Here is a 57671-nt window from a genome sequence, read left to right on the forward strand (position 1 = left end):
AAATACTCCCATCATCAACATATCACGGACGTGATCACGGTTCTTATTTCTCTGGAGAACGAGCCCGAGAACTGCTGATCTGGGATCTTTCTGCTTCCAGAGATCATAGTCACAGACAACCAGTGCGATCTCTTCTGCTATGACATCTTCAGGTGCCAGATCAACAGCACAGATCCCACAGGCACAGCGTCCGGTATCGATGTGAAGATGATCCACAATCTTGCGGATGAGACCAATCTCATCTTCGTTCCAGCGATGATGATCCCGCCACTCGATCCTCCATCCTTTCTGCTTGATCTTGCGAAGGTGCTGCTCGACACCACGGCGGTATGAGAGATCACTGATGCTCAGTGTGTCCCCATTTCCCGCAATCTGGGATATTATTTCCAGATACATTGGGAATTTACCAACCGAACTCCAGAGTGTAACAACACCCTCTTTCCTAAACCTTATGCGATGTACAGCGTCAGCACCGACCGCGTCAAAGTCATTGTGGGTAAGATGAACGATATGGGCGGTCCGAAGGGCTATGTCTGCAGATATGGATGCGATATCAGGCCCATTCTTCCGCTTTCTGAAGAACATTACATTAAATTCTGGTTTCTGACCTGATAATACGAGCGATTTGATAATTTCACAACAGTCAATATCGACAAATATATTAATGCAGAGTGAGTATCTGTATAGTCGCGCCTCAGTAGCTCAGACTGGGAGAGCGCCAGACTGAAGATCTGGTTGTCCCCGGTTCAAATCCGGGCTGGGGCATAGTTACTTTTTTTTGCCTAAAAAATTTAGAGTTAGATTTAATCCATTTTTTAGAACAAAAATAAAAATATTAAGATTTATTTAGTAATGAAGAAAATGGTGATAGTGTGACTCAAAAAACATTCATTTTTGACGCCTGCACTTTCATTGATTTATCAATAAATACTGTGGATTGTCTTGATTTTATTTTAAACAATCTGAAGGATTCCATTATTTATGTTTCTGATGTCAACTTTTCGGAAATAAAAGATACATATGTTAAGAAAATAATCTCTGATTCAGATATCTGCGAAATATGTCCCATCGATGATGCCAAACTAACAGAATTTTGGAAGGGGTTAACTGAAAGCAGATTGAATCTGGGGAAAAAAGATGCTGCAGTGTTATTTTTAGCCACATCAATAAACGCTGATTATGTCGTAAGTTCTGATTGGAATGTTATCGATAAAACAAGCATATATCAAAGAAACAATGGGATTAAATCTAAATTAAAAGCATTATCAACTATTAATTTTCTTGAATTAATGGTAAGATTTAATGTTATTACCCCAAATAGTCACATTAAAAGAGGATTATTATTATTTGAAGGAAAAGAATTCCAAAATACCTGTCAACATTTAAGTAAAAAATGTAATGGGTGCTCAGATAGAGAGATAGTAAGAACAATTAATGATGAGATGGATAATATTAAAACCCGATTCAGTAAATATAGACAATCAGTAGTGACCTCAATTAGTTCTTAACTGGCTTTAAATGACAGATTATAAGACAGTAAATATATTAGATCGGTTTTATGCGGGGGAGATTAATATCGATGAAGCCGTAGAAAGCCTTGGAATTACTTTGGACGAACTTAGTGATTTAATCGATGAGAATCCATGGTTTCCACCATGTGATAAAATTGATGAATTAGATGAGATACAATCTGAATATTTGTCAGAGTATCCAATGAAAAGGTTTGTCCTATCTCATCAATCTAAAGTGTCAATTACAAAGAAATATGATATCTCTCATAATACAATTCAAGGAAATACATTTGGTATTCAATCAAATGTTATCATTAATGAGCGAATTTGTCATCCTATAATTTCTTATAAACCGTCTGATCCAATGAGTTCAAACTTTGATTGTTCTGACATTTTAAACACAATTAAAGAATGGAGTTGTGATTACCATGAAAGTAATTAAAACCTCATTGGAGAAAATCGATGCAATAAAGGCCATTAACCCTAGTAGGAAAACTGGAGAATTACTGAATGTAACAGTTAAAATTACTACTACAACCACAGAAATTGTAAAATTATCAAGTAGTCTTTTTAAGATTAAATCATCATTTATTCTCTCGATTGTTGATATTGCACAATTTGAATCCCAATTAGGTACAATTATTGAACTAGGGCCAGATGATGATAAGTTAGAAATAAGTCCAGATCAAGATGACACTCTAGATATTCCGGTATCAATAAAAGAGCAGTATGAAAATTCGAATTTTTATTTTATGATGGCGATAATCATACCATTAGCGGATAAAATGTCAATCCCCCTACCTATACCACCATTATTTCAACCAAAAATAAAACCCATTTGAAAATTTTGATAGACTCTTTCAGGGAAATTTTATTTCGATTATGTTTTTTGAACTAAAATTATTTGAATTCAAAAACCTATCAAAGAATTTCACACGGAAAGTCTCAACCACCGACGATTGCAATTGTCTTCATTTTCAGCCATCCATTATTTATTCGAACGTGGCATTTCATCAGAGGATATATTGCATATCCTGACAGATGGAGAGATCATAGAAGAGTATGAAGATGATGCCCCATGTCCATCATTTCTCATGCTCGGGTATCTGCGAGGAATCGCTCATCATGTGGTTGTTGGGTGCTGTGCAGATCACATCAAAAAAATCACGGTGTATCATCCGGATGAAAGCTGTACCAATGATCGATTCAGGAGGTGAAAAAAATGAAGCCAGGAGTATGTCAGTTCTGTAAGGGCGAAATGAAAGAGGGGAAGACTGAATTCATGGCACGGGTTCATGATCAAGTGATTGTGATCAAAGATGTTCCGGCATGGGTTTGCGAGCGATGTGGAGAAGCGTGGTTTTCCTATGAAACCTCTGAGAAGATTGATAAGGTGATGCAGGAGGTTCATGCAGGGAAGATCTGTGTCAGACCACTTGCAGCAGGAGAGATCGAGTTACCTGCGTAAATGCTGACACGTCGTCAAAAATATCATGAGATACTCCCCTTGTTTCAAGAGTATTGACTGCTTTCTTCACTAATCAATTTTCGAATACCTCAATCAACATATAGGTAGACCAAATCCATGACCATCCCCACAAACGATGACATCCTCCGTCTTCTGGATCACCTGGATCATTCCCTAGCCGATGATCTCGAGTTTAAGGTTCTCGCTTATACCGTGGGATGATCCGAAAGGTGATATGAAAGTTGCCATCGAGTATGCGGTCTGCTTCTCTAACGCAGATGGAGGTGTCGTTGTCTTCGGGGTATCAGACAAAACACTCGGGCGTTCAGAGGCTATTCACGGAGCAAAAGGGTACAATCTCGACACATGGAGAAGGGGAATATTTGACCGGACCAACCCTCATATTCAGGCCGAAGTCGAAGAACTGAACGTCCCTGAAGGGACCGGCCATCTCCTCATCGTCCGGATTCCGAAAGGCAACAACCCACCATACGGTACATCGAACACTCGGCGGCAATGAGTGTTCAATTAAGATTTATATTTCAACTTTTAATGAAATTATATTCTTATTATAAACATCTGTGAAAGGTGGTATTCATGTAAACCTACAAAAAGTGTCTTTAATGGTTCCAAGAAAGACATCGGTTGTAGAGATTTTCAAAATGTTTTGCGAGAAGTTGCTTTTATTCTTCAAAAGCCAGTACAGAAAAAGGTTGACCCAGTACTGTAGGACCGGGTTTTTCATGAAAAATGATTCAATGAAGTTATCCTTGTTTTTGAAGAAATACAATCACTGAAGTAAATATCACATGTCCTGCTTTCAAAACAATGTGAGGACTTACAAAGAGATTTCTTTCATTATCTGGAATATCCATATCAATTGGATTCTGTACCAGGGAACGCGAAATTCTGAGATCAAGATCACCACCAACGAGTTTAAAAGGAATATCTGATGGTTCCACGATATATTTTTTCAACTCATCAAGGGTAAAAAATTCTGGATGAGTGGCAATATTTAGGATTAACTCAGTAACCATACAAACAATTCCATTCGGTTTCAGGATTCTGAATATTTCAGACATTGATTTTTTAACATTATCTCTACTTCCAAAATGCTCAATAGAAGAAAGAGAATACGCGAAATCAAAAGTATTATCAGGAAATTTCAAATCTGTTCCGTTCATTGAAATTACTTCCAATTTTTCTTTGTTATATGGGAAAGGAGCAAATTTCTCTGGATTTTTCATCATAATGAGGCCATCCTCTGATGTCCACTCACTATAAAGATCTGTTGCAATGATTTTATCGATGTGATTTGTAAAATAATAAAGTAATTTTTCTTTTCCGGCACCTATCGAGATCGCTTTACTGCTTTGTTTTATGGCACCAAGTTTTTTTAATCCATAGATACACCTTGCATATTCCCATGATTTACGATGAATATATGTACCCTCATGAATTGACTGAAAAATATCTGCGATTTCACCAGACATTCGCCATTCAGATATATCGCAAATTCGGTTAAGAGAATCCCGATCAGTTATTCTCATATCTGAATCTTTTACGATGTTGATTCTAGGATCAAATCTCCGTGATTTAATTAATTCGATTCGATGGTTTAAAGGATGAAAAAATTCAACACCATTTTGCATAATTCATATATATCTTTTTTTTTGTTTATATTCGACTCTCACCATAATCAAGTTTAAAATTCTGAATCCTTTTGTACAAAAAGATTAAATCTAAGAATATCGACCTTTGATCTATATATAGAGATAATTGATGGTTCAAACGTCACAATGCCAAATTTGGGTTTAATCTCTTGGCTCATAGATGAAATGCGAATCTGTGAGTGTATAGACACTTGTATTTTAGTTTCTCCTTGGAAAGTATACCCTTAATCAAGTTATGCTGATAATCTAGAGACTATACCAAGTGGAGATACCCAATGATAACCAGTATAATGGCTGACATGGTCCGGTACTTTGACGGTGATGTCAGAAGAATCAATCATGCCCTCAAAGTTCATTCATTTGCACAGATTATCGCCTCTGAAAGTGAGATTGAGGATTCTAAAAAAATCTTAATCAATATTGCTGCTATACTGCATGATATTGGAATCAAAGAGGCAGAAAGAAAATACAACTCTTCTTCAGGAAAGCACCAGGAAATAGAAGGCCCTCCGATTGCACGTCAAATTCTATCACCATACCATCTTGACCCGGATCATATCGAAAGGATATGTTTTTTGATCGGAAATCATCACACCTACCGGGCTATCGATGATATAGATTTTCAGATTCTGGTAGAAGCCGACTTTCTGGTCAATTTTTTTGAAGATTCAATGAGTAATGAGTCAGTCTGGAAAATCAAAGAAAATTATTTCAAAACTCAATCCGGAACCCGGCTTCTCACAGAGATGTACCTTTAAGGATCTCTCAAGTCTGAATGAGAAAGGTAGCAACTTATTTTTCCTCGATAGCGGCATATAAAGCACCACCAGGTTCAAACTTCTTTCTCTTCTCCAAACCAAGAACATGGTGAGGATAATAAGCCCATTAAAAAAAGGATAAATTTATCCCCCTGGTGAATAAAATAAGCACAAGAGCAATAATAACCGTTCTATCTTTTTCATTCATAGGCAGAACTCACCCTGACCATTTGAGGATACATGACCAATAACTCTGAAGAACAGTGGAAGAAGATCATCGGCCTTGGTGCTTCTTCTCATCGTAAGAGTTACTACCCCGAACTGCAGGAGCAGATAATCGAATTAAAGCGAAAGAACGAAGAGTTGAATGCTATGAACGAGGAGATTCTTGCAACAGAAGAAGAACTCCGCCAAAATTATACCGAACTTCAACAACGTGAAAATGAACTGATAGCGAGCCGTTCACGTTTTCAGGAAGTTCTCGAAAACTCGAGTGTAGCTTTCTATAAAAAGAACTATCAGATCGACACATATGAATATTTAAGTCCAGTTATACTCGAGATTACCGGGTATACCCCCGATGAGGCTACATTATTTACTGTTGATGAGATCCATTCCAGGGTTCATCCAGATGATACTACTGAAATTAGAGAGTATGTTCAGGATATCATAACAAAAGGAGGAGGGAGAGGTGTCGTGGAATACAGGTTCAGGCATAAAAATGGTACTGAACTCTGGCTGAAAGACATTTTCTGCATCGTTGTTGACTCTTCAGGCAATCCTCTCTATAGCATTGGAAGTATCCAGGATATCACTGAACATAAAAAAGTCGAAGTAATCGCAAAACGATCACAGGAAAAACTCGTTTATCTGAATAATGTAACGATTCAGGAGACGCTGAACGCTAATTATGCACTCACTGGGTATGTAGAACTGCTCAAGGAATTGAACACAGATGAAAGGCTTCTTCCATACCTGGAACCAGTTCATTCATTAACCAGAAAGATCAGCGACATACTCCAGTATTCGAAATCCTATCAGGATCTTGGGAGTAAAAAACCAGCCTGGCATAATCTCTCGATCGTTGTACTCAATGCCATATCCCATCTTGATCTATCCCACCTATCCCGTGAAATGGATCTGGAGGGACTGGAGTGTTATGCTGATCCACTGCTTGAGTACGCTTTTTCCACCATATTTGAAAATGTAATAACACACGGCAGAAATGCAACCCATCTATCACTACGATATAAGGAGGGGGATGAAACCCTTTCACTGATTATTGAAGACAACGGAGTCGGCGTACCTGCTGAATTAAAAGATCTTATCTTCGAGAAAAGTTACGCACGGGATAAGGGAATGGGACTTTTTCTGGTTAGGGAGATTCTTTCATTGACTGGAATCAGTATTATAGAGAATGGAACTCCGGGAAAGGGAGCACGATTTGAGATCAGAATCCCAGCTTCAGGGTATCGGTTAGCGAAATCAGATTGAACATAGTCCACTGATCCATTGGAAAGGAACTCAGTAGGATCCAGGGATAGGTTCGAAAAAAAGGGTTATACCTTCCAGTAAAAAAGGCTCACAATCAAAGACAAGACCCCGTATGCAATGAAGAAAATGCCCAGTATCATAGTCAGAAGAGCAGTTCCGGCACCCGGGTTTATGAACAGAAAAATACCGATCAGAAAACTGATTATTCCTACAAATCCTGTGAAGATCCGATGCTTTTCCCATTGAATTGAGACTGCATACGCAACTGTAAGCAGACCATTTATCACTAGCCACAAAGCAATCAGATAACCTATCGCGATGGTGGCAACGTAGGGTGAGATAATTGCAAGAAGACCTATTACGATGCTAATAAGACCAGACCCAAACAGGATCATCTTTGACGTCCCACTCTCTGCAGACAGTGCAACCCCCGCTGTTAAAATTCCCACTAACAGGAAGATAATGCCGATAATCAGAACCAGAAAATCAAATACGATCCCTGGTGATGTTACAGCGACTATCCCGAATAAGAGAGCAACTAGACTCAAAAACACTGCTAGAATTCTATCAGTATCCATAGGATGAGAATAGTGAGCGGCTGGACATAAAGGTTTCTTAAAGAGTGAAGAAGAGTTACAGATTTAATCGAAGTGGAACGAAGATTATTTCTAAATGTGCTTTCCTAAAGCGATTTAAAGCAATGAGCAAGAGATCGGGATTGTTCCGGACCGTTCTCCGTTATACTCTACGAGAATACCTCTGGGTTATGTAACACAGTCGGGATTTCCAGATTCCTTCCTGTATCTGATTAAAAGGACCCTGAATTTATCATACTACCTTTCTTCCTCACCTGAAGTCTCACAATTTTTGCAATCCCGTGAAGATGCTTGATTCCCGGGGAGGCTAAACACGGATGTGAACAGGCATACATACAGGCGGCAGATGCGGCATCAAGCGGTGGAAAAATAAACTGCCACTCTGAGATATTCACCTTAATTTTAAATCCCAACGCAATGATCAATTATCTTGATAGTGTGGGCGGCATTGCGGCAGATCCAGGGATCAGATACCGGTAACCCCTGTGATCAGATGACCTTCCCTGGCTTCATACTTCTCCCATATGCCGCTCTCATACTAATGATTGAATTTATATTTTTTATTCTCTCAACTAAGGTAAGAATATAACGGTTTTCAGAGCGGCACCTTCCCGCATCGTTCCGCATTAGCTATATTTTGCCGCAATGCCGCCCAGCCTGTAGATAAGGTACCCAGCACATTAAAACACCAGAAACTTCGAAGAAATGATACTGCATTATAAAAATACGCGTTATTCTCATGTTTCGTTTTTTAAAAAAAGGTCAGAGAGTGAAAAAACTGGGGCTTTGATCAGGAATTAGACAAATGAGACTAAAGAAAAAGAAGGACAAAAAAAGATAGGGGACTAACCAGTCATCGGGATATCATTCTCACGGTTCAGGGTGATATACAGATCTACAGTCTCACCTTTTCCGGGATGCTGTTCGATTGGTTCTGTAACAGTCACATAATCAGAAGCACTAACTGTTATCGTAGAGTAAGGTGTTCCGGTTGTGTACACCGGGACGACAAGCACATTACCTGAGATTGTTCCTTTTACTTCGGCATCAAAGGAAACGGTTGCTCCAGGGACATTGCAATAAACATAATACCAACCTTGATCGCCACCAACGGGCTTAGGAACACGGGTTGGCTGTGGAGTCGGGACCGGATTGATATCAACATAGATATCAACCGTCTCCCCCTTACCCGGAACTTCTGTCAATGGTCGGGTTACAGACTGATGATACCCATCCCTGTCATACGTGGCAGTATACGACTTATACGGAGTCCCGGTTGTGTAGATGGGGACAGAGAGTTCTCCATCGGTGATTACACCTTTGACATCATTATCCAGGGATATCTCTGTCCCATCAGCATGGCAATGAAATGCGTACCACCCTCTGTCTCCTCCAATTACATTGGAACTGGTACTGGCGGTCACTGCCGAAAAACCACAAGCCACAATCAGGAGTACAATACAGATCAAAAGACTATCAGATCGTTGCATATCGTTAAGATAAGAGTGCTTCTAAATAAGGTTTCACACCTTATTCCCAGTCCAGGCATCAGGACTCATGTACGTGAGTTCAATACGTACAACAATTTTTCTCATATAATACCGGGAAGTCAGGCAGCGTGATGTAAAAAACCATATCAGGATCCCGTTTCTTGGATATAATCAGTTGGGAATAAGAATGAATCACTGATTTTGTACCTTACTATCAATTACCAAATAACTGGTCGTTCTTCAGGGGCCCGGTAAAGCGGATTTCCAGGCCCAACTTCAGGAAATGCATTATAAAATTCAGGGACGTTAAACGGTGCCCCATTCACCCTGAACTTATTCCATGGGTGCTGCCCTGTTAATGCACTGGCGCGGAGAAATTGATCAGTGGCGTTTCCCTGCATACTCCTTGCAAAAGACATAAAAAATTCCCTTACAGGCGTAATATTATTAGAGTTCGGCTCATCAATGACATCACGACCATTTTTATCCCAGGCATGGTACGCAAGGGTAAGTCCGCCAAAGTCAGCAACATCCTCACCGACCGTCAGGTTCCCGTTTATAAAAACACCAGGAGCCGCTTCAAACCGATTAACCTGATCAATGATCAGGCGTTCCTGGACTACAAATTTCGCAGTATCGGTTGAATCCCACCAGTTCCGAAGGTTGCCATCCTTATCATACTGACCACCCTGATCATCAAATCCATGTGTCATCTCATGACCCATCACAGCCCCTATCCCTCCGTAATTAATCGAATCATTCTCTGCAGGGTCAAAGAAAGGGGGTTGAAGCATAGCCGCAGGGAAGACGATCTCATTGCGGCCTGGTGAGTAATATGCATTCGTGGTCTGGGGAGACATCAGCCAGGCTGTCCGATCCACAGTTCCTCCAATCTTTTCAAGCCCCATAGGACCGTGGATCAACTTGTGGTGATTTGTTTCAAGGATGTTGCGGGCATACGAATCAGAAAGGTTCAGATCTGAGTAATCCATCCAGTTATCTGGATATCCAATCTTTTCATCCATAGCATCAAGTTTTTCAACCGCGGCATTACGAGTGGAATTTTCCATCCAGGTTAGGTTCTGAATCCTCTCACGAAGTTCTAACCTGATAGTATGGGAGATATTTTTCGCTTTTTCCCTGACACTGGAGTTGAAATAATTTTCTACATACCGCCTTCCGACCTCTTCAGAGATTCCTGCGTCAACCGTAGCAAGAACCCGTTTCCATCTCGGCTCCGGTGTATTTACTCCATCGAGAATACGTCCGTAAAAATTGAAATGTTCTTCTTCAAACGCCTTGGAAAGAGATTCAGACAGTGAATCTACAAATTTGAACTTAAGGAATTTTTTCCAGTCATTTAGGGGTACTTCCATGAGCATTTGATCTAGTTTGCTCACTGCTGAAATCTGATGCACATTAACCCGGTCTGATTTCCCGGATCCGTTGATTGATGACAGAGTATCCCAACTGATGTTAGGGTACTGCGAGTTCAGATCATTCCATGAAAGGATATGGGTAGTATTCCAGGGATCCCTGTTCTCAATCTCTGTATAATGGGAAGAGGCAATCTCTTCTTCTATCCTGTACACAGCCCGGGCATCACAATCAGCTTCAGTCTCATTCTCGTTCATCAAGAGGAAGGTATTTTTGATATGACGCCGGTATTCCTCCCTGATTTTTCTACTGCCAGTATTATTGCGGAAGTAGTAATCACGGTCAGGCAGACCAAGCCCACCCTGTTCAACCTGAGAAATAATATACGAGGAGTTCATAGGATCCTGGTCTGAATAGTAGAGAAAAAATGGAAAAATCCCCTCCTGGACCAGCAGGACAGAGACATTCATGAGATCGCTGTGTGAAGATACCTCATCGATCGAGGTTAGTTCCCTTTTCAGTGGAGAGAGATCCTGACGATCGATGGACCCTGTATCCATTCCATTTGAGTAAAATTTGCCGATCAAACTCTCTTGTCCCGTAGCATAATCATCAGCCTCGTGCTCAAACAGGATTCGTAATTGTTCAAGGGTTTTCTCCTCAACCTCTGTAAAAGCAGTATACGAACTCTTGTTTTCAGGAACCGGGTGATTCTCAATCCAGGGATTATTCACATATCCAAAGAGATCATCTCCCGGGTTTACCCCGGTATCAAGGGTGAACGGGCCTGACACAATAGTAGTATTCGCATACCCTGCCTGTATCAACAAGGGGAGAAGGATAGCCAAAAACAGTAAAACCTTAACCATATACACGCTCTCGTGGATTAGAAATCACACAGACTATTGATTTTTTAGAGACGAAGATGAACACCCGACCATTCTATCTTCTTATTGAAAGCATCGGGGTTGATCTCTGTAAGGGAAATTCAGAACGAACTCTTAGTGTTTAATGTATCTCATCCTTCTCCATTACAAATCTCATATCAGTGTAAACTGCAACCCTCACAATTTTTTAAAATAAGAGAGGAGAAATCCAAGGGATGGAGGGATTATTAGGGAGAAAAAAGGTGTGAAGAGGAGATTTGAGCAATCATAAGACAAGTTACTTTATGTCAACGAAGATTCTGAAAATGAGATCATCCCATTCGTTACTTCGATGAAGGTTCCTACACTGGAATTATACAGGAAAGCAATCGGGTATGATCCCTCCTCGTAAACCTAGATGAAAATTGGTTCAAATTAGCCTCCAGGTTAATTCAATTTCTTCAGAAGAAACACAAAAAAGGGATTTTACCATTCCAGATACTATTTTTATTCACCAAAGAATGGAATTGCGCTTGCCGTTGCATTGGGATCTTTTTGCTGGATCTTTCCACGTGCACAGGTCTGATTCCGGGAATCATAGCATGTATCTGGACCACATGGTTTAAGATCCAAATCTTTTCCTTCGTAAATCTTTCCTTTGCAACATGACTGAGTTGTCAGGTTGTAGCTCTTATCACCACAGACACCCCATTTCATCCCATCATAAACCTTACCATAACTACAGGATTGGGTAGTAAGATTGTAGCATGTATTTCCACCACAGATACCCCATTTTAACCCATCATACGTGTGCTTCAGACAACATGATTGATTTGACGGATTATAGGTCCCATCACCGCACTCAGGGAAACATGGACCATCAGTTACCTTCTTGGAGCAACAGGTCTGTGTATCCATATTGTAACAGGAGTCCCCGCATTTGGAATACCGAGTACCTTCATAGACCTTGCCATTACAACAGGACTGGTATTCAGGATTATAGGTTACATCTCCACACTGGAGCATCTCGGTATTAGCAGCCATACATGAGGTTATCCCGGTGAGAAGAACGATTAGGACACCGGTACTAAAAAGGAGCAGAGATCGCTTCATCACATATTCGTTCACTGCATGAGTTCATATCTTTTCAGGCAGACAGTATAGAATTGATACCAAATTTTTTATTACATCTATCACTAGGATACCTGTCATTATGAATCCAGAAACTTATCGTCTCCAATACTGTCACGTGCATCAAGACAGAGAAGCCATGGAACAGTGCAGGATCTGCAACGCAGCGTGCTGCGAAGAATGTCTGCATAAGGGTACCGGAATCTGTAAAGAATGCCTCTTCAAAGGAGCAGTAATTGTGGTGATACTGATGATCATCATTTCATATACTGCCTGGTTAGGACTGCTTATATATTGAATATTTAAAAAGTCCCAAGTGGGCATAAAAAGAAGATGACATGGTTTTTTAGAAAAGGACCGTGCATCTCATATCGGGGGAAGCCGAATGAGTGGATATTGGTTAGGAGACTATACCTTCTGATCAGAAATTTACCTAGTGATGTGATCGATACTTTGAGTATACCCGATTATTCACAAAATATCATGATCTCATCTTCTTCATCTAAGGGAAATATATGAGACGTTATCATGGGATGCCTAGAATCACTCCCCTATGAAGTACTTCTTGCAAAGATCTCTTTCAAGGAAGCACGGGAATACCTTGCAAGGTTTCCGGAAAAATATGATGTGGAGCCGGGGTATAAAATGTTTGAAGTGAGGATCATCGGAGTTCCCCCAATTCGGGTTGCAGTGGACGGGGATGCAATAATCTTCCCTTTTACCAAGCCTTGTCATGGAACCTTTTTAGTCAAGGTCCCAGACGGAAGAGAAGAGATTGAGAGACTCAGAAAGAAAAAGTAGGTTCACAGGCATGAGACCATACATACTGGTTAATGTAGCTGTATCAGCAGATGGGAAATTATCTACCAGGGAACGCAGACAGGTAAAGATTTCAGGCACGGATGATTTTGCCCGTGTTGATATTATAAAGTCGGGTGCAGACGCCATCATGGTGGGGATTGGGACCATTCTTGCTGATGATCCATCCCTCACTGTAAAATCACCAGAGCGAATTGCAGACCGGCTTAGCACAGGCAGGCCCGAACACCCTATAAGAATAATTATCGACAGCAAGGCAAGAACACCTCCGAATGCTAAGATCCTCCACAAAGGGCCGGGAAAACGAATAGTAGCGGTATCTTCTGCAGCTCCGGAAGAAAGAATTGCTGCGCTCAGTCCTCATGCTGAGATCATCTCTACCGGATCTGAAGAAGTGGACCTTGTAGTTCTTATGGAAAAACTTGGAAGTCAGGGGATAAAGCGGCTCATGGTTGAGGGAGGAGGAACACTCATAGCAGGTCTCTTTAACGCAGGTCTTGTTGACCAACTCAGCATGTTTATAGGGAATATTATCATAGGAGGATCAAGTGCTCCCACTCTTGCGGATGGACCAGGATGGACACAGGAGACCGACTTTACCAAACTCGAACTAATGCAGATTCAGCAGTTGGATCAGGGGGTGCAGATCGACTGGAGAGTCAGACGATAGCCAATATTTTTGAAAAATATCTGGAATAGTTCAATTCTAGTTACCTAAGAGAGTGATATAGTGTGCAAAACCGACTCCCTTAATAGATTTAAGGGGAAGATATAGTAGAAATTGGTGGAGCAGAGTGGAAGGCGGAATTTTTATTGTTGAAGATAACCCGGTGATAAACGATCTAATATCGTGGAGGCTGACTGAACTTGGGTTCTCGGTCATGGGAACTGCAGAGGATTATCAGGGTGCACTTGAAAAATTAGAGACATACACCCCTGATAAGCGACCTAAACTTGTGCTGATGGATATTAACCTCCCTGGAGAGAAAGATGGGATTATGGCTGCAGAGGAGATTCAAAGTAAGTTCTCAATCCCCATTGTGTACATCAGTTCAGTCATGGATGATCCAACAATAGAAAGAGCTAAGCTCACCAAACCACGGGGCTTTATTGTAAAACCCTTCACTGACAACCAGCTCAAAGCAACAGTTGAGATGGCACTGCAAAAATAAATCTGATTACCAAATTCTTCAGACCATTCCAATATAGTTCTCAAGGATTTGAAGACCAGCCTCCCCACTCTTTTCAGGATGAAACTGGGTTCCCCAAACAGTTCCATTCCTTATTGATGAGGCGAAGCGGTTGATATACTCGGTTGATGTCACCAAGTACTGGTCAGGTGAATCAGCCCAGTACGAATGCACAAAGTAAAAGAACGACCCATCCGGAATCCCGCTATAGAGGGGATCATCATCCTGTGATAGTGAAACCTGGTTCCAGCCCATATGTGGGATTTTGTACCCCTGGGTTCGCTTGAATCGGCGCGCAGTTCCGGGAATAAGACCGAGACCGGCAGAAAGACCATGCTCTTCTGAAAAATCCATGAGCATTTGCATACCCAGACAAATACCTAGAACAGGTACCTGTCCCTGCGCTTCAAGGAGGGCTGTTTGCAGATCAGAGAGTCTGGCCATACCCTCATGAAAGGCTCCAACTCCTGGGAGGATAATCCCGTCTGCAGCACGGATTTCATCTAGATTTCCAGTGATACTGACATTCCCACCAACTTTTTCCAGAGCTTTGCTGACACTGCGCAGGTTACCAAGACCATAATCAACGATTGCGATCTTACTCATTACCCAGACCTCCCTGATCTCCTTCCCCTTCCAGTCTGGGCATCATGTCTGGCAAATGACTCTGGTTCTTCCTGACTTCTATCATTTCTGACACGCCATGTTCCTTCTGTCATCCATGACTCAGGTAGTTCGTGCCTGACACGCCATCCTTCCATCTTTTCTTCCCATTCCTTCCAGAGTTCAGGAACATGACTCTGAATCCGCTCAAGAATGGCCATATCACTTGCCGGACACATATAGCACCCCATCCGATCGACTCCGTGGGCATACATCTCGTTATACGGCGCTTTCTCCCTGAAGATATAAAGCCAGACATGCATGGCAGTCCAGTTATGGATAGGAGCTAGACAGATCTGATTGCGGACAAAAGCATTGCGCCAGACACGGGGATTTTTAGCACGGGATGCAGACTCGTACTTCCTCTGCCCTACAAATGAGACACACTCGGCCCAGGTACTCTCGATAAATTTCCTAAGAGGTTCAAGCTTGGCGGTTTTGCAACACCACCGGCAATCCACGGCAGGGGGACCCTGAACTTCAAACTCACGCCAGAACTCACCCATTGAGTCAACCATGATACACTCAAGCCCATACTTTTCTGTTACCTGCCTGACGTTCTCATATGTTGAGGGAAATTCCATGCCTGTGTCGATAAACAGGATCGGCAGTTTCCGAAAGGTATTCATCACTACAAGAAGGCTGGCAAGGCTGTCTTTTCCTCCTGAGTAGGAAACACTGGTTGGAAGGTGGGCATAGGGACCTATATGTTCCTCAATAAACTGCTTTGTTGCAGACTCAAGCCGAATCAGCACATCCTTGTTAGCTGCAACCACCTCATCCCAGGTTGCAGATCCAGGGGTGAATTGGGATCTGATATTCTTACGGCTTCTGACGATCTGCCCGCGTTCCATCACAGACGCCTCATCAGCATCCACTTTCATCCTTCCAACACCGACACACTCACCCGATCTGGTGAGCATAAATACCTCATCACCTGCTGCGATACCAGGATCACAACTGACAAATCCGGGAGCAAGAAGACTTGCCCCTTCCCTGATTGATGGGCCTGCACCATCATCAACGATCACGTACCGTTTTTCAGGCTTCTGAATAAGGGCGGCTTCTGGTCGTGGGAGTGCATCCCATCTCCCAGCCTCTGGAAGATATCTAATCGCTCCTACAACTGCCCCCCCAACAACAATCTCTTCCATCCGATCCTTGTCTGGAACCTTATTAACAAGAGCCACCCAGCCCTCTGGAATCAAGATGATACCAAACCGATCAAGGAAGAGATTGTTTATAAACAGGATATCATCTGGAAAGGCAGGTCTTGCATCCCCGGGGGGTGTTACCGGAACTGATCGCGCTTCAGCTCCACAGGCACACCGGTCTGCCATGACTGGAGCATGACAATTATCGCACCAGTGCAGGAGAATTTTGCCGTGATAGAGTCCACCCATGCTGCTGTAATTGTTTGTTCCATTCCTAGATACGATTATGGACAATAGTCAGAACCAAACAGGGTATGAAATTCCCATTATGCCATCAGGAATGATTTTACGGTACACATAATGTCCTGGATTCTGCATAATCCAACTAAGCTATTCATAATAAGAGAATTCGAAATCTACAATCATTTAATAATTAATCGGATATGCTCCGCATCATCAAACCGAACATTGATTAATAAGAGACATAGCAGCATCACAGCAGGTTTCCGCGCATATAAAAAATGAACAAAAAGGCTCATACGATATAATAGAAGAGACCTATGTGTGTGGGAAACCTTCACAAATTCACCCTTCAACCTGGGAATGATCTCCCCCAAACCCTCGAACTCTGATGATATTACAACCATGTTAGGGTGTCATCCTGAACTGTATCTATGAAATATCGATTACGAGATGTTCTGGTCAAGTGATGACAGGATCACCAGAATACCAAAAATAGGACGGTCATTCTACAAAACAGGGAAATCAACAAGTAGATATAGAGATGGTCAGGAAGATAAAATCAGGTGAACACTCATGCCTCTCCCCCCACTCGTTCGCCCGGTATCGGTAACTCCATACCTGGCATGTTCACCGGTGATATCTTGTACGGATCCTGGAATCCGGAATCGTGCACGTGAATTGATCCGGGGAACAAGTACTGAATACGAACAGATTCAATGCCTTTACACCTACGTACGGGACGAAATATCCCATTCTGTTGATGCGGGACAGTCGCAACTGATTTGGAAAACCACTCAGGTTATGACTGCTGGTCATGCACTCTGTTTCATAAAATCGCACCTGTTTGTGTCTCTTTGCAGATCGGTTGGAATTCCTGCAGGACTCTGCTATCAGAGACTTAAGAAAGAGGACGGTTCATACGTCCTTCATGGACTTGCAGCAGTATGGATCGAGGACGATGGGCGTTGGTTCCGTCTAGATCCGCGAGGAAACAAACCCGGTGTTGATGCCCAGTTCAATCCTTATGGGATTGAACAGATTGCATACCCGAAGATGGAAGATCCAGGGGAATGGCTCGACCCACATATCTATCCAGAACCCTGGGATGAAATTATGCACTTATTCAAGATATCTCCGGATATCTCCGCATTCATTAATGCCTCAGCCCGGATCCAGACCCCTCCCAGTCAAGTCCACCGATCAGGTTCTGCACCCCCGGTTCTGGTGTAATCTACTTTTTTTACCGGTGGTAGGGAAGCCCCCGGTTGATTGTGTATGCCCGGTAGATCTGTTCAAGAAGGATGAAACGGGCCATCTGGTGAGGAAAAGTCATGAGCGAAAGAGAGAGAAGGAGTCCAGCCTGATCTCTTACTTCATCAGATAAACCATGCGGACCCCCAATCAGCACTGCAATATGATGAGGTCCATTTATCTCCCACCTTTTGACAAGACCAGCAAGACCTTCGCTTGACAGACTAATTCCAGATGGATCCATTGCTATCAGGTACCCCGCCTGACCGGCAGCCCTGAGCAGGTTCTTTCCCTCCTGCTGACAGGCTGACTCAATCTCATGGACACTTGCATTCTCTTTTACCCGTTCCTCAGAAAATTCCACAATTTTAACTGTACAATATCCTGAAAGGCGTTTAAGGTATTCAGCGATACCATCACGAAGGTATGGTTCTTTCACCTTTCCGATGGCACAAATATCAATCTGCATCCGGAATGATATGTATGAAAGGGGTGACATATTGAAAGTATATGCCACAACTCTCTCCCGGTGACAAGGCACCAGAATTTGCACTTCCTGACCAGAATGGAAAAATCCGGAGTCATGCTGATTTCCGGGGATCCTGGATTATTCTTTACTTTTACCCAAAGGACAATACATCAGCATGTACTGCTGAAGCACTTGCATTCTCTGCAGTGTACGAAGAACTTTCAGAAATAGGGGTACCGGTGGTTGGGATCAGCCCAGACACCGTGGAGAGCCATCAGAAATTTGTTGAAAAACATGACCTACATCTCATCCTGCTCGCAGATCCTTCGCATAATACTATTGAGGCCTATGGAGCCTGGACATTGAAAAAGATGTATGGCAGGGAATATATGGGTGTTGAACGAAGCACATTTCTGATAAACCCAAACGGAATTATTGAAGATTTTTGGCACAAAGTCAAAGTGAAAGGCCATGTTGAAACAGTCTCATCACGACTCAGGGAATTGATGGCAGACGAAAAGCGATGAGGTCAGAAGACCTCTACCCCGTCATCCATAGGCTCGCGAAGTCGCTCTCCTGTATGAGCATTAATCTCAACTATCTTCTTTCCCTTGATCTGCCATATCGGGATGAAGAGTTCTCTCAATTCAAGCGCAATATTGCTCCGTTCAGGTGCAACATTCTTCTCCTCGTAATAGATGGCATCACCTTTTACCTGACGTGCCCTTACTTTCCGAGTCATGCTCGTAATTAAGTTCCCTGTGATCTTCTCGTCTGCGGTTTCTTTATCTATCTGATGCCTGATCACTTCAGAACCCTGGGGAATGCTCCTGCGGGTAACAGTATCAGGATCAACCTCTATAAGAGAGCCATTAATTGCGTTCAGTGCACCGACACCTGATCCATCAAAAGAGACATCTTGATCCTTGAATTTCCCAGAACCCCTACTTGTGTACCGGTAGAGCCAGTACGGAAGGAACTTTAGAGTCGCAACCCCGGGAACTCCGGCTTTATCTTCAGCTTCTTCACGGTGGACGCGGACCGGCAAGTGCGGGATCTTTATACTGTTTCCGGCCTGGTCATCAGAGTACTCGTGACTGCGCACAGGAGCGCCCGAGTCACCAAGCTGAAGAAGAAGCTGCCTGCCGATAACACGTGAGAGGATCGCCTCACCGGCGTATCTGGCAAATTCTTCGGCATACCAGACAATACAGTCCGGCGCCTCGATACTGGGATCAAAGGTAACGAGCAGTTTCTCGCATATCTTTTCCCCTTTTTCACCCTTAACGGTATACTCGGTCTCTGAGAACCGGGTTACCTCCTCCTGATCATCTGAACAGACAACAACCAGAAAAGTACTGCCTGACACGGCTGAAAGGTCAATCGGCGGGGATGCGTGATGTACATCATATCCTGCTGACTTCAGAATATCAGAAATCGCCTTGACTGCTTTTTCCCTGATCCTCTGTTCCATCATATACAGATCCACTCATAAAAAAGAATATTTTTCTATCTTTATACCGGATTAACTGAGTTATGAGCGATCCTCTCAGGTTTGTCAGCCATCGGATCGAGGATTATGCCATGCAGGTCACCTTTGAACCTGCAAAAGGGACCGGGACGGTGGTCTATAACCTCTCACTTATTCACAAAGAGGATCTCGATTACGCTCTTTCAGTGTTCAGGGCTACCTGCGAAGCCGGGGTCTCACCAAGCGGCCTGATAAGAGTGCTCAATGAGGGCGAGGATAACGACGGGTATACAATTCCTTCAGGTCAATGTGGTCTTCTCACGCTTTGCAGCACCACTCTTGATGGACTCCTGGTCAAAAGAGGAATCCCGTTTAACCCGGTTGGAGGAGGGGTAGTCGAGGTGATTGATAACATCCCACGCAGGTTTACCCACTTGATCAAGTATGAATCCACAACCATCGACCCCCTGCAGGTACTGATATCACAGGAGATCACCTCTGTTCTTGATGTCATGGAGACAGGAACAGGAAGCCTGCTTGGTAACATCAGGGAATGCCATATGGAGGCTGAAGACAAGGTTGAAGAGGTTCTTGAAGAACTCAGTGAGAGTTATTTTACAGGCATTCTTGATCTCGGGCTGCCCAATACTCCATGTCTTGGTGTTGCAGTTGATCCACAGTACATGGGCGTAGCAGCTCTCGGAGGAACAAACTGGATTGCTGCACTGCGAGAAGAGGGTGTTCACGTAAGGATGCAGGCAATGAAGGGCGTAACAGATATATCACGTATGGAATTCATCACTGACATGTAAATACTTCAAAGGACATTTATACTCCCACGTACGAGGATGATATATAATGATAGACCTGCCGCTCAATAACCCGGATATCAGGTCAGGGGCTGAGATCCGTTCTGTACTGGCAGATCCTTCCTGTGTCTGTGAAGGACCACTGTATGAGATGTACCGTGGGGTATGTCGTAATAATTCAGATAAAGAATGGTTTGATGTACAGCAGATCAGGTACGATGTTACCCGTATTCCCTCCCGCACCATCTGCAAGGAATGGATAAAAACCAAGGGCCATTACCACCCTCTCTCCCCAGACGGCCTCGCTTACCCCGAGATATATGAAGTTCTAGAAGGAGCAGCATATTACCTGTTACAAAAGCGCGACCTTTCAGATATTGTGCTAGTCAGAGCAGAAAAAGGGGATCTCATCCTGATACCACCAGGATATGGGCACATCACAGTCAACCCGACAATGGAGACCCTCACCATGGCAAATTTGGTATCATCTGCGTTTGCAAGCCAGTACCTGCCATATGAAGAGCTGAAAGGGGGAGCATACTACATCTTTTCAGACGGGGGCATGAAGAAGAATCCGGCATACCCTGCAGACATTCCAGATATCAGAATTGTTGATGCAACCGGTACTCATCTCCCTGAACCCTTCCCTGACAAGAGTTTATACGATCTGGTAGGGGATGTCATGAGGCTCAGATTCCTCAATCATCCCCGTGAGTTTGAGGATCTCTACCCCGGACTCTATCTCTACACCTGATTAAGCAGACTCGGTGCAGGATTCTGTTTGTGTAAGGAAGACGCACACCGGGCTGCAACTTTTTTTTCAGTCTCCGATACAGGGCTCCATCCACTCTTATCTAAACTTTTAATCGCAGCATCGATTTCGGCATAACAGATTCCAAGTTCATCTTCATCGGTCTGGCCATGCCAGAGGCCCGCAGATGGTGCCCTGGAGATTATCGAGTCAGGAACACCGAGAAACCGGGCGAGATCCCACACATCTGTCTTGAGCAGGTGGACTATGGGCTGGACATCTGCTGCATTGTCGCCATGTTTTGTACAATATCCAAGGAGAAACTCAGTTCTGTTTGATGTCCCACAGACAAGGAATGAATCGCGATTTGCAACATAATAGAGTACTGCCATCCTGGTACGGGCCATCAGGTTGCCGATAAGATAGTTGGACTCAACAAATCCGGGAATCATCCGGTATTGATCTACGATTTTGCCAATAGGAATGGTCTCAACCTGTATTGAGAGGACCCTGGCAAGTGTAGCAACATCAGCTCCATCCACTGGAGGAGTGACATCACTTGGCATATATATTCCGAGCACCTGGGATGAACCTACAGCTCGGGTGCAGAGGGCAGCCACCACCGCTGAGTCAACACCACCGGATAAACCGACGACATAACCACTGGCATGCGATTTTTTCAATGTTGCCCGAAGAAGATCAGAGATCTGATCTGCGATATCAGAACAATCCGGCATAAGCACCAGTATACCACTTCCCACAGGGAGTAAAAAAGGTATCAGTCTTCACTGGTAAGGAACAGGAGGTTATCATGATAATGTCGCATGGCATGGGGAGCGGAGGGGTGACCTGCCGTAAACTCTCCAAGAAGTGTCCGAAGAGATTTTTCAAGAGAAATCAGATGATATTCCTGATATTCTAACCCACGAACCGATACTCCATAATGATCTGCAAACAGTTGCAGTTCTTTATCCGGAATCTCTCTGAAGGGAAGCATAACGGGAATTGATAAGTTAGGATGATCCCCATTCAGGAGAAGATCTACCTTATCACTGAAAAGGGCATCAAGAGTCCTGACTGCAATGTCTTCTGTAGTATCAGAAAGAGCAATCCGTGTTACCCCGGCCTTTATTGCAATATCTGACAGCGCCTGCAAAGGAACAGGTTCATTCAGAGTGGCGGAATCAGGAAGAATTAACCTGATGAGACCCACATCAGACCTATTATTCAAGAGGTTTTCAAGAAATACAAACAAGGGTTCACTACCCCGCATACCTTCAAAAAAACCAATCCGATCTCCCCTGACCAGCCAGTGATTCTGTCTGATCACACGCTTTGCCCTTGATACGATATCAGTACAGAGGTGGTCAGCGCACAAGTGCCGCCCTGAATAACTCTGATATAAGACGGCAGGCATCCTGCACCGGTCACACTGCATAAGAATCCCAATCAGTCTTAACTATTCTCTGCCATAAACCCATAAGCTAATGCATCTTTCGGCTGACGATGTCAGGTCTCTTCACAAGTATGATCTCAGAGTTCTCCAGTCACTTGAGTTTCTCATGAGCAGATATGACTGGGTTCCGGTCGAAGAACTAACAAAAAACTCCAGGCTTTCTGCAAGTGAGGTGAATTACAGGGTCAGGAGACTTGTAGATAAAGGGATGATCAAATTCACCCAGATTCCATACCCTAGTTACTGTCTACTATACAACGGATATGACACGCTCGCAGTCAACCATCTCGCCAAAAAAGGAACAATATCAGCACTTGGAACGCTCGTTGGTGAGGGAAAAGAGTCGCTTGTGTATGAAGCGATCGGAACCGGGCCGGTCATTCTTAAGTTTCACCGGGTCGGACAGCGATCATTCAAGACTGTCCAGCGATCCAGGGGATTCCTTCCAGACAAGGGACACTGCCCCTGGATCTTTGCCTCACACCTATCAGCCGAACAGGAGTATATCGCCCTCTCAACCCTGCATCGGACGGTCTCTGTACCGGTTCCCCTCCTGATGAACCGTAATGTTGTTGTGATGTCCCATATCGCTGGCGCAAACCTTAACGTTGTGACACTAGCCGAACCTGGAAAATTCTTTGATGAGATCATTGAAGGTATCACAAAAGCGTATAAACTCGGGTTTGTCCATGGAGATTTATCAGAATATAATATCATGACTGACGGGGAGAAACCAGTTATCATCGACTGGCCTCAGTGGGTGGCACCAGATCATCCAAACGCAGAAGAGATTCTTGATCATGATATCAGAACCGTCTGCCAGTTTTTCCAGAGGAAGTACCAGATGAAGATTGATCCTGATGAACTCAGAAGCAGCGTGATCGGGTGAAGGTTTTCGGGATAGATATCATCAGGGGATCAACCCGGTCGCGGACAATTGCTCCCAAATATGCTCTTGTTACTGTCCTTGATGGGAAGGTTACCAGTGAGGAGAGTGTCTCTCTTTTTAGACTCATGCGTCTCGTACACCGGCACCGGCCTGAAATCCTTGCTGTTGACAGCATTCAGGAAGTGGCACCACATACTCAGGATGTCTACCGGTTTATCGAACAACTCCCCCCACAGACCAGGTTTGTTTCAGTAACCGGGGGAGAGAAGCAGACCGGCCTTATCCAGGTTGCAGCGAGGTTCAACATCACCTTCAACCGGTTTGACCCCTACGCAGAGGCGCGGGCTATTGCACTGGTCGCCTCTCAGGGAGCCGGGGTTGAGGTGATAGCATTTGAGAACGAGACTGAAATTGTTGTCTCACGGAACCGGTCACCAGGAAAAGGAGGATGGAGCCAGAACCGGTATGCCCGAAAGATCCATGGAAATGTGCTCACCTATGCCAGGGATATAGAACACGAACTGCAGAGTGCAGGCCTAAACTTCTGGAAGAAAGAGTTCAAGGCATTCGGGGGAGTCTCCCGGGTGGTCTTTCACGTTCGGGAGAAACGCGAGGATGTCCGGATCCCCACCTCAAGAGGAGGGGATGTCCAGGTTAGAATATCTGGAAAACGCCTTGAACGTATTCAGTTCAGGCCACTTAATACGAAGCCCCGGTATCTTATCGTAGGGATTGATCCAGGTACAACGGTGGGGATAGCCGCCCTAGACCTGAATGGTGAACTCATCAAGGTTCACAGTTCCCGTCAGATGAACATGGGCGATGTTATCGAATTTCTCTATGAAATTGGAAAGCCGATCATCATTGCTACAGATGTATCCCCGATGCCCTTCTCAGTTGAAAAGATACGACGCGCCTTCCAGGCTGTGGCACACATACCCAGGCAGGATATCAGCGTTGAGACAAAGTATGAACTTGCTGGAAAGTACGGATATGGCAATGACCATGAACGCGATGCCCTGACTGCAGCAATTGAGGCATCCCGCTTCTGGAAACACAAGTTCACAAGCATATTGAAACGAGTTCCTCCCGGTGTTGACTTGGATGAGATCAAAGCCGGGATAATCAGGGGCCAGTCTCTGGAGCAGATTCTTGGAACACTACATGAAGATCGCCAGACCATCAAGACAAAAAAGCCTGATATAACACTCGACTCATCAGACGAACGAGTCAGGATTCTCGACGGGCAGGTAAAAGATCTCAGATCTTTGATAAGTGAGCTCCAAAAGGACATTGAAGGGCTCAAAGATGAGAACCGGAAACTAAAAGGTGAGAATAAAAATCTTAAATCCCATAAAATCCGTCAGATAAATGTCAATCCTGAAATAGCCAGAAGGGATCTCATCATCGAGAATCTTAAAAAGAGAGTGCGATTTGAGGAGAAAAATAATAAAAAACTTCACAAGCGGCTCAAGAGGATGAAAGAAGTTGAGAATGGTAGTCCAAATGAAGATCTTCAGGCAGTCAAGGTAATCGTTGATCTCTCTCGTGAAAGTATCAGATCGGTAAACGAACGAATAGGCCTTAAAAGTGGTGACATTCTGCAGGTCAGAACTCCGGGAATATGGGGAAAAAACAATATTCACGATCTGAGCCAGGCAGGTATAGGTGCACTCATTATAGGAGAACGTTCTACCGGTTCAATCCCGGAAGAATTGCTTGATCTCTCCTATGCTGAGGAACTCCCGGTTATTCCCGGAGCATCAGTGCCGGTTAGTATCAAAGGTGATTTTGGATCCTGCGACCCCGACCAGCTTTATGAAGCTATGAAAATCTGGCAGGACGGTCTGGATGAATTTAGAAGACAGCAGAGTGAAGCCATGATCGATGGAATCTTCAAAGAGTACCAGGCCCAGAGAGAGAAACAGGTGAGAAGAAATGGATGATCGAGAACTACTTGATATCATCTGCCCGGTACTAGGCGGTGAGGCATGTAGTGATGATTGTGCAGTATTGCCCGAAATTAAAGGAATACCGGTTGTTTCCACAGATATGCTTCATGAAACAACAGACTTCCCTTCAGGGATGACAAACTGGCAGATCGGGTGGATGGCAATCGCTGTCACCATAAGTGATCTCGCATCCATGGGGGCTTTACCAAAGTATCTCACCCTCGCTATCGGTCTTGATCGTGAAGACAGGCTCAATGACATCATACATGGGGCTCAGGAATGCTGCCTGAAATTTGGATCTCAGTATGTCGGAGGAGACCTCGATGCTCATACAGAGCTTACCCTTGTCTCCACCGGTATCGGTGTTGTGACAGATGGGAAACCAGTGAGGAGATCAGGAGCAAGACCAGGAGATCTAGTTGGAGTTACAGGGATCCAGGGACGTGCAATGGCAGGGCTAAAAGGTGACAGGAGATACTGGAGAGATCTCTGCGAACCATCACCACGGGTACTTGAAGGAATCGCCATCCGACAGGCTGGTGCCACATCCATGATGGATATCAGTGATGGTCTCGCTATCTCTGTTCATGACATAATGAAAGCATCAGGAGTCGGTTGTGAGTTATCCCGCTCAGAGATCCCGTGCCTCCCAGATTACAAACCAGATGAAGCACTCATGATGGCACTCTTTGGTGGTGGGGATTTTGAACTGTTATTCACAATATCCTCCATAGACAGGCAAATCCTCCCCAAAGGAACATCAATAATCGGAGCGGTGACAGAAAAGCAGGAGATACTACTTGACGGAAATCTGCTCCCTGCTGAAGGATATCGCCACAACTGGAATCATTAAGAAAAAAAAGGATTCATACTGATCAGGACCTATGTCCACTGGTAGGTGTACCGCCAGTAATGATAATTATTGGAGAAACGGGTATAGCCCTGGTAGAGATTATCATAAATCCGGGAGATGTATAGTTGCTCATTGATCTTCTGGAAGTATGGGAAAGCTTCGGTAATCTTCCCTTCTTTGTATAATATTCGTCCCATGCCATACAATGCATCATGGTTATCAGGATCCAGCTCTAGGGATTTGTTGAAGTCTGCTTTTGCTTTGTCGTCCTGATCCACCATCTGATAAGCAGCTCCCCTGTTCACATAGGTGGTACTCAGGTTTGGACTGAGGTTTATCGCCTGTGTATATGCAGGGATTGAACCAAGGGGGTAGCCCTGCTGGAAGTATGCATACGCAAGGCTGAGCCATGCATCAGTCATATTCGGATTAATCTCCGTGACTTTTTTATAGGCTTTCTCTGATATGTCAAATTTTTGTGCCCTGTCGGCAGCATATCCGATGTTCATCCAGGCGAGGGTGTTGTTGGGATCTTTCTCTAATAAGTTATCGTAAAAATGAAGAGACTCATCAGCCCGGTTAACTTTTCGAAGTGTCTCGATGAAGCCCTGCCATGCAGCATTATAAGATGGAGAAAGGTTCAGCGTTTTTCTAAATGCTGATTCTGCAGTATCGTAATCCTTGTTCCAGAAAGATGCATCCCCAAGGATGTACCAGGCATCAGGGGAAGTTGGGTTCAGCGCTGTAGCTTTCTTCCCTGCTTCTGCTGAACCCTTAAAGTCTCCCAGTTCTTTCTTGGTCTTTGCCATGTAAGTCCAAGACGATGAATCATCAGGGTTCATGCGAGTGGCATTTTCAAACTCGAATAGTGCTTTATCATACTGTTTCTCCTGCAACAGCAGGAATCCAATGTTCGAATGGGTCGCATCGTTGGCTGGATTAAGAGTTAATGACCGGTTGAACGCTGAAAGAGACTCATTAAACTTCTGCTGATTCGCATACGAAAAACCGATACTTGACCATGCATCTGCTGAGTTATTATCTATTTTGAGTGCCTTCTGGGAAATATTGAGGGATTCACCAAATTCACCCACTGAATTCAGGATTCGGCTGTATGCCAGAAGAATTTCCAGATCATCGGGGTTTTTCTGGTACAGTGTGTTGTACGCTGCAATCGCCTTCTCAAGTTTGAGACCTTTTGCCAAAAGGTCAGCTTCGGTCTTCTGATCTGACAGGTTTCCAGGGTTGAGTACATTCAGTTGTCCATATGCAACTGCTGCTTCTGAATATCGTTTTGAGGATTTGAGCAGATCGCCAAGAGCACGCCAGGAATCAGCATCACTTCTGTTTTCTATCAAGGCACGGTCATATGCTTTTGCTGCATCATTATACCGGCTTATATTCATGTAAATTTCAGCTTTTCTAACCCAGTATCGTGAGCTGTTGGGAGAGAGGTTGGTTACATTATTATACAGATCTAATGCCTCGCTATACTGTTTTTGTCCGGCATAGAACTCGGCAAGGCCAGTGTAGGCAGGAAGATATCCAGGGTCTTCCCTTATGACCTTTTTAAGTTCTGCACTCCCATTTCCAGGATCTCCAGATTCAATCAGAATCTGACCACGATTTGTCCGTGCTGAAGAATTGACAGGATCCAGGGCAAGTACCTGATCATAGGCTTCCAGAGCTTCATTATGCTCCCCGGCTTTTACCAGGAGATCACCAGAACGTAGCCAGAGATCAGGATTTGTGCTATTCAGACTGAGAGCTGCATCAATCAGTGCAATGGCCTTGGAATCATCACCTGATATTGAAGCATTTTGTCCTGCATTACTCAAACTCTCCTGGACATGGGTTACATTCACCGGTTTGTCAGTGATACAACCGGCACTCAAAACACAAAGCAGAATACTGAGGATAGAAACCCCAGTAAATAGCGGTGTAGCCAAGTTCCCATACGGTTCTCGCCCTGAATTGTTCAATAGTTCAAAAGATATATGATCACCCGTTCAGTCAGAAAAAAAGTTAATATGCATTATTATAGGGGGTATACTTCGTGAGTTTGTAGGCTCCGTTAATATTCAGAGTGTCGGTATACCCTTTTTGAGTGCTCGGAGTCATTGTGATGGTTGCTCCATCATACTGCGCACTTCCCACAACACCAATATCTCCTGAAGGAAGTACGACGCCTTTCCTTGGTTCAGGGTAATAGTTGTCAGGAATTGGTTGATCTGTTCCAGAACCTTCGGGAGAAACATTGATGAAATTGAGTTCCCGAGCTGTACTTGACCATTTCATATCAGTAAACTGACCAAGACTGGTGTTGTTGTAGGTGGCCATTGAAGTCTCATAATTATATGATGTACCAATCTTCAGTGCAACATCGTATGAGCCGGAGAGAAGGTACGTATGAACTGGATTCTGCTCATCTGACGTATTCCCATCACCAAAGTCCCAGGACCAGAATTCTGGATCACCATATGATGTATCAAAGAACTGCACAGTAAACGGGGCATCACCTTTAACTCGATCTGCAGTAAAATTCGATGCCATCTCACTCGCACTGAAATATTCCCAGTCTGGATGACATATAAATCCATCAGGATTTCCTAGTTCACTTGCCTTGAACTCATATGCCAGAACACTACCAGGAACTGCCATCATTATCACCATTAGGCAAACAGCCCAGAATTTAGCCACTAAATCACTCCCTAAATCCGCATACCTGATTTATACTCAAAATTTTTCATGAGATTTCTGATAGTGCCTGCGACTTCAGTGTTATCCCGCCATACATGTTCAGATGACGCATTCAAATCAGTATCTCTTCCCTCAAGGACTGATACAACAAACCTGGTTTTAGCAATACCTTCAGCCCCCTGACCATCAGTCCGGTTGGCACCGGTTATACTGACTGAATACTTCACCGCAGCAGGAACATTCTCATCCTCACCTATCAGGGTTGATCCCAGATGTGACTCATACGCAACATTCTGAATATTTGCGACAGACGATGAAGCACTGACCGAGGTGTCAAAAGGAGGAGTTACTACAGCTCCCATGGGACATGACACGCAAAATGACAGGAGAGGAACCATGAGAAGCCGGATGCCATACCTGTCAAAAAACTCGGTTTTCATCTATAAGGAATATTGTTGGGGATGAGTCCAAATAGTTTGTTCAGAGAGAAGAAAACGAGGAGTTTAGGAACCCCCAACCTCAAGACCGGACTCAACACTGAAATCCTTTCCAAACTTGAATATTAGACCATTTACCTTGGTTGAATCAGCAAAGGTCTTTGTCGACGACTCATTCGAGGTGTTCTGATATCCTTCCCGATTCGTTATTACGAAGTTGGTTGCGGCACTACCCTGAGCGTATGGCAGCCCGGTTGACGTATCCGGATGAATTCCAAGTTGATATTTAACTGCTGCAGGCACCGTGTCGTCATACCCAGTGGATCGACCCTGCGCAATAGTTGCCAATTGACCAGTTGTTAGTGACACATCTGATTTTGCATCATAAGAACTCTCAAATGCACCAATATATTTACCGACAATTTGAGAGACAAGCGGATTGTGAATTGACTGATTTAATGGAGTCCAATTGCCAGTGGTTGTGAGAGTAAGTTGCTCTGAAGTACTCATGCGTGACCCTTTGTCAGGATCAGTTGCATAGGTTGAGACTATCGCAGAATCAACATTATATCCCTTCTTATTCTGGTTTCCCTCATCAAAAGTCTGGTCTTTTGCGAGGGCCAGATAACCACCATTGGTCATCATGTCATTCTTATAGATCAGATTTGATTCGGCAGACCCTGGAGACAAAAAACCCTGACTTTCTGCGTCAGTCCCGTTATAATTCCGGGTATTAATCTGAACCTGAGTCTGTGAATCCATCATACCCACTAGTTGAAGGTTCGTGGTAGCCGGAACCTGCATATTGGTAGTCTTGCTCACATTCGGGAGCCGGTCTGCAGTGACCAGAGAACCTGCAAGGATCAGCAGAATGAGAACGAAATATAATGTTCCGCGTTTTGTCATAGGTATGAACCCCGGAATAAATGCTGAGTATAGTTTTCCCAGAGCGGTTTAATAAGATGCTGGTATTAAAAAAACAGACGCCCAGATCGGAATTCGAATCCGAGTCGTCGGCGTGACAGGCCGACATGATAGGCCACTACACTATCTGGGCAAATACAAGGATCCCGCCTCCCGGATTTGAACCGGGGACATCGCGGTAGCTGCGCAGTTACCTCAAGCGGCAATCCATACTACAGCCGCGCACTCTACCAGTCTGAGTTAAGGCGGGATATTGCCTCAATAGATTAGTACAAATTACATAAATAGATACCGGTCAGCAGATCTTTTCAATTTTTTGTTTTAGGTTTTTTTGTTTAAAGATCAGGCAACACTTTTACTGCACTGTAGAGGAATACTATAGAGTAATTTTGGTGTGTCATGACAGGTATTCCTGATATTCTGTGGCTTGAAGAGATACGAAAGGAGGATATTCCATCAGTCGGAGGCAAAGGTGCATCTCTTGGTGAGATGGCATCCATCGGTCTCCCCGTTCCTCCCGCATTTGTGGTAACCAGTCAGGCATTTCGCCGTTTTCTGGTTGCAACCAATCTTGAAGATAAACTCTACGCACTTCTTGAAGACCTGGACGTAGACAACAATGATCTACTTGAAGAGGCGGCTGAAAAAGCAAAAAAACTTGTCTATGACTCACCGATGCCCACGGATCTAAAAGATGCTATAGCCCGGGCATATGAAAAGATGTCACGCGGAGGAAGTATCGTTGCTGCACGATCCAGTGCTACTGCTGAAGATCTCCCTGATGCCAGCTTTGCCGGGCAACAGGAGACTGTTCTCAATATTAAGGGGATTGAAAACCTGCTCAAAGGAGTTCAGGTCTGTTGGGCTTCTCTTTACGGGGCACGGGCGATATACTACCGGACAAAGCAGGGTTTCGAACATCACACAGTCAATATCGCAGTAGTTGTGCAGCGCCTGGTGCCTTCAGAGAAAGCAGGGGTTATGTTCACCTCACATCCGGTTACCGGTGAATCCTTAACAATCATCGAGGGATCATGGGGACTTGGTGAATCTGTGGTTTCAGGCTCAGTTTCTCCAGATAAATATGTCTTTGATCAGAGAACGGAACGGATTATTGACAAATTCATTGCAACAAAGCGTACCGAGATCGTAGCTGATGGAGAGTACGGAACAAAAACTCTTGATATTAAGCCTGACCGCCAGGAAATGCAGGTCCTCTCTGATGATGAGGTGAAACGGCTCGCTACATACGGAATTGTATCAGAAGAACATTATGGCGTTCCGCAGGATATGGAGTGGGGTATTGTCGGAGATCAGATATTTGTGCTCCAGTCAAGACCCATCACAACGATAAAATCGGGCGCTAAAAAGAACGGACAGGCAACAACATCTGGTGGCGCTGAAAAAGTAATTCTGCAGGGTCAGGGCGCATCGCCAGGGATCGCAAGCGGCAAGGTCGCCATTGTGTACGATGTCAAAGACATCGGCAAAGTAAATAATGGGGATATCATGGTCACCAGAATGACCAACCCTGACATGGTCCCTGCAATGAGAAAGGTCTCTGCCATTGTCACTGATGAAGGAGGAATGACCTGTCACGCAGCTATTGTTTCCCGGGAACTTGGAACACCCGCTGTAGTAGGCACTAAAACGGGAACACAATTGCTGAAAGAAGGACAGATCGTCACGGTGGATGGAGAGAAGGGTCTCATCTATGATGGTATTATCGAGACAGTAAAGCAGGAAGCAGTCAGTTCAGCTGCACCGGTCGTAGTGGGTTCTTCAAAGATCATCACTGCAACATCAGTCAAGGTCAATGTTTCAATGCCTGAGGCGGCTGCCCGAGCAGCAGCAACCGGTGCAGATGGAGTTGGCTTGCTCAGAATTGAGCATCTCATTCTCGGTCTTAACAAAACACCTAACTGGTTTATCGATAATCACCGGGAAGAGGAGTTTATTCAGGAACTTCTGAATGGGATCAAAGTAGTACTGGATGCATTTCCCGGCAAACCGGTATGGGTCAGGACCCTGGACGCACCGACCGATGAGTTCAGGAACATGCAGGGCGGGAAGAGTGAGCCTATAGAGCACAACCCGATGCTTGGATGGAGAGGGATCAGGCGTGATCTCCAGAGTCCGAAACAGTTCAGACTTCAGATCGAGACCTTCAAGCGGCTCTGGGATCTCGGATACGACAACCTTGGAATCATGTTCCCGATGGTATCCCACCCGAACGAATTCATCAAAGCAAAAGAAGAATTCAAGAGTGCAGGGGTGGACGTTGAGAATGTAGACCTCGGCATTATGATCGAGATCCCGGCAAGTGCGGTTATCATCGAAGATTTCGTCAGAGCCGGGATTAAATTTGCTTCGTTCGGCACAAACGATCTCATTCAGTATACCATCGCTATCGACCGCAACAATGAGAATGTAACTGATATGTACTGGCCAAAGCACCCGGCAGTACTGGCACTCATTGATCGGGCTATTAAAGCATGCCGCGAAGGGGGAGTTGAGGTCTCAATCTGTGGACAGGCAGGCAGTGAACCTGATATGGTCACCTGGCTTGTCCAACACGGGATCACCAGCGTCTCATCCAACATTGATGCAATAGCAAAGATCCGCGAGACAGTCGCCCGCACCGAGCAGCGCATTATTCTTGAGGGTGCACGAAAGAACTATGGTCTCTGATGGTATCTCATCAGAATCCCTCTTCTGTTTTCTTGAAGAGTGCCGCCGTAGGGACATCTGCTGGGATCACATCCTCTCTTCAATGTGTACTCCACCCCACCAGGTTGCGGTTCGTGCGCACAATCTCTTCATGGAGACGAATCTTGGAGACCCGGGTCTTTTCCCCGGCACAGCCCATGTCGATGAACTCCTGATCCGCTGGTTTGGAGATCTCTACCATGCACCTGATGCCGGTGGCTGTTCTACATCAGGCGGGACAGAATCCAATATCCAGGTACTCAGGTTTACCAAGGCTGCAAAGAAGTCTGACCACCCCAACATCATTGTGCCGGCATCAGCCCATTTTTCTTTTGAAAAAGCCTGCAGGATGATGGGCATTGAGATGCGGGTTGCTCCTCTAGACGGGCAGTACAGGATGGATATTCCAAAGACCGCTGAACTCGTAGATAAAGATACCTGCTGCCTCATAGGAATTGCAGGAACAACAGAGTATGGTATGACTGATCCCATCCCGGCACTTGGAAAACTTGCTGAGGAGGAGGATATACACCTGCATGTTGATGCTGCATTTGGCGGACTTGTTCTCCCATTTCTGAAGGACGCACCACAGTTTGATTTCAAGGTCAGTGGTGTCGGATCGATCTCAGTAGATCCTCATAAAATGGGAATGAGTACTATCCCCTCCGGTGTACTAATGGTAAGGGATGAGGCCTGTTTCTGTAACCTTCTGGTGGACACACCATATCTCACAGTTAAGCAGAGTTACAGCCTGAGCGGAACCAGGCCAGGAGCTTCTGTTGCAGGAGCATATGCTGTTCTTGCCCATTTTGGAAAAGACGGGATGGAAGCGATTGTTGCCGGTTGTATGGAGAACACAAGGAGGCTCACTGAGGGAATGGAAGCATACGGGGTCAAGAGGAAGATAACTCCTGATGTAAACGTTGCAACTTTCGAGCACACAGAAGTTCCTGAACCCTGGGCAGTATCCTATACCAGAAGCGGGGATTTGCGTATCGTATGTATGCCCCATGTTCATCGGGATGTGATTGAGAAGTTCCTTTCAGAATTTGGAGAATTCCATGATCGATCATCTAATTAAATCACTTGAAACATGCCCGATTGTAAAAAAGGGAGAGTACAATTACTTTGTTCATCCAATCACCGATGGTATTCCCAAAATAGACCCGGTAGTACTCAGAGAAGTTGCAGTCGGGATGATACATTTTTTGGATCTGCGCGATGTGCAGTACATCGTGGCAGCAGAGGCGATGGCAATTCCAATTGGAACCGCAATCTCACTGATGACTGATATTCCGGTAAATATAATCCGAAAACGCAGTTATGGCCTTCCTGGTGAGCAGGAAGTTATGCAGCAGACCGGGTACTCAAAAGGGAAGATGTTCATCAATGGCCTGTCACCAGGAGACCGGGTTGTCATCGTGGATGATGTAATCAGTACGGGAGGGACCATAAATGGCATCCTTCATACGCTCAATGAGATGGGGGTTGAAGTAGCCGGGATCTGTTTTGCAATTAAGAAGGGAACTCCGGATATCTCCATGCCTTACCACTATCTCGTTGCAATCGAAGTGGAAGACACGGTGAAGATCGTTGATCGCCAGCTTTGATCTGATTTCAGAACTGAAACAACGGGGGGCAAAGAAGGTTGCCCTCCAGGCACCCGAGGGGCTTAAACGTCGTCTTTCTGAACTTGCCCAAGACCTGAAATCTGCCGGGTTTACTGTTCTTGTAAGTGGTGATCCCTGCTATGGTGCCTGCGACCTTGATATTGACCTGCTTAAAGATGCAGATCTATTAATTCACCTTGGTCATGCGCCAGTTGACAAGACAGAACGGATTCTCTACGATATCTTCAGAATGGATTTTGATCCTGAAGTCGTTTTGAATGCAGTCCCCTATTTCACAAAAAACAGAATCGGTCTTGTTACAACAGTGCAGCATGTCCACCTAATCCCTGAAGTCTCTCGTGTTCTCGACGAGGCCGGGATATCAGTTACTGTTGGAGAGGGCTCCGACCGGACTCCCTATGCAGGCCAGATTCTCGGATGTTCATTCGAGGTGGCGCGAAGAACAGGAGAGTCAGAGATTCTCTACATTGGAACCGGGGTGTTCCACCCACTTGGTGTTCAGATAGCAACCGGAGCTAAGGTGATCGCCTGTGATCCATACACTAAAAAGATAGAGGAAGTAAACGGTGAGCGTCTGCTCCGAAGACGATATGCCCTAATCGAGAAGGTAAAACAGGCTGAGCAGATAGGGATTATTGTTTCACCAAAGAGTGGTCAGGCACGCAGGGAACTGGCCACAGAACTCGCATCCCTCTCTCCAAAAGCAATCCTTATCCAACTGCGGGAGGTGACGCCAGATCAACTGCTTAACCTTGGTCTCCCCTGTTACGTGAACACAGCCTGTCCGAGGCTTGCCTATGATGATCAGGTCAGATGGCCGGTCCCTGTACTCACCCCACAGGAGTTTGAAATTCTCTGTGGTATCAGGAAATTTGAGGACTACGAGGTAGACGAGATAAAATGAAACTTCGTAAACTCGAGATACTTCTTGAACAGGTCACAGGTTTTTCACACCCCCTCCCTGAACGAGAACAATACCAGACTCCTGCCCCGCTTGCTGCACGCCTTCTCTATACCGCGTTTCTTGCCGGTGATATTTCTGACCTGCGTGTACTTGAACTTGGATCAGGTACCGGAATCCTCGGGATTGGAGCAGCGTTGCTTGGGGCAGGTGAAGTGGTAGGAGTTGAGATCGATCAGGAGGCAACCAGAATTGCTGAAGAGAACGCAAATAAACTCAAAACCAAGATCTCGTTTATTGATGCTGACCTTTCAAACCCCGTGACCTGGGATAAGGTTCCGGGGGCAGATACTGTAATCATGAACCCTCCTTTCGGGGCTCAAGTACAGCATGCTGACAGGCCTTTCATAGATCTCGCACTCTCACGTGCAGAGGTTGTGTATGGGATCTTCAATGCTGGATCAGAACAGTTCATTCGGCAATATATCGCAGACCGGGCAGAGATTGCCGGTGTAATCGCTGCAGAGTTCGCCATCCCCAGGACCTTCTTTTTTCATACCGAAGACAAACGTGATGTCCCGGTTGAAATTCTAGTTTTAAAACGAAGGACCTGATATTTCAGCCTGATAGATACAAATTATAAAAAAGGAATATCTGCAGATTCAATCCTTAACCAGGATGAAACCAATCCCTGCAAACATAATTCCTGCAAGGAGGGCTACAATGCCTATTGCACCCTTGACTACATTGATAACATCTGGGAGGAAGAACCAGATGCCGTACGCACCTCCAAGAATCAGAACTATCCCGACAATAAGCATACCGAGTCCCATTTTGTCCATATTAAATATCCTCCTGTTTTCAGAATACATATTGATTACTGAATCCTAATAAAATTCACCTGCAATTATTCTTTAATCAGGAGATTCAGGCCGGGTAGTATGCATGGTTCAGGGTTTTCATTAGGATAAGGATCCAATTCTGCAATGAGGGTGATATCAAGCCGTTCACCCAGTTTCAAAAGGGTGATCAGTTCACGGGGAAGCATCCCTGCTGTATAATCACTATACAGACCGATGGTACGCCCACAGGTAAATGACGACCTCCGCCAGACCATATCTGTCTGATGGTCAAGCAGGAGATTGGGAGAGCCAGAAGAGGTAACAGTCACCTCAACGTCTCTACATCGAAGTTCGGTTATGAGCCTACACCCAGGAGAGCGTATGAGTTCCCTGAATTGATCAGAGAGATCAACTGCCCCTTTTTCAGAGCGCACGGCAATGATACAGTTTCCTGACGATGAGAGGTGCTGTTCTGCAGTTATCTCGAAGGTGGTTCTGTGAGTTGCAGTCACTTCAGGGTGTCCGAATGCTGAGAACTGCTCCACTGCCCTTGGCATTTATACAGAGATATCTTCCATTGATAATGAATGGATCAGATTGATATGTTCTGCACCACATGCGACGAAGAGACCGAGCATGACGTTTTGAGCAGGACCACAAACCAGGTGATCAAGTGCACTACATGTGGGACGGTTTCACGCATCCCTGTGCAAAAGGAACCTGCATTACTACAGATAAAGGCTATTGTGAGCAATGAAGGAGCATCATCAGTCTGCAGATGTGAGATTGCAGAGGATGAAGAGGTTGCAGTTGGTGATTTCCTTATCGCCGAGTCTGACGACGGAGAAGGCACCGGTGTTGAAGTGATGTCTATTGAGTCAGGAGATAAGCGGCTTGACAAATCTCTGGGAAAAAATATTGACACCCTCTGGACCAGGGTCATTGATCAGGTTGTAGTACGCTTTTCAGTACACGACGGATGGCATACTACTCCACTCTATGTAAGATGTGAAGGTGACGAAAAGTTCGTTGTCGGTGATGTATATGTCATCAAAGGCGTGAAGTCTCGTATCGGACACATCAGAATGAGAAACGGGGCAGTTACCAAAAGAAGAGGAAAGTTTGAGGTTGCAAACACCATCAAACGGATATATGCATACCGTATCTGACCACTTTATGATGAGGTGGACAACTGGGTAAGAGTAATATCAATCGTTGGATATCCGTAGTTGATTGTAACATTCTCATCAGTCATATCGGTGATCGTTGAGGTCCTCAGATATGTGGAGGGAGTTGCATTATCAACTGCGATCTGCGGTGTCTCACTGAATGCGATCGGAACCTGGGATCCAACTTTTGCTTTGGCAAAGGATTCTCCCGTGATATTAGCAAACTGGGCCCTAGACATCGTCCGGGTCATTTGGGTAGCACCTGGAATCTGCAGTGCCTTTGTGTCTCCAACTTTCATCCCGACAAGCCCATATGATATTGAATCAAGTTCAGGTCTGAAGAGCCCAAAGTCAATAAGACCTCCATTATTTGATGGATTCATAACCTGGATAGGAACCAGATCACGCGTTTCTGAAATATTGACTCTGATCGGAAGTTTGTCACTCATCACGACAAGATTGCCTGCGTTTTGAGCCTGGAGATAGATATTGGATGCGGTGGTTACGACCGGGCGGTTCTGCCCATCACGAATTGTAAAATCTACAGTCGCACTGTTCCCGGGTTTTGCCTGGCTGAAGATATTGAGCCAGGACATCCCGAGCATGGAAAAGACCATGAAGACTGCTAGCAGGACACACGCAGTAACTACTGCGTATTTTGTCCAGTTTACTTCCTCCTTTTTTTCCACAGACTTATGCCGGAATCCTTTCATCCTTACTATGTCACCCTGCAATAAGATAAACATAATACTGCTTTTTCAGAGCAGATCAACCCGAAGATCGCTGGAAATGGAAAGGAAAAGTGGTGATGGTATTTACTTCTTATAAGAACCGAAGTCTTGAAGTCTGAAAAGACTGAATTACCAGTAATATGGATAAGAAGCGGGTCAGGGACTACATGACCGCCGATGTTGATACCATCAATATGAACCAGACCGCGCGTGATGTGATTAATGCCATCAAGGTCACATCACATGACGGCTTTCCCATTGTGGACAGGAATGTGGTCATCGGGTATATATCGGCCCGGGACCTCCTCTTCGCCCATCCGGATACACCTGTCAGGGAAATAATGAGTCAGCATCTGATCGTTGCAGATCCCGAGATGGCTATCGGTGATGTAGCACGTGTTATCATCAGATCTGGGATTCAGAAACTGCCGGTGGTGAACGAGAAGAACGAACTTCTTGGGATTATCTCAAACACCGATGTGGTCAGATCACAGATCGAGCACGTCTCACCTGACAAAGTGTACAAACTGATGGATACCATCGAACGACTTCATGGCATCAAACCACATCTTTCAAAAGGACCTGTAATGGTCAGTACGCTCCTCCCGACCCAGTCACGGATTTATATGGACGAACTTGAGGGGAGAATATACGAGATCAAGAAAGGACTTGCAGAGCCGGTCATAGTGATAAAAAAACCTGATCAAAATATTCTCGTAGATGGACACCACCGTGCAGTAGCAGCAAAAAGACTCGGGATTAAGATCCTGGAGGCTTACCTTATCGAGATCGCCGAGGATTTCGAACTTGGGCTTGAGCGGACCGCACGAGCAATGAAACTCAGGACCGTTGATGATATCCAGATTATGGATTACGCCCGTCATCCTCTTGTAGCAGGAACACACCGGTTCGGTGGGGCAATAGTTGTTGGAGAACCGATCAAAAACAGGGAAAAAGAAGATTAGGAGCCTTCGCACCGGGTATCGTATTCATCGTTGAGCACATGTTCGGTAACGACAGTGCCATCCGCGATAACGACATCTGGCCAGATCCGGGTATTAGAATGAACGGTAACCCGGTTTCGGATCACGCAGCGTGGTCCAATAACTGACCCGTGTTCAATGCTACATCCATCCCCGATCATAGTTTCGTTATCAACAATAGTTCCTGATACTGATGAACCCTGTCCGATAACGACCCGATTATAAATAGATGACGAGAGGAGCCTGACATTATTTCGTATCACACAGTTCTTGCCGATGGAAGTATACGGGCCGATAAGCACATTATCACCAATCGAGGTTCCTGAGCCTATCACAACCGGGCCGATTACCCTGCTATTGTTTCCAAGGTAGATCGAATTACCAAAATCAACAGGACCCTGAATGTTGGCGTTCTTCACGTCAAGATCACCGCTGATATTTGCGTATCGCATCTCCTGCAATTTCCACTTTTCAGCCTGCCTGAGCGAAGCAGGGCTTCCTACATCAGACCAGTTCCCCCTGGCAAGCCATCCATTGAGCGGGAGGTTCTTCTCCATCAAAAGTGGGAAGAGATTCTTGGCAAAATCAAATTTTACTCCGTCTGGAATGTACTCAAAAATTTCAGGAGAACAGACGTACATGCCGGTAGATGCAAGATTGGAAAAGATCTCTCCCGGCCCTGGTTTCTCCCTGAACCTGCGAATCCGATTCTCCACATCGATCTCGGCAATACCGTACTCAGACGGTTCATCGATACTGATAAGACCTATCGTGACGATGGCGGCACTCTTCAGGTGCTCCCGATAGAACTCAAGGAGGTTGAGATCGGTAACATGATCTCCCCCAACGACCAGAAATGGTTTGTCTCCAAGGTACTTCCTGGCGTTATGTACACTGCCTGCTGTCCCAAGCTTGCTTTCCTCATACACGTATGTAATGCTGACACCGAGTAGGGCACCATCACCAAGCGATTGCTCTATTGCATCCCCTTTATACCCAAGCGTTATGACCACGTCATGGAAACCAAGGTTGGAGAGATGGGATACCAGATGTTCAATGGAGGGCTTATTAACAATAGGAATACAGGGCTTCGGGCGTTCGAAAGTGAGAGGACGCAGACGTGTCCCTTCGCCTCCGCACATTATGCAGACCTTCATGCTTGTACCAATATTCGTCCTGCCCGAATATATGAACTCGGAGAATAGGATTAAAGAGTGTCTAGGCTGATACCGTCAAAGTCCTGCACAACTTCATTCAGATCCTTGACACCAAAGGCTGTTTTAACTGCCGTTATTTCAAGTTCTGATGCAACTGCACACATGTAATCGAGCACATCAATCGAGAGTTCTTTCTTTATTTTGCTCTGTTTCATCTGTTCAGCGAGCCGGCTGAGGGTATCAGGATCCTCTCCCCTGAGCCGGGCCAGACTGATAACACACATATAGATCCTGGTGAGATTTCGATCAGTGCCAGTAATAGTATCAAAAAAATTCCGAAGAACCTGAGCCTGAAAGATCTCACCTCCCATGTTTGTGGATTTATCTTGCGGATAGTATAAAAATGTAGCGAAGGTTACTTCGCAGTGCTCACTATTTTGATAATGTCTCCATCCTTGAGCAGAGTGGTCTCTTTGATTCTCATCTTTGTTTTTGCGTCAATGGCATACAAGAAGCCCTTGCCAATATCAGTATGAACCTGATATGCCAGATCGTGAGGTGTTGAACCTTTTTTCATCAGGAAGGCATCAGGAAGCACTCTCCCTTTTGCATCAGTGAGATGGGTCTCATCTTCAACCGGGTAGACTACGATCTGATCAAGAAGCTCAAAGACAGCACGGTTGATCATCTGCTGCACCCCGGTACCACCATATATCTCCATGAAACCACGGATCTTGGCAAGACCTTCCTGCTGGGCGGCGTTGAGTGTCACACCATCAGGAATTCTGAATCCTTCATCACCAGGATGATAGATGATTAGGTTGTGTTCAGCAGCAGAGCGAAGGGCAAGTTCAGCAGCGCCAGAGATGAGGCTGATGCCTGCGCCCTTTACTTTGGCAATTAGTTCTGCAGGAGCCTGATCTGCTTTGTTGCCTGCCTGGATCATCGGTTTTGAATACTTCAGAAGAATTCGTGCAAATTTCTGGAGATCTTCTGCCTGCGCAGATCTGAAATTTATCCCTGATTCGCGTTCGGCATCAACGACATGCTCTTCCCTAATGGAGAGACCTGCAAGCAATTCGGCAAGCCCTGCATACACATTGTAATTTTTAACCTGGGCCTGACGCTGCATCTTTGACCAGTGCTTTTCGATAATCCCAAAAAGCCACATCGTCATTTCAGTCTCAAGCATCGGGATCTCTTCAAGTGGATCGTGCGATCCAATATCGTCGGGAGCCCCTTCAATATCCGTTGCGCCACTAGCGTCAATGACATTGATAATGGCATCAGCCTGTCTCAGATGATCAAGGAACTGATTGCCAAGCCCTTTTCCGGTGTATGCATCAGGAACAAGCCCTGCAACATCAATCAGGTGAACAGGAACATACCGTATTCCGTCAACGCAGACTCCACACCGGTGCTCAAGAGAGGTACAGGGACAGGGAACCCGCACGTATGCGACTCCCCGGTTTGCATCTATTGTGGTGAAGGGATAGTTTGCTATTTCAGCCGGCGCTAACGTAGCCGCCCGGTAAAGGGTTGATTTTCCGCAGTTTGGTTTGCCTGCCAGTGCAAGGGTGATCATAGCTCGTACCTTAAACCTATGCGGTCTAACCGATATGTATGGGGTACTCTACCAAAAAGATCTGGTATTTTGATAAACCCGGTAGCGGGAACACCCAGGATGCCCTCAGGATTGCTACTGAGCGGGCAAAAGAACTTGGAATACGATATCTGATTGTGCCAAGCACCAGTGGCGAGACCGCTAAAACTGCTGCAGATACTCTGCGGGGAACCGAAATATCCCTGATTGTGGTCTCTCATGTCGTCGGGTTCTCAAGCCCTGGTGTCTGGGAGTTTGACAGTACAATCGCAGATGAACTCAGAGAGCAAGGGGTGAAGATCATCACCGGGACACATGTGCTTTCAGGTCTTGAACGCGCGTTCTCATCATCACCTAAAATTGGTGGGGGATCCCGGAGTGAGGCAGTTGCCGAAGCACTCAGACGGATAATTGCAATAGGTCTCAAAGTCGCAGTTGAGTGTACGCTCATCGCTGCTGATCAGGGAGCCATCCCAGTGAATGAAGAGGTAATAGCACTTGGTGGAAAAGCCAGCGGAGTGGATACGGTTTGTGTGATTAAACCTTCACATACCAGCCGATTCTTTGACCTTCAGGTTCGGGAAATTGTTGCTATGCCGCGGGAGCGGTGAACATGTCAGGAAGACCTTTTGCTGATACAATCAGCCTGCTCAGTAAACCGGTACTCTGGTTGCCAGGATTATATGCAGGGGCCTTAGCTACTGCATTCATTTGGCTCGCTTTCTCTGGAGGGGAATTCATCGCAGGAAAAATGATCTTTCTCGGGGCTGTTATATTTCCCTTCTTTGTAGCAGGTGCACTCGGTTGCATGAAAAGCGGGGAGTATACCATATCTCTTTTCGGAAGATCTGCAGTCAAGTTCTTTTTCCCTATTCTGCTTCCAGCAATAATAGCCGCTGCGATAATCATCCTACTCCTGATTCTCTTCAGTATCCCCTTTGCAATATCAGGGCACTCCGATCCATCCATGATTGCAGGATTATTCATAGGAATTACGATCCCGGTTATGATCTTTGCCTTTTTTGCTGACAATGTGGCAGTCTCGGAGGGACTTGCCGTATTTGCATCATTGAAACAGAGCATGATGATTGCCTCACGCTCTATCTTCATGGTAATTACCTGCTTTGTTGTCAGTCTGATAAGTGCAGGAGTAGTGGGAACCATTCTGGCTACAGTATGGGGAATGATTCTTTCGGATAAGTTCACCGAGTACATTAACCTTGGGGCCGCAGAGCAGCAGAAGATCTTTGCTGGATTTAGTCTTTCAGACTGGCAGCATATCCTCGGTTATGACGGACTTGTCGTGACCGCGATAACAATTGGGGTCAGTCTGATAATTCTGGTGCCATTTTTCATTGTATACAAACAGCAGTGCTACCTTTCTGCCCTTTCAGTTCCAAGTCCGGTTATACCTCAAACAGGGGAGTATGACGAAAAAGGACGATGGTATAAGTATTGAAAAAATGTTAAAACGCAGGGATAAGGACCACCCATAAAAGAGCTGTTACCACTCCTCCCCCAAGGGTCGCCAAAAAGTTTGTTCCTGCGTTCCCAATCACTTTTTTGTTCTCTAAAATTTCTCCAATGAGACTGTCGATATTTGCACCGATAAATCCTCCAGCCACACACGCAATAAACACCGGTATATCAGCAACACCCAGAAGGACAGCACATGCACCAATGAATGCAGCAGCAAAAAGACCTGCAATCTCCCCAGTGAGGGATACTCCTCCGTTTGTTCCTTCATCTACAGGCTTTAATGTGGTTATGAGGTACGGGCGTCCTGAACAGACACCGATCTCTCCTGCAACAGTATCAGAAGCAGCGGTTGCCACACTCCCGAGGTAAACAGCGATGAAGACTGGGTGATGAGACACGCCAAAACAGACAGCCGCAACTACCGAAACCAGCCCGTTAGCAAAGACGTTGACATACCCCCTGACGCCTCCACTTTCCTGCTCAACATGAAGGCTCTTTTTGTATTCCATCTGGTACCGGGTCGCTGCAGCGCCCAGGATAAAGAACGCAAGCATGATCATAAACCATGAAATCCCGGCAAATACGATGAGCAGAATTCCCACAAGTGCTGCAGAAAAGAGGCCGGCAATATCAGCGGTCTTCAGACGGTATGCAAAATATGCGAACCCGAATGAGATGAAGGCTGCAGTCGCAACCAGCGGGAGATCAGCCTGGAACTCAAGATTTTCTAAAAGTAACATAGCCAATGCAACTCCGATCAGTTCACCGGTTATTGCATAGGATTTCTTCTGCAAGATGGCATACAGCAGGATTGCGACAGTCACCCCCACAACCGCTGAAAGCCATGTCCCTGCAGTCATGTAAAAAATTACGAGGGCAGTAACCAGCAGGCCGCCAATCAGGGCGAGTGCATACTCAACAGGCCTCCCACCAGAATAGAAAAATATGAGTTCACGGGTTGCTACAATCAAGACTGTTGCACAGAGAACAAATGCCGGCACAAACCCGAAGAAACTGAGAACTCCCAGAATGAACAGGGCAACCGGAAGGGCAAGATCATTCATTCTGACACAGATGAACGCAGAGGTAAGAATCAGGAAAAAACCTGCCATTCCAGGGGGCATATGGGGTGCAAGCAGAGTAAGGGCAATAGCGGCAATGAATGCCTGCCATCTCCCCGGTATTATCATAGTACATAATTGGAGGATACATCAGATGAAGGTATCAGGATCAGACGATAGAAACCCTTTATCCAGATACCTCTAACGGTACCACTCAATGAATACTGAACGCAGGTTAATCCGCGATGGCCACCTGTTAGGCAGGTGTCTTCTCGCGTCCCTGACTATGCTTATCCTCTCTACTGCAATCACCACAGCGACACCCTCATTTTATCCAAATGAGGGAAAGATACCACTTAAAGTTCAGTTCTCCCTTCCCGGAGGGGAGAGCTGCGACTCAGTCAAATGGGACTTTGGAGATGGAAACTCATCTTCAGAAGTAAACCCTTCATACTCATACACAAGAATGAGTTTTTTTTATCCGCTTTGTGTATGCACCCTTCCCGGAGCGACAGTCACCTACTCCTTTGGAAAAATTGTTCCTGAAAATGCTGTATTTAAAGGAGTAGATGATACCCCACAGACACCGACTGATGTGAAGGTTGATGCCAAATCAGATAGTCTGGATCTTCAGGGTCTCATTAAACAGGGAAATGCATTTTACAATCTAGGACTTTATGATTACGCTGCAGCGTCTTACAAGAGTGCTATCCAGAAATCTGGTTCTGATCCACAGATTCTGGCAAAGTATGGTGATATTCTCGTGGGCCTTTCACGATGGGAAGAGGCCAAGAATGCATATAATCAGTCTCTATCCTTAAAACAGGACACAGATGTGTTGAATTCATATGGGGGAGCTCTCGTTCAGTTAAAGAAGTATGAGGAATCTCTTGTAGCATTCAACCAGTCACTTGTCATGGAACCGTCCAACCCAGGGGCATGGGCCGGGACAGCCAGAGCAGATTTAGGACTAAAACAGGTGAATGAGTCTGCAGTAGCATTCAAGAAGTCACTGGATATTGATGCATCACAGCCATTGGTCTGGAAAGAGTACGGAGATGTGCTCTTAAAATCTGACAATAATAATGACGCGATTACTGCATATGAGAAGGCAATTGCCCAGGGGGTTTCAGGTGCTGATATTTATATCAGTTATGGAGGGGCTCTTAGAAAAGTAGGGCGCAACGCGGAAGCCGAAAATGCAATCGCAACAGCCCGTAGTATGCAGAGTAAATTATACATCTCAAACATTGACGGTAATGTTCATTGTACAGCTGGCGGAGCGATGGCATAAGGGAACACATTTTTCATATCTAATATTTTCTGTTTGAAAGACATTCCATCAGATACATTACCCATCGCCCACAAACGGATAAGAAATGCCCTTGTCCGATCCACTTCCCAAAAATTATGATTATCGCGAGGTTGAGGCGCGATGGCAGAAAATCTGGAAGGAAGAAGACCATTACTTTCAAGAGAACTCAGATAAACCTCAATTTGTCATTGATACACCCCCGCCATATCCGACAGGAGAATTCCATATAGGTAACGCCTTTAACTGGTGCTACATCGATTTTCTCGCCAGATACAAGAGGATGAAAGGATATAACGTGATGTTCCCACAGGGGTGGGACTGTCACGGCCTTCCAACCGAGGTCAAGGTAGAAGAGACACATAAAATCACTAAAAATGATGTCCCCCGCCAGCAGTTTCGGGAGATGTGCCGCGCTCTCACAATTGGTAACATTGAGAAGATGCGTGCATCTATGCGTCGCATGGCGTTCTCAATAGACTGGTCGCACGAATACATCACCATGATGCCGTACTATTACGGCAAAACCCAGCTCTCATTTTTACGAATGTTTAAAGCCGGCCAGATTTACCAGAGCAATCATCCGGTTAATTTCTGTCCACGTTGCGAGACTGCGATAGCATTTGCTGAGGTCAATTATAGTGATCGGACCACGTCTCTGAATTTTTTCAACTTTGACGGTATCGAAATAGCAACAACCAGGCCCGAACTTCTTGCAGCATGTGTTGCCGTAGCGGTTCACCCAACAGATGATCGATACTCAGGAAAAGGAGGAAAAACCCTGAAGGTTCCTCTCTTTGGGCATGAGGTTCCGATCATCACCGATGAGGCTGTAGACCCTGCCTTTGGATCTGGTGCGGTCATGATCTGTACTTTTGGTGACAAGCAGGATGTTCTCTGGTGGAGAACTCACAATCTCCCCCTGCGTAAGGCCATCGACAAGACAGGGAAAATGACCGACATTGCAGGGAAATATGTTGGTATGACATCAGGGGATTGCAGAAAAGCAATCCTTGCCGAGATGCAGGAGCAGGGGATCCTCATCAGACAACAACCGCTTGAACAGAGGGTCGGCACATGTTGGAGATGCAAAACTCCCATTGAGATCCTGTCTGAAAATCAGTGGTTTGTTAAAATTCCACACGAAGCAGCGCTGAAAGCTGCTAAAGAGGTGAAATGGTATCCAGAGCATATGTTCCTGCGGATGGAAAACTGGATCGAGCAGATGGAATGGGACTGGTGTATCTCCCGCCAGCGACTCTTTGCCACTCCAATTCCTATCTGGTTCTGTAAGGACTGTGGCGAAATCATAATCCCTGAAGAGGCAGACCTTCCGGTTGATCCAACCGTTGACAAACCAAAAAAACCCTGTCCCAAATGCGGCAGCACCTCGTTTGCTGCTGAAACTGATGTCCTTGATACCTGGATGGACTCATCAATATCAGTCCTTCATGTAACCGGCTGGGATGGTAGTCAGAAAAAGCCACCACTTTTCCCTGCCCAGATCAGACCTCAGGGACATGACATCATCAGGACATGGGCATTTTATACAATTCTCCGGGCAGTTTCACTTGTAGGCGGAAGACCATGGGACCAAATCCTGGTCAACGGAATGGTGCTTGGTGAAGACGGCTTTAAGATGAGTAAAAGCCGGGGGAATGTTACTGTTCCTGAAGAGATCCTGAGCCAGTATGGTGCAGATTCTCTGCGCCAATGGGCTGCTGCAGGCGCTGCAACTGGATCTGATATTCAGTTCAATTGGAATGATGTTGTTGCTGCCAACAGGTTCCTGACAAAGATGTGGAACATCTCCCGGTTCGCCCTGATGCAACTATCACGCGAACCTTATAATGAAAAAGCACCAATTACCGCCCTTGCTGACCGCTGGCTCTTAGTCAGGCTCGATCAGACAGTCCGTGATGTCTCTGATGCTTTTGAAACATACCAGTTTGATAGGGGACTTCGTATGATCAGAGAGTTTGCATGGGATGTCCTCGCAGACAACTACATTGAAATCGTTAAAGGGAGATTATACGGGGGCAGCGGCAGGGACGGGGCCTGTGTTGCTATACAGACTGCATTAAACAGCCTCTGCAGAATGATGGCCCCGTACACGCCTTACTTTGCCGAAGAAATCTGGTCGGCAGCGTTTGAGGGCTCGGTCCATAAACAGCATTGGGTTGATTTCTCTTATACAGATCCACAGGCACTCGCTGATGGGCAGATGCTTGTTCGGATTGTTAATGAGGTCCGAAGATACAAACATGACAAGAATCTTGCGTTAAATGCCCCTCTCGGGACAGTAACAGTATATGCAACGGACCTGATCGACGATGCAGGCGATGGAAGTCTGGCCCTGAACTGTACACTGAAGTACATGGCAGGAAAGCCTGAACTCAGGCAGGTTACCACTGGTGTCTCCTTCAACATGGGAATCATTGGTCCGGCACTCCGTGGTCAGGCGAAGGGTTTCATGCAGGCAATCGAAGCACTGCCAAAGGATCAACTAGGTGTGCTGCCAAAGTCCATTATGGTGGGAGGAGAAGAGATAGCAGTACCTGAGGGATCAGTAATCCCCAAGATGTCCTACACTGTAGCTGGTGCAGCAGTTGAGATTATTACAGCCCAGGATGACCTTATTATAACCGTTGAACAGAAAGAGTAACCAGAATTTATATCAATCGATATCTCAACATTTTTTCAGATCAAATTTAACACATTAGACAATAGAACAAGAAAAATTTGATGGAATGTTGTGGTTTTTATGATGATCTGGAAAAATAACATGATTTCTTTTTTTAAAACTCATGCACAAGCACTGCTGGCAGGGTATTTAGGTATCTGTTGTGCTATCGGGCTTTTCTATAAATTTATAATTGCAGTTTTCCAGCCCCTGACATCAGATACTGTTTTGCCCGGAATTATTGCAATGGAGATGTGGCGACATCAGAATGGATTGTTGCAGGATATGGTGCTCCCCGCTCCTGATCCAAACGTCATTGAAGATATATGTTTTTACCTCATCCCCCAAATTTTGTCAAATTTCAATCCTCTGGCTCTAAAAGTATCAGGATTTTTTATTTTTATCTGCATCATTCTGATCTTCTCGCTTATCCTCTATTCATATGTAAAAAATAAAATCGCGATATTGGTATTCATAGCATTAATGGTCTCCTCATGTCCTTCTCAAGCGATTCGGGATTCCACGTATTATTATGCAAGTAAATTTCTTTTACCGGTTTTCCATAACTCCACAGTTTTTTTCTTTGGAATCCTGGTATATCTTACCTTTACAAAAAAATGGGATTCATTCCCAAGAATAATAGTCCCAATCAGTATTTTGGCACTTGTTACCCTTTCAGACTCATTACTGGTTATCTGGTTTGTAGCACCGTTGGTTGTAATGTATTTCTTCTCATGGAATACCAGGTTTCAACCTAGAACTTTATTCGTGGGTGTCTGCGTTTTAGTCTCAATAATTACCCATTTTATTAAATATTTCAACCCTATGCTCTATGAGTATGCAGATTTCTCGTTTAAATTATTTTCACGAACAGAAGGGGATTTTGCTAAATTTACTCTCCTTTTTCAGACATATCTGGTACCTGATTTTTTCTATTCCACTCTTATTCCGGGAATCATAATCATTACCACAATTGTTGGAATTTTGCTTATACTTGCATTATTTGTAAAAAGATCAAATTTTCAAAACGATGAAAAAGGGTTGGTAACCTTTTTCATCTCATCAATTATTTGTACAATGGTCATAATCATCCTGTTTTCAGAGATGGATGCATGGCCGTACATAAGTCAGATCCCAATACTCCTATATATCATTGCAGTTCTGCTAATTTTCAAATTTAATACTCAAATACACATTATGCAGCTGCTTTTGCTTATCCTGATTACCCTTAATCTGGTAATGCTCACAGGCCTTGTACTCACAATTCCTGCTACACCAAATGAAAATCAGTACTCCTTAATTCAAACAATGGAGGATAATGGTATCACCCATGCTTTTTCGAACTTCTGGGATGCCAATCTCATCACCTATCTCTCTAATGAGCGTGTAAAGGTGAGGGCTGTTGAATATGTGGGAGTTCTAACACCCTTCATTGATCTCTCAAATATTCAATGGTTTGAAAACCAAAGACTATCAGAAAGGCCATTGACATTAATTGTCCGAAGTGATGATAATGTAAACTTCTATTCATTCGTTGCTTCACATCCCCCTGATCGTTTCAATGACTTACAATATTACTCAGTTCTTCAGTACGACTCGCTGAACAGTACTTCTATCAGTGAAGTTCCAAATAACTGGCGAGAAAAACTTGGAACAGTAAGCATTGGATTTTCAAGAATCTTTGAAAAATTCCATTTGCTAACAAGTTCTTAAAACATTTTTTTGGGTCACTACAGAATTATCCTGCCATCCTCTTCACTTTGCAGCGTTTTAAGGGTGATCCCAACACTTGCATCGGAACAATATATTGCTATAAATAACGTATCTCTTGTAACGACGATAGATATGCCAGAACCGACACCCAGTAGTCATTTCTCTCATTTAGTCGAGAGAAGTTCGTTCATTATTCTGCTTTGTCTCTTTGGGGTCATTGCAGGTATCAGAATCCTGTTATCAGGATTGATAGTAAGCCCACAGATCTTCGCAGACGAACTAGCGTATGATACCATTGCAAGAGAAATCTATAACGGGGTTTTGCTCACTTCTCATATTCAATATCCCGAAGGGCCCTTCTCACCCGGATATTCATTTATTGCCAGCCTCGCATATTTCTTCAGTCCGGATAAGTATGTTGTATACCATTATATGCTGGGTATCAATGCCATATTGACAACAAGTATTATTTTCCCTGCATATTACCTTCTAAAATCAGTAACGTCAAAAGGAATTGCATTTTCAGGTTCGGTGATTGTTGCACTCCTTCCTGCAGTTACCATGAATACATATGTCCTCATGAGTGAGGCTCTGTTCATTCCCCTGACTCTTTTTTCAGTCTTGTTTGTAAAAGAATCTCTGTCAACAGATAAACCAGGATTCTGGGATATTCTTGCAGGATTATCAATTTTCCTTCTCTACTTCACCCGTGCAACCGGTATCTCCATGATCATAGCTCTGGTGTTGACACTAGGCTGGATGTTTAAGACTGGACATTTTCAATTTACAGAGGCGATTAAGAAAAAAATAATTTTTATTGTAGGTCCAGGATTGTTGCTTTTCCTGATCTGGGTTTTCGATCAGTTATTGATGAAAGGTTCGCTTCCATCAGGATATAGTACTGATTACTACATTACTCTGATAACCGAGGTTTTGACCCGTGATCCCGGCCACCTGGTATACGTCTTTATGCAACATATTGACTACCTTCTGCTTGGTTCATTCATTATATTCCCTATATTAGCAATTATTGCAGGATACTCACTCATTAGACCGATATTCCAAATTGATTCACCAGGGCAGCAGGAGCCAGACGCAGGTAAAGGGAGTATACCAGTTCTTCTTTATTGTTCTATCTTCTCAATTATCTTGTTCTTATTCACGTTAGCCCATATGTGCAATCTTTCATATGAATACTCAATCTGTGGAAGATATGTTGATGCTATCATACCCCTCATTATCATTGGAGGGATCATCGGACTCACCCGACTAACTCAAGCCGGAGATTTTTTAAATTACCTGAAACCTGCTCTTGTTTACCTTATTATCACCGTCATTATTACTTGGGCAGTAATGCTTCCCTTCGCTCACCAACCAAACAATAATGCAGCCATATTTTATCTTTATTCCCTGATTGCTGGAAATATGATTGCCATACTCACTTTAGGTATTGGTGGGCTTTTAATTATTCTCTGTGCAGGTGTCATTAAATTCCAAAAGGGGATTATTCCGTTTCTTATGCTGATAATTCTGCTTACTCTTTTCAGTTCTTTTGTAATTACAACTTGGGAAATACAGTCTGCCAGAAGTTTCGGAGCCCCGCTTCCCTTATGCCAGGCAATTAATAATCTCCCAGGTGAGGATATGAGTATCCTTTGGGATACTTCATCAGAGACGGATGGATGGGATCAGATGGTATATTTCACCCTCAAGTTCTGGCTAGGGGACAGGGTATCAGAATTGGATCAAAAAACCCAGCCAACCGGAAAGGCATGGCTGGTCACGAAGGCAAAAAAAGGGGAGCCGGTATTAATATCCGGTGATTATCGCGTTATTCCGTATCAGGTTAGGGGAGTTTCTTCCCAAGTACCCTCTTCCTGATTTCAGCAGTAACAAAATTCAGGATAACTTCAGGAGCAAGTGCCCCATCAACAATCACAAATCGCCATGGCTCTGCCCTTGCACGTGAAAGATAATTTTCCTGAACCCGAGCAAGAACATCTGCCTTCTCAAAATGTTCTGCAGATATTCTGTTCTTTGTCCTCCCAAGGGCGGTATCCACTGACAGAACCAGAAGAAATGTGAGATCCGGGATGACCGTCCAGCCATTATGCACAGAATAAAGCCACCCCGCAGGATCAGAAAGACAACCCGAAAGCGAAACTTCCTGGTAGGCAAATCTGCTGTCAATATACCGGTCCGAAATTACTAGTCTTCCTTCTGACAGAGCAGGCCTGACTACTTCACGGAGATGGGCTGCATGATCAGCCACAAAGAGGAGGGCTTCTGCAATCGGATCTGCCTGTTCTGCAATTGCACGCCGTACCTGATCACCAATCCAGGTAGCACCAGGTTCCCGTGTCATCACTGGAAAAAGATCGCTTAGACTGACGGCGAGTGCCTCATGAAGGCTGCTTTTTCCACATCCATCAATTCCTTCGAGTGTAATCAGCACAGGCATCCTTCCCGTATCATAATAAGCGGGATAGCCCCGCTATGAAGAGCAGTCGCAATGATGGCACCATCAAACCCACAACTGGCAAGAAGGGTAAGATCCTCCATACCTGAAACACCACCTCCCCAGAAAAGACGGCCCTGATATGCAACCCTAAAACGTTCAAGGGTTGGGCGATCGAGCCCACGCCTTGTTCCCACACCCCCTATATCAAGAAGGATACACCCGTCAAATGACCAGGATTTTGCAGCATCAAGAATTTGAGCAGGATCTTCTCCACCGGGAACTACAAGCCCTTCTTTCATATCTACCGAGAGAAATCCTCCTCTGAATGCAGAGAGATCAGATCCTACAGTTTCGGTCCCAACGATGTTTTTCACTCCAGGACAGTCCAACATATCGTCAGGAGATCGGCACCCCCGATCGAGATAGAGGGAATCCACCAGTCCTGCCAGATCCGGTATAAGAAGATCATGGTTACCGGCATCAGTGATCCGATCAAGGTCAGCGATGTACAGATACCGCGGTCTAATTTCCTGCAGATAGCGTATCGGTTCGGCAGTTGAGGCAAGAGGGGTCTGAACGGGCCTGTACTCGTCCCGTCTGCCACTCTTTCCATGGACGATTTTGCCACTTTTCAAGTCTGCTGCAAGGATTAGGTCCATATCAAACGTAATCACTATTTAGATACCAGTTGCATAAAATGTATGCAGTTATTAGTCAGCCCGGCCAGCATAGAAGAAGCCAAAATGGCCCTTGCTGCCGATATTGTTGACGTAAAACGCCCTGAGGAGGGATCGCTCGGTGCTTCTTTTCCCTGGATAATCCGGGCAATCAAGGACCTCACCCATAAACCGGTCAGTGCAGCAATAGGCGATTTTGATTATAAACCAGGAGGAGCTGCGCTTACTGCTCTTGGTGCTGCTGCGGCAGGTGCTGATTACATTAAGATAGGCCTGATGTTTGACGGGAAAGAAGAAGCCCGCGAATTGATAAAAGCAGTTGTAAGAGCAGTGAAAGATACCTATCCCGAGAAAACTGTTGTTATTGCTGCATACTCAGACTGGAAACGTCTTGAGACTCTTTCTCCATTCGACCTGGTTCCCATCGCAGCAGATGCAGGAGCAGATGTTTCCATGGTTGATACCGGGATTAAAGATGGAAAATCAACCTTTGAATTCATGAATGAAGCAGATCTGACCAGGTTTACCATTATGAACCGTGAGCACGGGATGAAGACTGCTCTCGCCGGATCACTCAAATTCGAAGACCTTGATACCCTCAAACGGATCAACCCGGATATTATTGGAGTGAGGGGGATGGTCTGTGGCGGTGACCGAAGGTCAACTGTCAGAGAAGAATTGGTTATGAAAGCTGTCAGTATGGTTCACTGAAAATGTATCTTGAAAAACTAGACGCCCCAAAAGGACTCACGTTCGACGATGTTCTGCTCGAGCCTGCAGCATCTGAGGTTGAACCTGATCAGACATCGGTCAGTACGAGATTCTCACGCAATATTTCTCTCAACATTCCACTCGTGAGTGCTGCAATGGATACAGTCAGCACCTCGACAATGGCCATCGCACTGGCCCGTGCAGGTGGGATATCAGTCATCCACCGGAATATGTCGGCAGAACAGGAAGTTGAAGAGGTCAAGGCCGTCAAGAGGGAAGCAGAGATCATCGAACGGGATGTACTGACTGTCGGACCGGGGGTTACAGTTACCGAGGTGGAACGTCTTATGATGCTCCACGGAATCGGAGGGGTCCCTGTTGTCGATGATGGCAAGGTTATCGGTATTGTAAGCCGCCGTGACATCAGGGCGATTGCAAGCCGTCGAGGTTCGGAGAAGGTTTCCTCTATCATGACTCACGAGCCTCTGGTCGCAACCGAAGAGATCACGCTTGACGAGGCTTTTGATCTGATGTATTCCCGTAAGGTTGAACGGCTCCCGGTTGTTGGCAAAGATAAGAGTCTTATAGGGATCATCTCAATGCAGGAACTTCTGGAGAAGAGCCAGTTCCCTGGAGCTGTACGAGATGATAACGGTAACCTCAGGGTTGCAGCAGCAGTGGGACCCTTTGATCAAAACAGAGCATCAATGTTAGCAGATGCGGGCGTTGATGCAATCGTTGTGGACTGTGCACATGGACACAACCTGAATGTGGTAAAGGGTGTTAAAGATATCAAAGCAAGCCTTTCATGCGACGTGGTCGCAGGCAATATCGCTACCAGATCAGCCGCAGAGGCTCTTACTGATACTATCGACGGACTAAAGGTTGGAATCGGCCCGGGTTCCATCTGTACGACGCGGGTGGTCGCAGGTGTGGGCGTTCCGCAAATTACTGCAATTGCCCAGGTTGCCGAGATTGCCGCACCTGCCGGTGTCCCGGTTATCGCAGACGGTGGTATCAGGTACAGCGGAGATGTTGCCAAGGCTATAGCAGCAGGGGCAGACTCGGTGATGATGGGCAACATGTTTGCCGGCACCGATGAAGCACCCGGCTCATTAGTCACAATTCAGGGACGCAAATATAAGCAATATAGAGGTATGGGATCGCTTGGTGTGATGAGCAGCGGAGTCTCCAGTGACCGGTACTTCCAGAAGAAGGAGATAGGACGGACAAAGTTCGTGCCTGAGGGGGTTGAAGGTGTCACTCCTTACGTAGGTCCTGTTCAGGAGGTTATCTACCAGATGATTGGCGGGCTCAAGTCGGCGATGGGATACACCGGCTCGGCAAACATTCAGGAGATGCACGAAAAGACGAAATTTATCAGGATCACCCAGGCAGGGTACCTCGAGAGCCACCCCCACAATATCACAATTACTGATGAGGCTCCAAACTACCGCATCTGATCAGATCCCCACATTCTTTTTATTAGAGTATCACTAACTATACGTTAGTGAGTGAAGACCAGGCAGAACTCTCCCTGCTGCTGGATATTCTGGGAAATCGGAATCGCAGGCGCATTATAGATTTAATCAGAGATAAGCCCTGCTTTGTCACTGAGATATCAGAAAAACTTATGATATCACCCAAGGCTGTGATAGATCATCTCCAGATGCTTGAAGAGGCCAGTATCCTCTCGTTCAGACATGATGAAAAACGGAGGAAGTATTACTATCTGGCACATGATATCAATATTCAGGTACATCTCGACAGAGAGCAGGGTCTCATCCCCCTCGTCCTAAGCGAGGATCAGAAGTTTATCATCTCCTTACTCAAACTCTGGCAGATGATCTCTTCAAGGCAGCAACTTACATTGCGGCTGGAAGAACTGGAACGGGAGATCGACCAGCAGATTAGTGAAGCACTCAGACAGGGTCGTCTTGCCGGGAATGGAGATACCGGGCTTATGGTCGCGGTGGCACTTGCCCATGGCGCACGGACCATAGAGGAGATATCACATCTGACAGATCTCGATGCCTCTACCGTGGAAGAAGTCATAGAAGCGCTTGTTGAACAGGGAATCGCATGCAGAACAGGATCGAGTTATCGACTGAGAGGAAATTATGCCGAACAACCCTTATGATGACCTGATGAAAAACCTTGCCCGGTTGATCGAGCAGGTCACAGGTCTCGACCAGAATATGCGCTACCCCGGAGACAATGAGTTTGAAGCACCCCATATCATCGGGTGTGCCATCATCACCAGCGGATCTACTGATCAGGAGATCCCACTCAGAAAGCCGTTCGAAGTAGGGTACGAGATTGTGGATGCAGATGAGGTTGCATTCCTGACCATCGCACTCCCATCATCACTCTCTGCACTTCCAGAGATAGAATTTGATTTGGATAAGGTATTTATCACTGCAGGAGGAGCCCGGGCACCAATTGACCTATCATTTCAGATCATCCCTGAATCATGTACTTATACCATCATGAACGGGGTTGTGGATATCACTCTCACAAAGGCTGTTATCCCAGCGGATATCACCGAATAATCTATTTTTCCTTGACACCTGCCTCGAGAGAACTCATCTGTTATCAACAGAGAAAGCATACAACTCACTCATGATAGTGGTGGTCGGTGGAGGACCGGCTGGAAGGTATGCAGCCATGCAACTTGCCGGGGCAGGCAAAGAAGTCCTGCTTGTTGACAAACGCAGTGATGGTCTTGGAGGCCAGTGTCTCCATCAGGGCTGCATGGTCATCTGTGCCCTCAATGATGTCGCAAGGACCATGGAGCATCAGGAGATGCTTTTCAGGTCTGGTATTATCGCAACAAGCCCTGTGCCAGATTACACCGCCCTTATTGCAAAGATGAGGGAGATCATCGAAACAATCGCCGGCATTATTGCTAAAGAGACCAGCACTGCAGGAGTGAAGGTTGTAAAAGCTGAAGCACACATTGACGGCCGGACAGTAATCATCAATGATGAACGATTTCAACCTGAAGCCATAATCATCGCAACCGGCACACACCCACGAAGACTCAATGTCCCTGGAAAGGATCTCCCGGGAGTTATGACCGCACACACGTTCTTCTCTCTTCCCTCCCTTCCCAGGGAACTGGTCATCATCGGCGGCGGTGTCATCGCTGCAGAGATCGCATACATATACTCTCTCCTTGGATCAGCTGTTACCATTCTCGCCAGGAGCACACTGCTCAAAGAATTCCCTGAAGTCCTGGCACATGAAGCAAAAAAAGAACTCCATCGGGTCACCATCCAAGAACAGGTAGTAGTGTCCAGGATTGTTGGGGATGATCATGTTTCAGGAGTTGAGATCAAAACATCAGATGGCTTCAGGATCATCAAGGCTGACACCGTACTTGTGGCTGCAGGAACAGAGGCAGAAATTCGTACAATCACAGGTATTCCACTCACTCCAGGCGGGTTCATC

Annotated in this window: 63 protein-coding genes and 3 tRNA genes (2 of these 66 cut by a window edge); 39 read left to right on the plus strand and 27 right to left on the minus strand. The window is 45.3% G+C overall.

Features of this window, described 5'->3' with window-relative positions; translation table 11 throughout:
- Positions 1-585 carry the 5' portion of a phosphoesterase gene (locus DK846_RS08240; RefSeq protein ID WP_109968466.1) on the minus strand. The gene continues 390 nt to the left of window position 1, outside the view, so the window shows 585 of its 975 coding nt (coding positions 1-585); its start codon is at positions 583-585; its stop codon lies beyond the left edge, outside the window.
- 106 nt (positions 586-691) lie between these two features.
- Between DK846_RS08240 and DK846_RS08245 the strand changes: the two genes are divergently transcribed.
- The 7 genes from DK846_RS08245 to DK846_RS08275 all read left to right on the plus strand — a co-directional run bounded on the left by DK846_RS08245 (position 692) and on the right by DK846_RS08275 (position 3499).
- Positions 692-765 (plus strand) — tRNA-Phe (locus DK846_RS08245).
- A 107-nt stretch (positions 766-872) separates the two neighbouring features.
- On the plus strand, positions 873-1508 hold the full coding sequence (locus DK846_RS08250) for a hypothetical protein (RefSeq protein WP_109968467.1): 636 nt from the start codon (positions 873-875) through the stop codon (positions 1506-1508).
- A gap of 10 nt (positions 1509-1518) precedes the next feature.
- Complete coding sequence (locus DK846_RS08255) at positions 1519-1953, plus strand: hypothetical protein (RefSeq protein ID WP_109968468.1); 435 nt, start codon at positions 1519-1521, stop codon at positions 1951-1953.
- Positions 1940-2353: a hypothetical protein gene (locus DK846_RS08260; RefSeq protein ID WP_109968469.1), complete on the plus strand. Its 414-nt coding sequence runs from the start codon at positions 1940-1942 to the stop codon at positions 2351-2353. Before DK846_RS08255 ends, DK846_RS08260 begins: the two co-directional genes overlap by 14 nt.
- A 123-nt stretch (positions 2354-2476) precedes the next feature.
- The gene (locus tag DK846_RS18025; RefSeq protein ID WP_281269822.1) at positions 2477-2728 is read left to right on the plus strand and encodes a DUF4258 domain-containing protein; all 252 of its coding nucleotides are present in this window, start codon (positions 2477-2479) and stop codon (positions 2726-2728) included.
- Between the two features lie 5 nt (positions 2729-2733).
- A complete protein-coding gene (locus DK846_RS08270) occupies positions 2734-2979 on the plus strand; it encodes a type II toxin-antitoxin system MqsA family antitoxin (RefSeq protein WP_109968471.1) in 246 nt (81 codons plus the stop codon).
- Positions 2980-3214: 235 nt separating this feature from the next.
- Positions 3215-3499 (plus strand): ATP-binding protein, encoded by a 285-nt coding sequence (locus DK846_RS08275; RefSeq protein WP_181391687.1) that lies wholly within the window; start codon positions 3215-3217, stop codon positions 3497-3499.
- A 244-nt stretch (positions 3500-3743) separates the two neighbouring features.
- Here DK846_RS08275 and DK846_RS08280 read toward each other — a convergent pair whose 3' ends face one another.
- Entirely contained in the window at positions 3744-4631 is an 888-nt protein-coding gene (locus DK846_RS08280) for a class I SAM-dependent methyltransferase (RefSeq protein WP_109968473.1), read from the minus strand.
- 296 nt (positions 4632-4927) lie between these two features.
- Between DK846_RS08280 and DK846_RS08285 the strand changes: the two genes are divergently transcribed.
- A complete protein-coding gene (locus tag DK846_RS08285; RefSeq protein WP_109968474.1) occupies positions 4928-5410 on the plus strand; it encodes an HD domain-containing protein in 483 nt (160 codons plus the stop codon).
- Between the two features lie 240 nt (positions 5411-5650).
- Positions 5651-6904, plus strand: coding sequence for a PAS domain-containing sensor histidine kinase (locus DK846_RS08290; RefSeq protein WP_109968475.1), 1254 nt, complete (start codon positions 5651-5653; stop codon positions 6902-6904).
- 65 nt (positions 6905-6969) lie between these two features.
- Here DK846_RS08290 and DK846_RS08295 read toward each other — a convergent pair whose 3' ends face one another.
- On the minus strand, positions 6970-7482 hold the full coding sequence (locus DK846_RS08295) for an HdeD family acid-resistance protein (RefSeq protein WP_109968476.1): 513 nt from the start codon (positions 7480-7482) through the stop codon (positions 6970-6972).
- Positions 7483-7791: 309 nt separating this feature from the next.
- Here DK846_RS08295 and DK846_RS08300 point away from each other — a divergent pair, with 309 nt between their 5' ends.
- Positions 7792-7980, plus strand: coding sequence for a hypothetical protein (locus DK846_RS08300; RefSeq protein ID WP_109968477.1), 189 nt, complete (start codon positions 7792-7794; stop codon positions 7978-7980).
- Between the two features lie 365 nt (positions 7981-8345).
- Here the strand turns inward: DK846_RS08300 and DK846_RS08305 are convergent, their stop codons facing one another.
- From DK846_RS08305 to DK846_RS08315, 3 genes are all read right to left on the minus strand, one after another.
- On the minus strand, positions 8346-8990 hold the full coding sequence (locus DK846_RS08305; RefSeq protein ID WP_109968478.1) for a hypothetical protein: 645 nt from the start codon (positions 8988-8990) through the stop codon (positions 8346-8348).
- 218 nt (positions 8991-9208) lie between these two features.
- Positions 9209-11236 (minus strand): M13 family metallopeptidase, encoded by a 2028-nt coding sequence (locus tag DK846_RS08310; protein WP_109968479.1) that lies wholly within the window; start codon positions 11234-11236, stop codon positions 9209-9211.
- Positions 11237-11740: 504 nt separating this feature from the next.
- Complete coding sequence (locus DK846_RS08315) at positions 11741-12349, minus strand: hypothetical protein (protein WP_181391688.1); 609 nt, start codon at positions 12347-12349, stop codon at positions 11741-11743.
- Positions 12350-12503: 154 nt separating this feature from the next.
- On the opposite strand from DK846_RS08315, the gene DK846_RS17460 reads away from it, so the two are divergent.
- The 4 genes from DK846_RS17460 (at position 12504) to DK846_RS08330 (ending at position 14355) form a co-directional block, all read left to right on the plus strand.
- Entirely contained in the window at positions 12504-12662 is a 159-nt protein-coding gene (locus DK846_RS17460) for a hypothetical protein (protein ID WP_181391689.1), read from the plus strand.
- A gap of 230 nt (positions 12663-12892) precedes the next feature.
- On the plus strand, positions 12893-13165 hold the full coding sequence (locus DK846_RS08320; RefSeq protein ID WP_109968481.1) for a DUF1894 domain-containing protein: 273 nt from the start codon (positions 12893-12895) through the stop codon (positions 13163-13165).
- 10 nt (positions 13166-13175) lie between these two features.
- The gene (locus DK846_RS08325) at positions 13176-13853 is read left to right on the plus strand and encodes a 2,5-diamino-6-(ribosylamino)-4(3H)-pyrimidinone 5'-phosphate reductase (protein WP_109968482.1); all 678 of its coding nucleotides are present in this window, start codon (positions 13176-13178) and stop codon (positions 13851-13853) included.
- A 124-nt stretch (positions 13854-13977) separates the two neighbouring features.
- On the plus strand, positions 13978-14355 hold the full coding sequence (locus tag DK846_RS08330) for a response regulator (protein ID WP_109968483.1): 378 nt from the start codon (positions 13978-13980) through the stop codon (positions 14353-14355).
- Positions 14356-14373: 18 nt separating this feature from the next.
- Here the strand turns inward: DK846_RS08330 and hisH are convergent, their stop codons facing one another.
- Positions 14374-14979 carry an imidazole glycerol phosphate synthase subunit HisH gene (gene hisH, locus DK846_RS08335; RefSeq protein WP_109968484.1) on the minus strand — a complete coding sequence of 202 codons (606 nt, stop codon included), beginning with the start codon at positions 14977-14979 and terminating at the stop codon, positions 14374-14376.
- Entirely contained in the window at positions 14979-16439 is a 1461-nt protein-coding gene (locus tag DK846_RS08340) for a phosphoadenosine phosphosulfate reductase domain-containing protein (protein ID WP_109968485.1), read from the minus strand. Before DK846_RS08340 ends, hisH begins: the two co-directional genes overlap by 1 nt.
- Before the next feature lie 567 nt (positions 16440-17006).
- On the opposite strand from DK846_RS08340, the gene DK846_RS08350 reads away from it, so the two are divergent.
- Entirely contained in the window at positions 17007-17663 is a 657-nt protein-coding gene (locus DK846_RS08350) for a transglutaminase-like domain-containing protein (RefSeq protein WP_109968487.1), read from the plus strand.
- A gap of 10 nt (positions 17664-17673) precedes the next feature.
- Here the strand turns inward: DK846_RS08350 and DK846_RS08355 are convergent, their stop codons facing one another.
- Positions 17674-18153, minus strand: a complete 480-nt coding sequence (locus tag DK846_RS08355; RefSeq protein WP_109968819.1) for a 23S rRNA (pseudouridine(1915)-N(3))-methyltransferase RlmH — start codon at positions 18151-18153, stop codon at positions 17674-17676.
- A 41-nt stretch (positions 18154-18194) separates the two neighbouring features.
- Between DK846_RS08355 and DK846_RS08360 the strand changes: the two genes are divergently transcribed.
- Positions 18195-18680, plus strand: a complete 486-nt coding sequence (locus tag DK846_RS08360; protein ID WP_109968488.1) for a peroxiredoxin — start codon at positions 18195-18197, stop codon at positions 18678-18680.
- 2 nt (positions 18681-18682) lie between these two features.
- Here DK846_RS08360 and DK846_RS08365 read toward each other — a convergent pair whose 3' ends face one another.
- Entirely contained in the window at positions 18683-19630 is a 948-nt protein-coding gene (locus DK846_RS08365; RefSeq protein ID WP_146201179.1) for a hypothetical protein, read from the minus strand.
- A 59-nt stretch (positions 19631-19689) separates the two neighbouring features.
- Between DK846_RS08365 and DK846_RS08370 the strand changes: the two genes are divergently transcribed.
- Together DK846_RS08370 and DK846_RS08375 are read left to right on the plus strand one after the other, a co-directional pair.
- Positions 19690-20436 (plus strand): DUF128 domain-containing protein, encoded by a 747-nt coding sequence (locus DK846_RS08370; RefSeq protein ID WP_109968490.1) that lies wholly within the window; start codon positions 19690-19692, stop codon positions 20434-20436.
- 46 nt (positions 20437-20482) lie between these two features.
- Complete coding sequence (locus tag DK846_RS08375; protein WP_181391690.1) at positions 20483-21187, plus strand: glucose-6-phosphate isomerase family protein; 705 nt, start codon at positions 20483-20485, stop codon at positions 21185-21187.
- On the opposite strand, the gene DK846_RS08380 is transcribed toward DK846_RS08375, so the two are convergent.
- Together DK846_RS08380 and DK846_RS08385 are read right to left on the minus strand one after the other, a co-directional pair.
- On the minus strand, positions 21178-21921 hold the full coding sequence (locus tag DK846_RS08380; protein ID WP_109968491.1) for an NAD+ synthase: 744 nt from the start codon (positions 21919-21921) through the stop codon (positions 21178-21180). The genes DK846_RS08375 and DK846_RS08380 overlap by 10 nt on opposite strands.
- A gap of 41 nt (positions 21922-21962) precedes the next feature.
- On the minus strand, positions 21963-22622 hold the full coding sequence (locus tag DK846_RS08385) for a hypothetical protein (protein WP_146201180.1): 660 nt from the start codon (positions 22620-22622) through the stop codon (positions 21963-21965).
- A 49-nt stretch (positions 22623-22671) separates the two neighbouring features.
- Between DK846_RS08385 and DK846_RS08390 the strand changes: the two genes are divergently transcribed.
- Genes DK846_RS08390 through thiL form a run of 3 tightly spaced genes read left to right on the plus strand, consistent with a single transcriptional unit; the run spans position 22672 to position 26334 of the window.
- Positions 22672-23529 (plus strand): serine/threonine-protein kinase RIO2, encoded by an 858-nt coding sequence (locus DK846_RS08390; protein ID WP_109968493.1) that lies wholly within the window; start codon positions 22672-22674, stop codon positions 23527-23529.
- Complete coding sequence (locus tag DK846_RS08395) at positions 23526-25475, plus strand: DUF460 domain-containing protein (protein WP_109968494.1); 1950 nt, start codon at positions 23526-23528, stop codon at positions 25473-25475. Before DK846_RS08390 ends, DK846_RS08395 begins: the two co-directional genes overlap by 4 nt.
- Positions 25468-26334, plus strand: coding sequence for a thiamine-phosphate kinase (gene thiL / locus DK846_RS08400; protein ID WP_109968495.1), 867 nt, complete (start codon positions 25468-25470; stop codon positions 26332-26334). Before DK846_RS08395 ends, thiL begins: the two co-directional genes overlap by 8 nt.
- 29 nt (positions 26335-26363) lie before the next feature.
- Here the strand turns inward: thiL and DK846_RS08405 are convergent, their stop codons facing one another.
- The 6 genes from DK846_RS08405 to DK846_RS08430 all read right to left on the minus strand — a co-directional run bounded on the left by DK846_RS08405 (position 26364) and on the right by DK846_RS08430 (position 30645).
- Entirely contained in the window at positions 26364-28283 is a 1920-nt protein-coding gene (locus DK846_RS08405) for a tetratricopeptide repeat protein (protein ID WP_146201181.1), read from the minus strand.
- A 76-nt stretch (positions 28284-28359) separates the two neighbouring features.
- The gene (locus DK846_RS18155) at positions 28360-28998 is read right to left on the minus strand and encodes a PKD domain-containing protein (protein ID WP_281269823.1); all 639 of its coding nucleotides are present in this window, start codon (positions 28996-28998) and stop codon (positions 28360-28362) included.
- 47 nt (positions 28999-29045) lie between these two features.
- A complete protein-coding gene (locus tag DK846_RS08415; protein WP_109968498.1) occupies positions 29046-29474 on the minus strand; it encodes a hypothetical protein in 429 nt (142 codons plus the stop codon).
- Positions 29475-29537: 63 nt separating this feature from the next.
- Positions 29538-30377 carry a hypothetical protein gene (locus DK846_RS08420; RefSeq protein ID WP_109968499.1) on the minus strand — a complete coding sequence of 280 codons (840 nt, stop codon included), beginning with the start codon at positions 30375-30377 and terminating at the stop codon, positions 29538-29540.
- Positions 30378-30455: 78 nt separating this feature from the next.
- Positions 30456-30528 (minus strand) — tRNA-Asp (locus DK846_RS08425).
- A gap of 11 nt (positions 30529-30539) precedes the next feature.
- Positions 30540-30645 (minus strand) — tRNA-Tyr (locus tag DK846_RS08430).
- A 149-nt stretch (positions 30646-30794) separates the two neighbouring features.
- Between DK846_RS08430 and ppsA the strand changes: the two genes are divergently transcribed.
- From ppsA to DK846_RS08455, 5 genes are read left to right on the plus strand one after another with little or no spacing between them, the layout of a single operon-like run.
- Complete coding sequence (gene ppsA, locus DK846_RS08435; RefSeq protein ID WP_109968500.1) at positions 30795-33086, plus strand: phosphoenolpyruvate synthase; 2292 nt, start codon at positions 30795-30797, stop codon at positions 33084-33086.
- Positions 33076-34185, plus strand: a complete 1110-nt coding sequence (mfnA, locus tag DK846_RS08440; RefSeq protein WP_109968501.1) for a tyrosine decarboxylase MfnA — start codon at positions 33076-33078, stop codon at positions 34183-34185. The genes ppsA and mfnA overlap by 11 nt, the downstream gene beginning before the upstream one ends.
- Positions 34166-34714, plus strand: coding sequence for a hypoxanthine/guanine phosphoribosyltransferase (gene hpt, locus DK846_RS08445; RefSeq protein WP_109968502.1), 549 nt, complete (start codon positions 34166-34168; stop codon positions 34712-34714). Before mfnA ends, hpt begins: the two co-directional genes overlap by 20 nt.
- Positions 34698-35639, plus strand: a complete 942-nt coding sequence (dph2, locus tag DK846_RS08450; RefSeq protein WP_109968503.1) for a diphthamide biosynthesis enzyme Dph2 — start codon at positions 34698-34700, stop codon at positions 35637-35639. Before hpt ends, dph2 begins: the two co-directional genes overlap by 17 nt.
- Positions 35636-36250 (plus strand): METTL5 family protein, encoded by a 615-nt coding sequence (locus DK846_RS08455; RefSeq protein ID WP_109968504.1) that lies wholly within the window; start codon positions 35636-35638, stop codon positions 36248-36250. Before dph2 ends, DK846_RS08455 begins: the two co-directional genes overlap by 4 nt.
- 48 nt (positions 36251-36298) lie before the next feature.
- Here the strand turns inward: DK846_RS08455 and DK846_RS08460 are convergent, their stop codons facing one another.
- Both DK846_RS08460 and DK846_RS08465 read right to left on the minus strand, forming a co-directional pair.
- Positions 36299-36478 carry a hypothetical protein gene (locus DK846_RS08460; RefSeq protein ID WP_109968821.1) on the minus strand — a complete coding sequence of 60 codons (180 nt, stop codon included), beginning with the start codon at positions 36476-36478 and terminating at the stop codon, positions 36299-36301.
- Between the two features lie 65 nt (positions 36479-36543).
- Entirely contained in the window at positions 36544-37035 is a 492-nt protein-coding gene (locus DK846_RS08465) for a DUF371 domain-containing protein (protein WP_109968505.1), read from the minus strand.
- A gap of 45 nt (positions 37036-37080) precedes the next feature.
- On the opposite strand from DK846_RS08465, the gene DK846_RS08470 reads away from it, so the two are divergent.
- Complete coding sequence (locus tag DK846_RS08470) at positions 37081-37647, plus strand: HVO_0476 family zinc finger protein (RefSeq protein ID WP_109968822.1); 567 nt, start codon at positions 37081-37083, stop codon at positions 37645-37647.
- A 5-nt stretch (positions 37648-37652) separates the two neighbouring features.
- Here the strand turns inward: DK846_RS08470 and DK846_RS08475 are convergent, their stop codons facing one another.
- Positions 37653-38360, minus strand: coding sequence for a peptidylprolyl isomerase (locus tag DK846_RS08475; protein WP_146201182.1), 708 nt, complete (start codon positions 38358-38360; stop codon positions 37653-37655).
- 158 nt (positions 38361-38518) lie between these two features.
- Between DK846_RS08475 and DK846_RS08480 the strand changes: the two genes are divergently transcribed.
- Positions 38519-39343: a CBS domain-containing protein gene (locus DK846_RS08480; protein ID WP_109968507.1), complete on the plus strand. Its 825-nt coding sequence runs from the start codon at positions 38519-38521 to the stop codon at positions 39341-39343.
- Here DK846_RS08480 and DK846_RS08485 read toward each other — a convergent pair.
- The 3 genes from DK846_RS08485 to DK846_RS08495 are packed head-to-tail and all read right to left on the minus strand — an operon-like array spanning position 39340 to position 42103.
- On the minus strand, positions 39340-40518 hold the full coding sequence (locus DK846_RS08485) for a nucleotidyltransferase family protein (RefSeq protein WP_109968508.1): 1179 nt from the start codon (positions 40516-40518) through the stop codon (positions 39340-39342). The two genes, DK846_RS08480 and DK846_RS08485, sit on opposite strands and share 4 nt — an antisense overlap.
- Before the next feature lie 50 nt (positions 40519-40568).
- On the minus strand, positions 40569-40889 hold the full coding sequence (locus tag DK846_RS08490; protein ID WP_109968509.1) for a hypothetical protein: 321 nt from the start codon (positions 40887-40889) through the stop codon (positions 40569-40571).
- A gap of 44 nt (positions 40890-40933) precedes the next feature.
- Positions 40934-42103, minus strand: a complete 1170-nt coding sequence (locus DK846_RS08495; RefSeq protein WP_109968510.1) for a redox-regulated ATPase YchF — start codon at positions 42101-42103, stop codon at positions 40934-40936.
- Between the two features lie 38 nt (positions 42104-42141).
- On the opposite strand from DK846_RS08495, the gene DK846_RS08500 reads away from it, so the two are divergent.
- Both DK846_RS08500 and DK846_RS08505 read left to right on the plus strand, forming a co-directional pair.
- Entirely contained in the window at positions 42142-42732 is a 591-nt protein-coding gene (locus DK846_RS08500) for a pyruvate kinase alpha/beta domain-containing protein (protein ID WP_109968511.1), read from the plus strand.
- Between the two features lie 2 nt (positions 42733-42734).
- Positions 42735-43580, plus strand: coding sequence for a hypothetical protein (locus DK846_RS08505; protein WP_109968512.1), 846 nt, complete (start codon positions 42735-42737; stop codon positions 43578-43580).
- A 7-nt stretch (positions 43581-43587) separates the two neighbouring features.
- Here DK846_RS08505 and DK846_RS08510 read toward each other — a convergent pair whose 3' ends face one another.
- Entirely contained in the window at positions 43588-44790 is a 1203-nt protein-coding gene (locus DK846_RS08510; protein ID WP_109968513.1) for a TIGR00297 family protein, read from the minus strand.
- An 88-nt stretch (positions 44791-44878) separates the two neighbouring features.
- Here DK846_RS08510 and DK846_RS08515 point away from each other — a divergent pair, with 88 nt between their 5' ends.
- The 4 genes from DK846_RS08515 (at position 44879) to DK846_RS08530 (ending at position 52250) form a co-directional block, all read left to right on the plus strand.
- Positions 44879-45955: a tetratricopeptide repeat protein gene (locus tag DK846_RS08515; RefSeq protein ID WP_109968514.1), complete on the plus strand. Its 1077-nt coding sequence runs from the start codon at positions 44879-44881 to the stop codon at positions 45953-45955.
- 85 nt (positions 45956-46040) lie between these two features.
- On the plus strand, positions 46041-48638 hold the full coding sequence (locus DK846_RS08520; protein WP_109968515.1) for a valine--tRNA ligase: 2598 nt from the start codon (positions 46041-46043) through the stop codon (positions 48636-48638).
- A gap of 99 nt (positions 48639-48737) precedes the next feature.
- Positions 48738-50369 carry a hypothetical protein gene (locus DK846_RS08525; protein ID WP_109968516.1) on the plus strand — a complete coding sequence of 544 codons (1632 nt, stop codon included), beginning with the start codon at positions 48738-48740 and terminating at the stop codon, positions 50367-50369.
- 132 nt (positions 50370-50501) lie between these two features.
- Positions 50502-52250, plus strand: coding sequence for a hypothetical protein (locus DK846_RS08530; RefSeq protein WP_109968517.1), 1749 nt, complete (start codon positions 50502-50504; stop codon positions 52248-52250).
- Here DK846_RS08530 and tmk read toward each other — a convergent pair.
- Positions 52216-52824, minus strand: coding sequence for a dTMP kinase (gene tmk, locus DK846_RS08535; protein WP_109968823.1), 609 nt, complete (start codon positions 52822-52824; stop codon positions 52216-52218). The two genes, DK846_RS08530 and tmk, sit on opposite strands and share 35 nt — an antisense overlap.
- The gene (locus DK846_RS08540) at positions 52818-53489 is read right to left on the minus strand and encodes a HisA/HisF-related TIM barrel protein (protein ID WP_109968518.1); all 672 of its coding nucleotides are present in this window, start codon (positions 53487-53489) and stop codon (positions 52818-52820) included. Before DK846_RS08540 ends, tmk begins: the two co-directional genes overlap by 7 nt.
- Positions 53490-53531: 42 nt before the next feature.
- Between DK846_RS08540 and DK846_RS08545 the strand changes: the two genes are divergently transcribed.
- The 5 genes from DK846_RS08545 to DK846_RS08565 all read left to right on the plus strand — a co-directional run.
- On the plus strand, positions 53532-54218 hold the full coding sequence (locus tag DK846_RS08545) for a (5-formylfuran-3-yl)methyl phosphate synthase (RefSeq protein WP_109968519.1): 687 nt from the start codon (positions 53532-53534) through the stop codon (positions 54216-54218).
- Between the two features lie 2 nt (positions 54219-54220).
- The gene (guaB, locus tag DK846_RS08550) at positions 54221-55681 is read left to right on the plus strand and encodes an IMP dehydrogenase (protein WP_109968520.1); all 1461 of its coding nucleotides are present in this window, start codon (positions 54221-54223) and stop codon (positions 55679-55681) included.
- Between the two features lie 47 nt (positions 55682-55728).
- Positions 55729-56358 (plus strand): ArsR/SmtB family transcription factor, encoded by a 630-nt coding sequence (locus tag DK846_RS08555; protein WP_181391691.1) that lies wholly within the window; start codon positions 55729-55731, stop codon positions 56356-56358.
- Entirely contained in the window at positions 56339-56770 is a 432-nt protein-coding gene (locus DK846_RS08560) for a CS domain-containing protein (RefSeq protein WP_109968522.1), read from the plus strand. The genes DK846_RS08555 and DK846_RS08560 overlap by 20 nt, the downstream gene beginning before the upstream one ends.
- 70 nt (positions 56771-56840) lie before the next feature.
- Positions 56841-57671, plus strand: partial view of an FAD-dependent oxidoreductase gene (locus DK846_RS08565; protein WP_109968523.1) — the 5' portion only. 516 nt of this gene lie beyond the right edge of the window; 831 of the gene's 1347 nt are visible here — the first part of the coding sequence; it begins with the start codon at positions 56841-56843; its stop codon lies beyond the right edge, outside the window.

It is taken from the genome of Methanospirillum lacunae, from assembly GCF_003173355.1.
GTDB classification, from domain to species: Archaea; Halobacteriota; Methanomicrobia; order Methanomicrobiales; family Methanospirillaceae; genus Methanospirillum; species Methanospirillum lacunae.

Coding starts and splice junctions, on each gene's coding strand:
- DK846_RS08255 (WP_109968468.1), top strand. CDS start 1,519: ATGACAGATTATAAGACAGTAAATATATTAGATCGGTTTTATGCGGGG.
- DK846_RS08260 (WP_109968469.1), top strand. CDS start 1,940: ATGAAAGTAATTAAAACCTCATTGGAGAAAATCGATGCAATAAAGGCC.
- DK846_RS08270 (WP_109968471.1), top strand. CDS start 2,734: ATGAAGCCAGGAGTATGTCAGTTCTGTAAGGGCGAAATGAAAGAGGGG.
- DK846_RS08275 (WP_181391687.1), top strand. CDS start 3,215: ATGAAAGTTGCCATCGAGTATGCGGTCTGCTTCTCTAACGCAGATGGA.
- DK846_RS08280 (WP_109968473.1), bottom strand. CDS start 4,631: ATGCAAAATGGTGTTGAATTTTTTCATCCTTTAAACCATCGAATCGAA.
- DK846_RS08285 (WP_109968474.1), top strand. CDS start 4,928: ATGATAACCAGTATAATGGCTGACATGGTCCGGTACTTTGACGGTGAT.
- DK846_RS08290 (WP_109968475.1), top strand. CDS start 5,651: ATGACCAATAACTCTGAAGAACAGTGGAAGAAGATCATCGGCCTTGGT.
- DK846_RS08295 (WP_109968476.1), bottom strand. CDS start 7,482: ATGGATACTGATAGAATTCTAGCAGTGTTTTTGAGTCTAGTTGCTCTC.
- DK846_RS08305 (WP_109968478.1), bottom strand. CDS start 8,990: ATGCAACGATCTGATAGTCTTTTGATCTGTATTGTACTCCTGATTGTG.
- DK846_RS08310 (WP_109968479.1), bottom strand. CDS start 11,236: ATGGTTAAGGTTTTACTGTTTTTGGCTATCCTTCTCCCCTTGTTGATA.
- DK846_RS17460 (WP_181391689.1), top strand. CDS start 12,504: ATGGAACAGTGCAGGATCTGCAACGCAGCGTGCTGCGAAGAATGTCTG.
- DK846_RS08320 (WP_109968481.1), top strand. CDS start 12,893: ATGGGATGCCTAGAATCACTCCCCTATGAAGTACTTCTTGCAAAGATC.
- DK846_RS08325 (WP_109968482.1), top strand. CDS start 13,176: ATGAGACCATACATACTGGTTAATGTAGCTGTATCAGCAGATGGGAAA.
- hisH (WP_109968484.1), bottom strand. CDS start 14,979: ATGAGTAAGATCGCAATCGTTGATTATGGTCTTGGTAACCTGCGCAGT.
- DK846_RS08340 (WP_109968485.1), bottom strand. CDS start 16,439: ATGGGTGGACTCTATCACGGCAAAATTCTCCTGCACTGGTGCGATAAT.
- DK846_RS08350 (WP_109968487.1), top strand. CDS start 17,007: ATGCCTCTCCCCCCACTCGTTCGCCCGGTATCGGTAACTCCATACCTG.
- DK846_RS08355 (WP_109968819.1), bottom strand. CDS start 18,153: ATGCAGATTGATATTTGTGCCATCGGAAAGGTGAAAGAACCATACCTT.
- DK846_RS08360 (WP_109968488.1), top strand. CDS start 18,195: ATGCCACAACTCTCTCCCGGTGACAAGGCACCAGAATTTGCACTTCCT.
- DK846_RS08365 (WP_146201179.1), bottom strand. CDS start 19,630: ATGATGGAACAGAGGATCAGGGAAAAAGCAGTCAAGGCGATTTCTGAT.
- DK846_RS08370 (WP_109968490.1), top strand. CDS start 19,690: ATGAGCGATCCTCTCAGGTTTGTCAGCCATCGGATCGAGGATTATGCC.
- DK846_RS08375 (WP_181391690.1), top strand. CDS start 20,483: ATGATAGACCTGCCGCTCAATAACCCGGATATCAGGTCAGGGGCTGAG.
- DK846_RS08380 (WP_109968491.1), bottom strand. CDS start 21,921: ATGCCGGATTGTTCTGATATCGCAGATCAGATCTCTGATCTTCTTCGG.
- DK846_RS08385 (WP_146201180.1), bottom strand. CDS start 22,622: ATGCAGTGTGACCGGTGCAGGATGCCTGCCGTCTTATATCAGAGTTAT.
- DK846_RS08390 (WP_109968493.1), top strand. CDS start 22,672: ATGCATCTTTCGGCTGACGATGTCAGGTCTCTTCACAAGTATGATCTC.
- thiL (WP_109968495.1), top strand. CDS start 25,468: ATGGATGATCGAGAACTACTTGATATCATCTGCCCGGTACTAGGCGGT.
- DK846_RS18155 (WP_281269823.1), bottom strand. CDS start 28,998: ATGATGGCAGTTCCTGGTAGTGTTCTGGCATATGAGTTCAAGGCAAGT.
- DK846_RS08415 (WP_109968498.1), bottom strand. CDS start 29,474: ATGAAAACCGAGTTTTTTGACAGGTATGGCATCCGGCTTCTCATGGTT.
- DK846_RS08420 (WP_109968499.1), bottom strand. CDS start 30,377: ATGACAAAACGCGGAACATTATATTTCGTTCTCATTCTGCTGATCCTT.
- ppsA (WP_109968500.1), top strand. CDS start 30,795: ATGACAGGTATTCCTGATATTCTGTGGCTTGAAGAGATACGAAAGGAG.
- mfnA (WP_109968501.1), top strand. CDS start 33,076: ATGGTCTCTGATGGTATCTCATCAGAATCCCTCTTCTGTTTTCTTGAA.
- hpt (WP_109968502.1), top strand. CDS start 34,166: ATGATCGATCATCTAATTAAATCACTTGAAACATGCCCGATTGTAAAA.
- DK846_RS08455 (WP_109968504.1), top strand. CDS start 35,636: ATGAAACTTCGTAAACTCGAGATACTTCTTGAACAGGTCACAGGTTTT.
- DK846_RS08460 (WP_109968821.1), bottom strand. CDS start 36,478: ATGGACAAAATGGGACTCGGTATGCTTATTGTCGGGATAGTTCTGATT.
- DK846_RS08465 (WP_109968505.1), bottom strand. CDS start 37,035: ATGCCAAGGGCAGTGGAGCAGTTCTCAGCATTCGGACACCCTGAAGTG.
- DK846_RS08470 (WP_109968822.1), top strand. CDS start 37,081: ATGTTCTGCACCACATGCGACGAAGAGACCGAGCATGACGTTTTGAGC.
- DK846_RS08475 (WP_146201182.1), bottom strand. CDS start 38,360: ATGAAAGGATTCCGGCATAAGTCTGTGGAAAAAAAGGAGGAAGTAAAC.
- DK846_RS08480 (WP_109968507.1), top strand. CDS start 38,519: ATGGATAAGAAGCGGGTCAGGGACTACATGACCGCCGATGTTGATACC.
- DK846_RS08485 (WP_109968508.1), bottom strand. CDS start 40,518: ATGAAGGTCTGCATAATGTGCGGAGGCGAAGGGACACGTCTGCGTCCT.
- DK846_RS08490 (WP_109968509.1), bottom strand. CDS start 40,889: ATGGGAGGTGAGATCTTTCAGGCTCAGGTTCTTCGGAATTTTTTTGAT.
- DK846_RS08495 (WP_109968510.1), bottom strand. CDS start 42,103: ATGATCACCCTTGCACTGGCAGGCAAACCAAACTGCGGAAAATCAACC.
- DK846_RS08500 (WP_109968511.1), top strand. CDS start 42,142: ATGGGGTACTCTACCAAAAAGATCTGGTATTTTGATAAACCCGGTAGC.
- DK846_RS08505 (WP_109968512.1), top strand. CDS start 42,735: ATGTCAGGAAGACCTTTTGCTGATACAATCAGCCTGCTCAGTAAACCG.
- DK846_RS08510 (WP_109968513.1), bottom strand. CDS start 44,790: ATGATAATACCGGGGAGATGGCAGGCATTCATTGCCGCTATTGCCCTT.
- DK846_RS08515 (WP_109968514.1), top strand. CDS start 44,879: ATGAATACTGAACGCAGGTTAATCCGCGATGGCCACCTGTTAGGCAGG.
- DK846_RS08520 (WP_109968515.1), top strand. CDS start 46,041: ATGCCCTTGTCCGATCCACTTCCCAAAAATTATGATTATCGCGAGGTT.
- DK846_RS08525 (WP_109968516.1), top strand. CDS start 48,738: ATGATGATCTGGAAAAATAACATGATTTCTTTTTTTAAAACTCATGCA.
- DK846_RS08530 (WP_109968517.1), top strand. CDS start 50,502: ATGCCAGAACCGACACCCAGTAGTCATTTCTCTCATTTAGTCGAGAGA.
- DK846_RS08540 (WP_109968518.1), bottom strand. CDS start 53,489: ATGGACCTAATCCTTGCAGCAGACTTGAAAAGTGGCAAAATCGTCCAT.
- DK846_RS08545 (WP_109968519.1), top strand. CDS start 53,532: ATGCAGTTATTAGTCAGCCCGGCCAGCATAGAAGAAGCCAAAATGGCC.
- guaB (WP_109968520.1), top strand. CDS start 54,221: ATGTATCTTGAAAAACTAGACGCCCCAAAAGGACTCACGTTCGACGAT.
- DK846_RS08560 (WP_109968522.1), top strand. CDS start 56,339: ATGCCGAACAACCCTTATGATGACCTGATGAAAAACCTTGCCCGGTTG.